Origin of the sequence: Kitasatospora sp. NPDC094019 (genome assembly GCF_044764505.1) — a bacterium.
GTDB lineage: Bacteria > Actinomycetota > Actinomycetes > Streptomycetales > Streptomycetaceae > Kitasatospora.
In genome coordinates this window covers 782,860-837,475 of sequence record NZ_JBIWIF010000001.1, presented here as the reverse complement: position 1 = coordinate 837,475, position 54,616 = coordinate 782,860, and the positions used below count along the sequence as shown (strand labels likewise).

The 54,616-nt window shown below is 71.4% G+C and carries 72 protein-coding genes (2 of these 72 running past the window's edge); 66 read left to right on the top strand and 6 right to left on the bottom strand.

Annotated features, from left to right (window positions below; translation table 11 throughout):
* From ACIQ9P_RS03870 to ACIQ9P_RS03810, 13 genes are all read left to right on the top strand, one after another.
* Positions 1-688: the 3' portion of a DUF6602 domain-containing protein gene (locus ACIQ9P_RS03870; protein WP_402349160.1), read on the top strand. Its footprint begins 251 nt before the window's first position; only the last 688 of its 939 coding nucleotides appear in the window; its start codon lies off the left edge, out of view; its stop codon occupies positions 686-688.
* Positions 689-737: 49 nt separating this feature from the next.
* On the top strand, positions 738-1,145 hold the full coding sequence (locus tag ACIQ9P_RS03865; RefSeq protein WP_402349157.1) for a hypothetical protein: 408 nt from the start codon (positions 738-740) through the stop codon (positions 1,143-1,145).
* The gene (locus ACIQ9P_RS03860) at positions 1,145-1,549 is read left to right on the top strand and encodes a hypothetical protein (RefSeq protein ID WP_402349155.1); all 405 of its coding nucleotides are present in this window, start codon (positions 1,145-1,147) and stop codon (positions 1,547-1,549) included. Before ACIQ9P_RS03865 ends, ACIQ9P_RS03860 begins: the two co-directional genes overlap by 1 nt.
* Positions 1,546-1,818, top strand: coding sequence for a hypothetical protein (locus ACIQ9P_RS03855; protein ID WP_402349152.1), 273 nt, complete (start codon positions 1,546-1,548; stop codon positions 1,816-1,818). The genes ACIQ9P_RS03860 and ACIQ9P_RS03855 overlap by 4 nt, the downstream gene beginning before the upstream one ends.
* Before the next feature lie 21 nt (positions 1,819-1,839).
* A complete protein-coding gene (locus tag ACIQ9P_RS03850) occupies positions 1,840-2,256 on the top strand; it encodes a hypothetical protein (protein ID WP_402349149.1) in 417 nt (138 codons plus the stop codon).
* Positions 2,257-2,437: 181 nt separating this feature from the next.
* Positions 2,438-2,935 carry a hypothetical protein gene (locus ACIQ9P_RS03845; RefSeq protein ID WP_402349146.1) on the top strand — a complete coding sequence of 166 codons (498 nt, stop codon included), beginning with the start codon at positions 2,438-2,440 and terminating at the stop codon, positions 2,933-2,935.
* Between the two features lie 11 nt (positions 2,936-2,946).
* Positions 2,947-3,558, top strand: a complete 612-nt coding sequence (locus tag ACIQ9P_RS03840; RefSeq protein ID WP_402349143.1) for a hypothetical protein — start codon at positions 2,947-2,949, stop codon at positions 3,556-3,558.
* Between the two features lie 26 nt (positions 3,559-3,584).
* The gene (locus tag ACIQ9P_RS03835; protein WP_402349140.1) at positions 3,585-3,887 is read left to right on the top strand and encodes a hypothetical protein; all 303 of its coding nucleotides are present in this window, start codon (positions 3,585-3,587) and stop codon (positions 3,885-3,887) included.
* A 10-nt stretch (positions 3,888-3,897) separates the two neighbouring features.
* Positions 3,898-8,070, top strand: coding sequence for a phage tail tape measure protein (locus tag ACIQ9P_RS03830; RefSeq protein WP_402349137.1), 4,173 nt, complete (start codon positions 3,898-3,900; stop codon positions 8,068-8,070).
* Positions 8,070-8,981 (top strand): hypothetical protein, encoded by a 912-nt coding sequence (locus ACIQ9P_RS03825; RefSeq protein WP_402349135.1) that lies wholly within the window; start codon positions 8,070-8,072, stop codon positions 8,979-8,981. Before ACIQ9P_RS03830 ends, ACIQ9P_RS03825 begins: the two co-directional genes overlap by 1 nt.
* Before the next feature lie 14 nt (positions 8,982-8,995).
* Positions 8,996-9,922: a hypothetical protein gene (locus ACIQ9P_RS03820; RefSeq protein WP_402349132.1), complete on the top strand. Its 927-nt coding sequence runs from the start codon at positions 8,996-8,998 to the stop codon at positions 9,920-9,922.
* The gene (locus ACIQ9P_RS03815) at positions 9,922-11,013 is read left to right on the top strand and encodes a hypothetical protein (RefSeq protein ID WP_402349129.1); all 1,092 of its coding nucleotides are present in this window, start codon (positions 9,922-9,924) and stop codon (positions 11,011-11,013) included. The genes ACIQ9P_RS03820 and ACIQ9P_RS03815 overlap by 1 nt, the downstream gene beginning before the upstream one ends.
* 3 nt (positions 11,014-11,016) lie before the next feature.
* The gene (locus ACIQ9P_RS03810) at positions 11,017-13,011 is read left to right on the top strand and encodes a hypothetical protein (protein WP_402349127.1); all 1,995 of its coding nucleotides are present in this window, start codon (positions 11,017-11,019) and stop codon (positions 13,009-13,011) included.
* A gap of 68 nt (positions 13,012-13,079) precedes the next feature.
* Here the strand turns inward: ACIQ9P_RS03810 and ACIQ9P_RS03805 are convergent, their stop codons facing one another.
* From ACIQ9P_RS03805 to ACIQ9P_RS03795, 3 genes are all read right to left on the bottom strand, one after another.
* Complete coding sequence (locus ACIQ9P_RS03805) at positions 13,080-13,382, bottom strand: hypothetical protein (protein WP_402349124.1); 303 nt, start codon at positions 13,380-13,382, stop codon at positions 13,080-13,082.
* Positions 13,383-13,452: 70 nt separating this feature from the next.
* Entirely contained in the window at positions 13,453-14,136 is a 684-nt protein-coding gene (locus ACIQ9P_RS03800; protein ID WP_402349121.1) for a hypothetical protein, read from the bottom strand.
* A gap of 128 nt (positions 14,137-14,264) precedes the next feature.
* Positions 14,265-15,251, bottom strand: coding sequence for a Shedu anti-phage system protein SduA domain-containing protein (locus ACIQ9P_RS03795; protein WP_402349118.1), 987 nt, complete (start codon positions 15,249-15,251; stop codon positions 14,265-14,267).
* A gap of 84 nt (positions 15,252-15,335) precedes the next feature.
* Between ACIQ9P_RS03795 and ACIQ9P_RS03790 the strand changes: the two genes are divergently transcribed.
* The 51 genes from ACIQ9P_RS03790 to ACIQ9P_RS03540 all read left to right on the top strand — a co-directional run bounded on the left by ACIQ9P_RS03790 (position 15,336) and on the right by ACIQ9P_RS03540 (position 49,419).
* Positions 15,336-15,695: a hypothetical protein gene (locus ACIQ9P_RS03790; protein ID WP_402349115.1), complete on the top strand. Its 360-nt coding sequence runs from the start codon at positions 15,336-15,338 to the stop codon at positions 15,693-15,695.
* A gap of 72 nt (positions 15,696-15,767) precedes the next feature.
* On the top strand, positions 15,768-16,628 hold the full coding sequence (locus ACIQ9P_RS03785; RefSeq protein WP_402349113.1) for a peptidoglycan-binding protein: 861 nt from the start codon (positions 15,768-15,770) through the stop codon (positions 16,626-16,628).
* Between the two features lie 29 nt (positions 16,629-16,657).
* Complete coding sequence (locus ACIQ9P_RS03780) at positions 16,658-16,906, top strand: hypothetical protein (RefSeq protein ID WP_402349111.1); 249 nt, start codon at positions 16,658-16,660, stop codon at positions 16,904-16,906.
* Between the two features lie 238 nt (positions 16,907-17,144).
* The gene (locus tag ACIQ9P_RS03775; protein ID WP_402349108.1) at positions 17,145-17,732 is read left to right on the top strand and encodes a hypothetical protein; all 588 of its coding nucleotides are present in this window, start codon (positions 17,145-17,147) and stop codon (positions 17,730-17,732) included.
* A 213-nt stretch (positions 17,733-17,945) separates the two neighbouring features.
* Positions 17,946-18,308 (top strand): hypothetical protein, encoded by a 363-nt coding sequence (locus ACIQ9P_RS03770; RefSeq protein WP_402349105.1) that lies wholly within the window; start codon positions 17,946-17,948, stop codon positions 18,306-18,308.
* A gap of 30 nt (positions 18,309-18,338) precedes the next feature.
* Entirely contained in the window at positions 18,339-19,442 is a 1,104-nt protein-coding gene (locus tag ACIQ9P_RS03765) for an AAA family ATPase (protein WP_402349102.1), read from the top strand.
* 256 nt (positions 19,443-19,698) lie between these two features.
* Positions 19,699-20,838: a PD-(D/E)XK nuclease family protein gene (locus ACIQ9P_RS03760; RefSeq protein WP_402349099.1), complete on the top strand. Its 1,140-nt coding sequence runs from the start codon at positions 19,699-19,701 to the stop codon at positions 20,836-20,838.
* Positions 20,839-20,886: 48 nt separating this feature from the next.
* Positions 20,887-21,807 carry a hypothetical protein gene (locus ACIQ9P_RS03755; RefSeq protein WP_402349096.1) on the top strand — a complete coding sequence of 307 codons (921 nt, stop codon included), beginning with the start codon at positions 20,887-20,889 and terminating at the stop codon, positions 21,805-21,807.
* A gap of 37 nt (positions 21,808-21,844) precedes the next feature.
* Positions 21,845-22,258, top strand: coding sequence for a hypothetical protein (locus tag ACIQ9P_RS03750; protein WP_402349093.1), 414 nt, complete (start codon positions 21,845-21,847; stop codon positions 22,256-22,258).
* Positions 22,259-22,347: 89 nt separating this feature from the next.
* Positions 22,348-22,752 (top strand): hypothetical protein, encoded by a 405-nt coding sequence (locus tag ACIQ9P_RS03745; RefSeq protein WP_402349090.1) that lies wholly within the window; start codon positions 22,348-22,350, stop codon positions 22,750-22,752.
* 43 nt (positions 22,753-22,795) lie between these two features.
* The gene (locus tag ACIQ9P_RS03740) at positions 22,796-23,632 is read left to right on the top strand and encodes a hypothetical protein (protein ID WP_402349087.1); all 837 of its coding nucleotides are present in this window, start codon (positions 22,796-22,798) and stop codon (positions 23,630-23,632) included.
* Positions 23,625-23,939, top strand: coding sequence for a hypothetical protein (locus ACIQ9P_RS03735; protein ID WP_402349084.1), 315 nt, complete (start codon positions 23,625-23,627; stop codon positions 23,937-23,939). Before ACIQ9P_RS03740 ends, ACIQ9P_RS03735 begins: the two co-directional genes overlap by 8 nt.
* Before the next feature lie 62 nt (positions 23,940-24,001).
* Positions 24,002-24,442 carry a hypothetical protein gene (locus ACIQ9P_RS03730; RefSeq protein WP_402349082.1) on the top strand — a complete coding sequence of 147 codons (441 nt, stop codon included), beginning with the start codon at positions 24,002-24,004 and terminating at the stop codon, positions 24,440-24,442.
* 56 nt (positions 24,443-24,498) lie between these two features.
* Positions 24,499-24,834 carry a hypothetical protein gene (locus ACIQ9P_RS03725; protein WP_402349079.1) on the top strand — a complete coding sequence of 112 codons (336 nt, stop codon included), beginning with the start codon at positions 24,499-24,501 and terminating at the stop codon, positions 24,832-24,834.
* Between the two features lie 108 nt (positions 24,835-24,942).
* Positions 24,943-25,425 (top strand): hypothetical protein, encoded by a 483-nt coding sequence (locus ACIQ9P_RS03720; protein ID WP_402349076.1) that lies wholly within the window; start codon positions 24,943-24,945, stop codon positions 25,423-25,425.
* Positions 25,426-25,661: 236 nt separating this feature from the next.
* Entirely contained in the window at positions 25,662-27,152 is a 1,491-nt protein-coding gene (locus ACIQ9P_RS03715) for a DNA cytosine methyltransferase (RefSeq protein WP_402349073.1), read from the top strand.
* Positions 27,149-27,364, top strand: a complete 216-nt coding sequence (locus ACIQ9P_RS03710; RefSeq protein ID WP_402349070.1) for a hypothetical protein — start codon at positions 27,149-27,151, stop codon at positions 27,362-27,364. The genes ACIQ9P_RS03715 and ACIQ9P_RS03710 overlap by 4 nt, the downstream gene beginning before the upstream one ends.
* Positions 27,365-27,440: 76 nt before the next feature.
* The gene (locus ACIQ9P_RS03705) at positions 27,441-27,941 is read left to right on the top strand and encodes a hypothetical protein (RefSeq protein ID WP_402349067.1); all 501 of its coding nucleotides are present in this window, start codon (positions 27,441-27,443) and stop codon (positions 27,939-27,941) included.
* 138 nt (positions 27,942-28,079) lie between these two features.
* Entirely contained in the window at positions 28,080-28,451 is a 372-nt protein-coding gene (locus tag ACIQ9P_RS03700; RefSeq protein ID WP_402349064.1) for a hypothetical protein, read from the top strand.
* Positions 28,452-28,594: 143 nt separating this feature from the next.
* The gene (locus tag ACIQ9P_RS03695) at positions 28,595-29,224 is read left to right on the top strand and encodes a hypothetical protein (protein ID WP_402349061.1); all 630 of its coding nucleotides are present in this window, start codon (positions 28,595-28,597) and stop codon (positions 29,222-29,224) included.
* Positions 29,225-29,293: 69 nt separating this feature from the next.
* On the top strand, positions 29,294-29,680 hold the full coding sequence (locus ACIQ9P_RS03690; RefSeq protein ID WP_402349058.1) for a hypothetical protein: 387 nt from the start codon (positions 29,294-29,296) through the stop codon (positions 29,678-29,680).
* A gap of 91 nt (positions 29,681-29,771) precedes the next feature.
* Positions 29,772-30,110: a hypothetical protein gene (locus ACIQ9P_RS03685; protein WP_402349055.1), complete on the top strand. Its 339-nt coding sequence runs from the start codon at positions 29,772-29,774 to the stop codon at positions 30,108-30,110.
* A 53-nt stretch (positions 30,111-30,163) separates the two neighbouring features.
* Positions 30,164-30,493 carry a hypothetical protein gene (locus ACIQ9P_RS03680; RefSeq protein ID WP_402349052.1) on the top strand — a complete coding sequence of 110 codons (330 nt, stop codon included), beginning with the start codon at positions 30,164-30,166 and terminating at the stop codon, positions 30,491-30,493.
* Between the two features lie 18 nt (positions 30,494-30,511).
* Positions 30,512-31,513, top strand: coding sequence for a hypothetical protein (locus tag ACIQ9P_RS03675; RefSeq protein WP_402349049.1), 1,002 nt, complete (start codon positions 30,512-30,514; stop codon positions 31,511-31,513).
* 81 nt (positions 31,514-31,594) lie between these two features.
* Positions 31,595-31,888, top strand: a complete 294-nt coding sequence (locus ACIQ9P_RS03670) for a hypothetical protein (RefSeq protein ID WP_402349045.1) — start codon at positions 31,595-31,597, stop codon at positions 31,886-31,888.
* Positions 31,889-32,065: 177 nt separating this feature from the next.
* Complete coding sequence (locus tag ACIQ9P_RS03665) at positions 32,066-32,359, top strand: hypothetical protein (protein WP_402349042.1); 294 nt, start codon at positions 32,066-32,068, stop codon at positions 32,357-32,359.
* Positions 32,360-32,441: 82 nt separating this feature from the next.
* On the top strand, positions 32,442-32,744 hold the full coding sequence (locus ACIQ9P_RS03660) for a hypothetical protein (RefSeq protein ID WP_402349040.1): 303 nt from the start codon (positions 32,442-32,444) through the stop codon (positions 32,742-32,744).
* A gap of 29 nt (positions 32,745-32,773) precedes the next feature.
* Complete coding sequence (locus ACIQ9P_RS03655) at positions 32,774-33,346, top strand: hypothetical protein (protein WP_402349037.1); 573 nt, start codon at positions 32,774-32,776, stop codon at positions 33,344-33,346.
* A complete protein-coding gene (locus tag ACIQ9P_RS03650; RefSeq protein ID WP_402349034.1) occupies positions 33,343-33,807 on the top strand; it encodes a hypothetical protein in 465 nt (154 codons plus the stop codon). Before ACIQ9P_RS03655 ends, ACIQ9P_RS03650 begins: the two co-directional genes overlap by 4 nt.
* Before the next feature lie 27 nt (positions 33,808-33,834).
* Positions 33,835-33,975, top strand: coding sequence for a hypothetical protein (locus ACIQ9P_RS03645; RefSeq protein ID WP_402349031.1), 141 nt, complete (start codon positions 33,835-33,837; stop codon positions 33,973-33,975).
* Positions 33,976-34,004: 29 nt separating this feature from the next.
* Positions 34,005-35,132, top strand: coding sequence for a PP2C family protein-serine/threonine phosphatase (locus tag ACIQ9P_RS03640; RefSeq protein WP_402349028.1), 1,128 nt, complete (start codon positions 34,005-34,007; stop codon positions 35,130-35,132).
* A gap of 126 nt (positions 35,133-35,258) precedes the next feature.
* Positions 35,259-35,537: a hypothetical protein gene (locus ACIQ9P_RS03635; protein ID WP_402349026.1), complete on the top strand. Its 279-nt coding sequence runs from the start codon at positions 35,259-35,261 to the stop codon at positions 35,535-35,537.
* A 51-nt stretch (positions 35,538-35,588) separates the two neighbouring features.
* The gene (locus tag ACIQ9P_RS03630; protein ID WP_402349023.1) at positions 35,589-35,945 is read left to right on the top strand and encodes a hypothetical protein; all 357 of its coding nucleotides are present in this window, start codon (positions 35,589-35,591) and stop codon (positions 35,943-35,945) included.
* A gap of 77 nt (positions 35,946-36,022) precedes the next feature.
* The gene (locus tag ACIQ9P_RS03625; protein WP_402349020.1) at positions 36,023-36,376 is read left to right on the top strand and encodes a hypothetical protein; all 354 of its coding nucleotides are present in this window, start codon (positions 36,023-36,025) and stop codon (positions 36,374-36,376) included.
* Positions 36,377-36,396: 20 nt separating this feature from the next.
* Entirely contained in the window at positions 36,397-37,056 is a 660-nt protein-coding gene (locus ACIQ9P_RS03620) for a hypothetical protein (RefSeq protein ID WP_402349017.1), read from the top strand.
* Positions 37,053-37,445 (top strand): hypothetical protein, encoded by a 393-nt coding sequence (locus tag ACIQ9P_RS03615; RefSeq protein ID WP_402349014.1) that lies wholly within the window; start codon positions 37,053-37,055, stop codon positions 37,443-37,445. Before ACIQ9P_RS03620 ends, ACIQ9P_RS03615 begins: the two co-directional genes overlap by 4 nt.
* On the top strand, positions 37,442-37,630 hold the full coding sequence (locus tag ACIQ9P_RS03610; protein WP_402349011.1) for a hypothetical protein: 189 nt from the start codon (positions 37,442-37,444) through the stop codon (positions 37,628-37,630). The genes ACIQ9P_RS03615 and ACIQ9P_RS03610 overlap by 4 nt, the downstream gene beginning before the upstream one ends.
* Before the next feature lie 94 nt (positions 37,631-37,724).
* Positions 37,725-38,837: an N-6 DNA methylase gene (locus ACIQ9P_RS03605; protein WP_402349008.1), complete on the top strand. Its 1,113-nt coding sequence runs from the start codon at positions 37,725-37,727 to the stop codon at positions 38,835-38,837.
* A gap of 153 nt (positions 38,838-38,990) precedes the next feature.
* Positions 38,991-39,704 (top strand): hypothetical protein, encoded by a 714-nt coding sequence (locus ACIQ9P_RS03600; protein WP_402349005.1) that lies wholly within the window; start codon positions 38,991-38,993, stop codon positions 39,702-39,704.
* Between the two features lie 319 nt (positions 39,705-40,023).
* On the top strand, positions 40,024-40,914 hold the full coding sequence (locus tag ACIQ9P_RS03595; protein WP_402349002.1) for a hypothetical protein: 891 nt from the start codon (positions 40,024-40,026) through the stop codon (positions 40,912-40,914).
* Positions 40,915-40,918: 4 nt separating this feature from the next.
* Positions 40,919-41,335, top strand: coding sequence for a hypothetical protein (locus ACIQ9P_RS03590; protein ID WP_402348999.1), 417 nt, complete (start codon positions 40,919-40,921; stop codon positions 41,333-41,335).
* Between the two features lie 66 nt (positions 41,336-41,401).
* Positions 41,402-41,959 carry a hypothetical protein gene (locus tag ACIQ9P_RS03585; protein WP_402348996.1) on the top strand — a complete coding sequence of 186 codons (558 nt, stop codon included), beginning with the start codon at positions 41,402-41,404 and terminating at the stop codon, positions 41,957-41,959.
* A complete protein-coding gene (locus ACIQ9P_RS03580) occupies positions 41,956-42,231 on the top strand; it encodes a hypothetical protein (RefSeq protein ID WP_402348993.1) in 276 nt (91 codons plus the stop codon). Before ACIQ9P_RS03585 ends, ACIQ9P_RS03580 begins: the two co-directional genes overlap by 4 nt.
* On the top strand, positions 42,228-42,674 hold the full coding sequence (locus ACIQ9P_RS03575; RefSeq protein ID WP_402348990.1) for a hypothetical protein: 447 nt from the start codon (positions 42,228-42,230) through the stop codon (positions 42,672-42,674). The genes ACIQ9P_RS03580 and ACIQ9P_RS03575 overlap by 4 nt, the downstream gene beginning before the upstream one ends.
* A 19-nt stretch (positions 42,675-42,693) precedes the next feature.
* Complete coding sequence (locus ACIQ9P_RS03570; protein ID WP_402348987.1) at positions 42,694-43,581, top strand: DUF6349 family protein; 888 nt, start codon at positions 42,694-42,696, stop codon at positions 43,579-43,581.
* A gap of 81 nt (positions 43,582-43,662) precedes the next feature.
* Positions 43,663-44,055 (top strand): hypothetical protein, encoded by a 393-nt coding sequence (locus ACIQ9P_RS03565; protein ID WP_402348984.1) that lies wholly within the window; start codon positions 43,663-43,665, stop codon positions 44,053-44,055.
* Positions 44,056-44,827: 772 nt separating this feature from the next.
* Positions 44,828-45,730 (top strand): ABC transporter ATP-binding protein, encoded by a 903-nt coding sequence (locus ACIQ9P_RS03560; RefSeq protein ID WP_402348982.1) that lies wholly within the window; start codon positions 44,828-44,830, stop codon positions 45,728-45,730.
* Complete coding sequence (locus ACIQ9P_RS03555; protein WP_402348979.1) at positions 45,727-46,560, top strand: ABC transporter permease; 834 nt, start codon at positions 45,727-45,729, stop codon at positions 46,558-46,560. The genes ACIQ9P_RS03560 and ACIQ9P_RS03555 overlap by 4 nt, the downstream gene beginning before the upstream one ends.
* Positions 46,557-47,840: a sensor histidine kinase gene (locus ACIQ9P_RS03550; protein WP_402349856.1), complete on the top strand. Its 1,284-nt coding sequence runs from the start codon at positions 46,557-46,559 to the stop codon at positions 47,838-47,840. The genes ACIQ9P_RS03555 and ACIQ9P_RS03550 overlap by 4 nt, the downstream gene beginning before the upstream one ends.
* Before the next feature lie 4 nt (positions 47,841-47,844).
* Entirely contained in the window at positions 47,845-48,507 is a 663-nt protein-coding gene (locus tag ACIQ9P_RS03545; protein WP_402348976.1) for a response regulator, read from the top strand.
* 9 nt (positions 48,508-48,516) lie between these two features.
* A complete protein-coding gene (locus tag ACIQ9P_RS03540; RefSeq protein ID WP_402348973.1) occupies positions 48,517-49,419 on the top strand; it encodes a 1-aminocyclopropane-1-carboxylate deaminase/D-cysteine desulfhydrase in 903 nt (300 codons plus the stop codon).
* An 81-nt stretch (positions 49,420-49,500) separates the two neighbouring features.
* Here the strand turns inward: ACIQ9P_RS03540 and ACIQ9P_RS03535 are convergent, their stop codons facing one another.
* Together ACIQ9P_RS03535 and ACIQ9P_RS03530 are read right to left on the bottom strand one after the other, a co-directional pair.
* The gene (locus ACIQ9P_RS03535; RefSeq protein ID WP_402348970.1) at positions 49,501-51,099 is read right to left on the bottom strand and encodes an LCP family protein; all 1,599 of its coding nucleotides are present in this window, start codon (positions 51,097-51,099) and stop codon (positions 49,501-49,503) included.
* Between the two features lie 149 nt (positions 51,100-51,248).
* Entirely contained in the window at positions 51,249-51,722 is a 474-nt protein-coding gene (locus tag ACIQ9P_RS03530; protein WP_402348967.1) for a MarR family winged helix-turn-helix transcriptional regulator, read from the bottom strand.
* Between the two features lie 81 nt (positions 51,723-51,803).
* Here ACIQ9P_RS03530 and ACIQ9P_RS03525 point away from each other — a divergent pair, with 81 nt between their 5' ends.
* Both ACIQ9P_RS03525 and ACIQ9P_RS03520 read left to right on the top strand, forming a co-directional pair.
* On the top strand, positions 51,804-52,847 hold the full coding sequence (locus ACIQ9P_RS03525) for an NADP-dependent oxidoreductase (protein ID WP_402348964.1): 1,044 nt from the start codon (positions 51,804-51,806) through the stop codon (positions 52,845-52,847).
* Between the two features lie 373 nt (positions 52,848-53,220).
* Positions 53,221-53,715, top strand: coding sequence for a DUF3145 domain-containing protein (locus ACIQ9P_RS03520; RefSeq protein WP_402348961.1), 495 nt, complete (start codon positions 53,221-53,223; stop codon positions 53,713-53,715).
* Positions 53,716-53,819: 104 nt separating this feature from the next.
* On the opposite strand, the gene fabF is transcribed toward ACIQ9P_RS03520, so the two are convergent.
* Positions 53,820-54,616, bottom strand: the 3' portion of a protein-coding gene (gene fabF, locus ACIQ9P_RS03515) for a beta-ketoacyl-ACP synthase II (RefSeq protein ID WP_402348958.1). The gene runs 472 nt beyond the window's last position; only the last 797 of its 1,269 coding nucleotides appear in the window; the start codon falls outside the window, past its right edge; the stop codon is at positions 53,820-53,822.

The following is a 54,616-nucleotide window of genomic DNA, read 5'->3' as shown; positions in this document are numbered from 1 at the left end:
TGCTGACCCCCGGGTCGACAGCCACCTAACCCTGCCGGACGGTCGGCGAGTATGGATCGACCCCCGAGGTGTGCACGCAGTGATCGAGGTCAAGAGCACGCTCACCACGACAGAGCTGACGAAGGCCCTCGACCACGTCGCTCGTGTCCAGCGCGCCGCACGCCGTGCTATCGGCGAGGTCCGCCTCAACTACCAGGCAGGTGACGGGACCACGCTCCCGTACATCCCGATCCGTGCAGGGATCTTCGCCTTTCGCAGCCGCCTATCCCTGGCGACGGTCTCCGAGCGGGTTACCCAGTGGGCCGTCGGACGGCCCCCCGGGGACTGGCCCCAGTTCGTGACGGTCCTGGACCGAGGTCACCTGAGCTGGTGGAACCTGGCTACCAGCGGACGGCTGCCCTGGCCTCATCCGGGCGACAAGCTATTTCGGCAGGAGCATCACCCCGGGAAGACCGACGAGACCGCGCCGCTCGCCGCCATGGCCTCACACCTGGACAGCCTCGTGGAGGTGTTCCACGTCCCGGGAACGAAGCCCGGACGGCGAAGCCGGCGAATTCCCTACGGGGTTGGCACCGGAATCCCCGTGCTTCCAGAAGGAGTTAGCGATCCGCAGCGGGAGTGCCCTCATCTCTGTGCGAATTGCGCAGAGCATGGTCGGATGTCGTTCGACGAGCAGCAGCGGTCCTGACCGCACGGGACTATGGGGCGGTGTCCGTCCCAGCTCCTAGGCTCGGGGCATGACCCCCACCATCTCTCCCGAGCTGCGGCATGTTCGCATCCAGGCCGTCGGCCCGACCGCGCGCCTGGAGATCGACGGTCGCGACATCGCCGACTACGTCGCCTCCTACCAGCTCCACCACACCGCCGGCGGGGCGCCGGAACTCCAGCTGCTGCTACGCCCGTCCGCTGACCCCGCATTCGAAGGCGCCGCCCGCGTCGTCGTCGGCGAGGCTCCTGATCCGGGCCCGGCCGCCGCCGCGTTCATCGCCGCTCTCGACCCGCAGGAGACCGAGCGAGCCGTCCTCGCCCGGCATGACCTTCTCGACGGCGAACCGCACGAGCTGACCCGGGCCCTGCTCACCCAGCTCACCGAGTGGGCTCTCGGGGTGCGGCAGCCTGGCGAGCGGCAGCCGGTGGCTGGCTGATGGCGCAGGTCACCAGCAACGCCGGGCTGCTCGCCGCGCGGCTGGAGTCGCGGGCCGCCGTTGCCGCTCCGGCAGCCGCTGCCGTGGTGCGCCACCACGCGATGCTCCTGGAGACCGCGATCAAGGCGGCCGCGTCCGGGCGCCCGGGCCCGGACGTGCAGACCGGCGACTACCGCAGGTCTTGGGGCACCGAAGTACGCGCCACGGCGACCGGGGCAGAGGCGATCGTCGGGTCCAACCGGCCGCAGGCCGCCCGGCTGGAGAACGGGTTCACAGGTGCGGACAGTCTCGGCCGGGTCTACCACCAGCCACCCCTCCCGCACGTCGGCCCTGCCGTTGAGCGAGTCGAGCCCCTGTTCGTCGCGGCGATGGCCCGCGTCGCTGAGGAGGTGGCGGCGGGATGAGCCGACTCACCGACGACATCCACCAGGCCGTGGCCGGGGTGCTGCGAGCGCACGGTGCCGGGCTGCTGTCCCGGGCCCTCCTCGTCCTGGAGGCCGTGGACGAGGAGACGGGAGAGCTGGGGCTTTACGTCGAGGCGTCGCCGGCGGACATGCCGATGTGGGACCGGGCGGGGCTGCTGCGCTACGCCGACCTCGACCTGGCCGGGCAGGTCACCGCGTGCCGGATCGGTGACGCCAACGCCGACGAAGACGAAGTGGAGGACGAGTAGATGCCCGTTCAGGGACGTGTCGTGTCGCTGGCCTTCCGGGACGCGCTGATCGCGGGTACGGGCCGCAGCTGCGGGTACGGGGCGGCTCCGGTCGCCGCGGACAAGCCGACCGGTGCGGCGATCCCGTACCAGGTGCTGTACCCGCTGGGTGGCACCGCGTCCGGTCCGCCGTTCGGTGACTCCAGTGGCGACGGCCGCATGGTGTATCAGGTCACGTCGGTCGCGAGCACGGCCGAGCAGGCCGAGTGGATGGCGGACAAGGTGCGCGTCGCGGTGCTCGGGAAGGCGACGAAGGGCGGCTACGCGACGCCCATCAACCCGGCGGGCCACACCGTGATGGAGCGGGAGGTGGAGAAGGAGGAAGGCGTGACCGTCGCGAACGGCGTATACAGTTGGATCGCGCGGATCATCCTGCACGTGACGACACCTGACAGCTGACCGCGCCGCCGACCCTTCGGGGCTGAGCAACCTCACCGTGGAGACCCAGCACGGACGCCCGGCCGCCGGCACGGGCTGACTCCCTGACCATCCCCTTCTCGTGGGTGGCCGTCAGGGGAGATCGGGTCTCCGGCGGTCACCATCCTCCGGGTTCCTGACTCCCCGGAAATGCGAGTCGAGCGTGGCATCCACGCAGCAGCGGTTCATGCGCCGCGGCATCACGAAGATCCTCTTCCTCAAGACGATCGCCGCTCCCAGCAACATCCCGACCCGTGCCGAGCTGACCGCCCCGGGCGCAACGGACCTGTCGAAGCAGGTCAGCGACATCGAGGGCTGGAGCCTTGAGAATTCGCCGATCGAGACCCCTGACCTCGGCAACAAGTTCGCCACGTCGATCCCGGGCGAGGACAAGGCCGCGTCGTCGTCGCTGACCTTCTACGAGGACCTGGGGTCCGAGGTTGTCGAGGCGCTGCTCGCCAAGGACACCGCGGGCTACGTCTGCATCCTCCGCAAGGGCGACGTCCCGCAGTCCAAGAGCCTCGACGTGTTCCCGGTGCGGGTCGGCTCCCGCGCACCCTCGTATTCGACCGGCACCGAGCCCGCGAAGTACAAGGTCTCGTTCTCCATCTCGGACCTGCCGACCCTGGACGCGCCGGTTCCGGCCGCCGCAGCGGGCTGAGGGGGCGGGCGATGACGACCAACATCATCGAGCCTCCCGTCGAGGCCGTCGCGCGGGATGCGCACTGGCGGGCCAAGATGGCCCGCCTCAAGGCCCGCTCGCTGCCGGAACGGACGGTGCGGATCTGCGACGACGACGCGGCGAAGGGCACCGTCACCGACGCGCAGCTGAAGCTGGCGCAGGCCCGCGCCGCCGCCCGAACGGCGGCTGCCGGCCACGGCGTCGAGGACGGCCGCCAGGTGGATGCTTTCGTGGCGGCTCACCCGCAGGTCGTCATCGCCCACTCGGTCCTCGCGACAGCGGAACAGGCCCTCGCTGACGCCACGATCGAGCTGACGTTCCGCGCGCTGCCCCGGCCGGTGTGGGAGGCGCTGCTCGCCGAGCACGCCCCGACGGAGGAACAGGCCGACAAGGGCCAGGACTACAACGTCGAGACGTTCCCGGCGGCCTTGCTCGCCGCCAGCCACGTCGAGCGGGACGCGGCCGGCACGGAGGTGGACGGCATGACCGTCGCCGACGCGCAGTGCCTGCTGGACGAGTGGTCGGACGGCGACGCCAAGGTCTTGTTCACCGGCGCGCTGATGGTCAACCAGAAGCTCAGGGCCGACCTGGGAAAAGGCTGACGGCCGACCCTGAGTTCGCCGCGCAGATGGACCTGTGCGCGGCGTACCGCATCCCGCACTCGCAGCTGATGGGGGCTGCGGGCGGCCGGTGGACGGCGCTGGACCGGGAGAAGGCCCTCGCGTTCGCGGCGTACCGGCGGGATGTGTGTGAGGGCTGCGGGACGAGGCCGCAGGAGTGGGACCCCGATCAGGGCGGTGACCGGCACGCGTACGTCTCGCAGACGCACCGCTGTCCGGGCTGCGAACTGATCGACATGGAGAACGAGCAGGTCCCGGACGGGGCCGAGGGGCGTGGGGTGAAGATCGGGCTGCTCGCGCAGCCCAGATAAGGAGTGCCCGGTGGCGGGCGCCTACACCCTGTACGTCCAGCTCCAGGCGGGGCTGGCCGGTCTGACGACCGGGCTCCGCGGCGGCGGGCAGCAACTCAGGCAGTTCGACGGGCAGCTGTCGAGCACCCGCGCCGAGCTGGAACGGGTCGAGGCAGCGGCCGCCCGGCTCGGCCGTGCGCAGGTCGCCGCCGCCCAGGAAGCCGCCTTCGCCCAGCAGGAGGTGCGGGCGGCGGTGGAGCGGTCGGCGGCCGCCCAGCAGGCCGCTGCCGCTGCCGCCGAACGGTCGGGTCGCGCGGAGGCGGTCGCCGCGCAGGCCGCTGCCCGCGCGGAGGCCGAGCGGGCAGCCGCGATCGAGGCCACCACCCGCGCGCTCCGGGCGCAGGAGCTCGCGCAGATGATGGCCGCCCGCGCGCAGGCCACGACCGGCGCTGGCGCGGAGGCGGCGCAGCGCACCGCCCAGGCTGCCGCCGAGTCGGTGACCCGCGCCGGGGAGGCGCAGGTCGTCCAGGCGGGGCGCGCCGCCGCAGCGCAGGAGACTGCGGCACGCGCGTCGGCGCTCGCCGAACGCACCAGTGCCGGGGCCGCGCAGGCCGCTGTGGCGGCGAGTTCCGCGCGCAGTGCCCTCGCCGAGACAGAGGAGCAGGCCGCACGCCGGGCGGCGAGTGCTGCGACCGAGGTCGGCCGGGCGCAGACCGAGGCCGCCGCCGCGGCCCAGGCCGCGACGGCCGCCCGGGTCTCCGGGTTCGTCACGGGCGGTCTCGTGCTCGGCGCGATCCTCGCCGCCGGCGTGGCGGGCGCCATCTCCCTGGAGAAGGAGATGGCGAATGTTTTGACCATCTCCGAGCAGATCACGAGCGACAACGTCAAGTCGTTCACGGACGAGATCGTCCGGCTCAGTACCGAACTTCCTCAGACCGCAGGTCAGTTGGCCGAGGGTCTGTACCAGATCGTCAGTACTGGCTTCGACGGCGCGGAGGCGATGGAGATCCTGGAGGTCTCCGCGAAGGGGGCCAGTGCCGGTCTGACGACGACGGAGACCGCGGCGACCGCGCTGCTGGGCGTGCTGAAGGCGTACGGCATGCCGGCGTCGAAGGCGGCGGACGTCATGGACATCATGTTCATGACGGTCAACAAGGGTGTCATCTCGTTCGAGGAGTTGGCTGCCCAGTTGGGCGACGTCGTGCCGATGGCCGCCGCAGCGGGCATCTCCTTCGACGAGGTGAGCGCCGCCCTCGCCGCGATCACCCTCGCGGGCATCCCCGCCTCCGAGTCCGCGACCAGCCTCAACATGCTGATGACGAGGCTGATGAAGCCGACGAAGGACCTGGCGGGGTTGATCCACGAGCTCGGGTACGAGTCCGCCGCGTCCGCCGTCGAGCAGGACGGCCTGTACGTCGTCCTCGGCAAGATCAACGCCGCCACCGGCGGTGCCGCCGAAGCAACGGTCAACTACTTCAAGGACATCAGGGCCGTCCGCGCCATGCTGGCTTTGGCCGCCGCCGACGGCAAAAACTATGCGGACACCTACTCGGCCATCACCTCGGCCGTGGAGCGGGCCGACGCGACGCAGCGCGCGTACGCCATCCAGATGGACACGGTCAGCGGCCAGTTCGCGCTGTTCAAGAACGAGGCCGCCGCCGCGGGCATCGACGTGGCGCGGATCCTGCTGCCCGTGCTGCAGGAACTCGCCCAGTACGCGTCGATCGTCGCCGGCGCGTTCAACGACCTCCCCGCGCCGATGAAATCCGCGATCGGTGTGCTCATGGCGCTCGGCGCAGTCGCCCTGATCGCCCGCGCCGGTATCGCCCAACTGTCCTCCCAGCTCGTCGCGTTCCGCGCGGCCGCCGCCGAGGCGCAGGCCGGGGCGTCGATCCTGCCCGCCCTGCTGCGCGGCACGACCCTCGCCGTGTCCGGCCTGACCGGCATCCTCGCCATTGGCGTCCTCGGCTACGCCGCCTACTCGGCCAGCAAGCAGAAGGCGAAGGCCGTCACCGACGACCTCACCGCCGCGCTGCGCTCGGAGCGCGAGCAGCACGACGTCGGCGCCGGCATGCGGGCGCTGGCCGAGTCCCTCGCGAACTCGGCCGACATGGCCAAGCTGAAGGCGGCCGGGCTGGAGATGACCGAGGTCATCGACGGCCTGATGTCGGGCGGCGAGAAGCTCGCCAAGCTCAACGAGAAGCTGGACCTGGGGAAGGCCGCGTCCTGGGACGCGGCCGTCGGCGGCTTCGACGCGTCGTTCGACAAGGCCAAGTCGATCCTGGCGGAGCGCCGCAAGACGTGGGACGACGCCATCAAGGCGGACGCCGAGCAGGCCGCCGCTATGGACGTCGTCAACGCCAAGATCAAGCAGGCCGTGCAGACCAACCTGGACGTGTGGTCGCCGTCCCTGCAGTTGCCGACCGACAAGAACGGCAACGTCAAGTGGTCGGACGAGATGAAGGCCGTCGGGAAGGCGATGGAGTCCATCGTCGCCCCGGCCGACGCGTGGAAGGCCGCGCAGGAGAGGGTCGCGGAGAGCAGCCGCGCCGGGAGCCTGCAGATCGACCTCGCCAAGACGTCCGTCACCGGGTACATCACCAAGCTGTCCGAGCAGGCCCAGGCCCACCGGAGCTTCCAGGCCGACCTGGACGAACTCACCACCCGCGGTTACGGGCCGCTCGCGGCGCACTTCGCGAAGCTGGGCGACGCGTCGGCCGGCATGGCGCACGACCTCGTGGAGAACCTGAAGCAGGGGAAAAAGGGCGCGGCCGACCAGCTCGCCGACCTCACCGCCGTCACCAAGGCGGGCCTCGACGACTACATGGCGGAGATGCGCCGCCAGCTCCAGACCCAGAGGGATTTCCAGAAGAACCTGTCCGAGCTGGCCGTGTCCGGGCACACCGGTCTCGTCGACCACTTCGCGCAGCTCGGCGTGTCCAGCGCCGGGATGCTCGACGAGCTCGTCACCAAGCTCAAGAACGGGCAGGGGCAGGTCGCCGACGAGCTGGAGAAGATCGTCGAAGAGGGCACCGCCCGCTCTACTTTCGCCTACCGGGCCGGTCTGGAGCAGGTCCCGCTGATCGCCGAGAAGTACGGCAAGGACACTGCCAGCGCGTGGGCGAAGGCCGCCGAGACCGACGACGTCGCCGTGTTCGGCAAGTTGATGCAGCAGATGGCGATCACCGACATGTCGGCGGCCGTGGGTGCGGCGACGACGACGGCGCAGGCCGACCTCGGCTCGGGCCTGGACCTGATCAACCAGATGGCGAAGGCCCGGGGCCTGGAAGCCGCGAACGCCCTCTCGCAGGCGCTGCTCGCGGGCGATGTCGACAAGGCGATGGCGCAGCTGAAGGCGCTGTGGGGCACGTCGCCGCCGATGTCGCCGCCGGACCTGAACAACATCATCGCCGCGTTCAAGGGCGCCGGGGCGACGTCCAAGGAGGAGTGGTCAGCGATGCTGAGCCTGATCGCGCAGGTGTCGCAGGCCAAGGGCTCGGAGGCGGCGAGCAACCTGACCAAGGCCCTCATGTCGGGCGACATGAAGGCCGTCCAGGCGCAGCTGGACGCGATCGGCGGCTCGGTGAAGAGCATCCCCGGGCAGAAGACGATCAACGTCAACGTCAACAGCCCCAGCCGGATCGACATCCCGGTGGTGCTGACCCCGCAGGGCGCCGCCGGCTACAACGGCGGCGCCTGGGACAGCCCGTTCGCGGCCCGCAAGGCCAACGGCGGCATCGTCGAGTTCTACGCCAACGGCGGGATCCGTGCACCACGCGGCCCGGAGAACCACATCGCGGAGATCGTCCCCGCCGGCACCTGGAGGGTGTTCGGGGAGCCGGAGACCCTGGGGGAGTCCTACATCCCCCTCGCCCCGGCCAAGCGCGCCCGCTCCAAGGCGATCCTGGAGGAGACCGCCCGCCGGTTCGGCGGCACCGTCCTCTACGGCGCCACCAGCGGAAAGGTCCACCTTGCCGACGGCGGGATCGTCACCTCCTGCCCGGCCGTCGTTCCCGCGCGCTCCGCGGTGAAGCTCGTCGCCGCCCAGGCCCGGGCCACGACCGTGGTCGTGCGCGACAGCGCCCCCGCGCCGCTCGTCGGCGAGATGCCGATCACCGTGTCCGGGGCGGCCGTCACCGGCGAGCAGGTCGCCGACGCCGTCATGCGACGACTTCGCCACCTCCAGAGGGGAGGCCGCGCCTGATGGCTATCTACCCGGACCTCAAGGACTGGCAGATCGACCTGGCCGGCGTCGTCATCGGCCACGGCACCCCCGTCCTCATCGAGGACATCGACGGCCCCGGCACCCCCGACAAGCGCAGCACCGCCCAGCCGATCCCCGGCGAGGACGGCTCCTACCCGGGCCGCGATCTCCTCGGCGTGCGGACCCTGCGCATCCAGGTAGGAATCCGCACCCCCGGCGACCCGGCCGCCGCCCTCGACCTGTTCGCCCGACTGGAGGCCACCGCCGACAGCCCGGTGCGCCTGGAACCGGGCGCGACGGACGTGCTGCGGATCCGCCGCCCAGGACGGCCCGCCAGCCGCCTGTTCGGTCGGGTCGCCAGCGTCCGAGCGGTCAGCATGGCGCGCGCCGTGCACGGCTGGATTCCCGTCCAGATCACCTTCGAAGGACTCGACCCCGCCTGGTACGCCGACGAGGTGTCCGGCGTCAACATGCCGCTCGACACGTCCAACCGCGACAAGGAGGGCTTCACCGCCCCGCTGCGCGCACCGCTCACCGCCGGCACCGCCGACCCCGAGTCCCGGCCGGGCCGCGCCGTCAACGGCGGCAACCGCCGCAGCTGGCCGACGATCCGCATCACCGGGCCCGTCGTCAACCCGAAGGTCTGGATCGTCGGCCACCCCGACGCGGTCCTCGAATTCGACCCGCTCGCCCTCGGTGACGGCGAGTGGATCGACATCGAGACCCGGCCCGGCACCCGCTGGGTGACCCGCAACGGCGGGGGGTCCGCCGCCGGGCTCCTCACCCGCAGCTCCCGTCTCGACGCGTTCGCGATCCCCCCGGGCCGCTCCGACATCCGCTGGTCCGCGCAGGACGCCACCAATACCGCCCGCCTCGCCGTCACCTGGCGATCCGCCTCCACCTCCCTGTAAGGAAGCACCACCGCATGCTGATTCAGCCCCCGCTCATGGTTACCGGCGGCATCCACCCGGCCCGCGCGCTGCGCATGATGGTGCGGGACCTGTCCCGCGGCTCGCAGGGCATCACCGAAGGCGGCGACCTCAAGGTCCGGGCCACCGCGACGCCCGGGCCCGGCGTGCGCGTCGGCAACGGCTCCGCGATCGTCCGCGGCGCCGTCTTCGGGCAGGGCAGCTACACCCAGTACAACTCGGGCGACCACCCGGTGCCGATCGCCCCGACCGGCGGCACCGGCCGCACCGACCTGATCTGCCTGCGCGTCGATGACCCCGAGTACGAGGGCAACCGCGACCCGATCAAGGATGATGTCGGCTACTTCCACGTCATCCCCAACGTCTCGGCGACCACCAGCACGGTGCCGCCGGGCATGACCGCGGTCCCGCTCGCCCGCATCACCCAGCCGGCGAACTGCCAGACGATCACCGACAGCATGATCACCGACCTGCGGCAGCTCGCCAACCCCCGCCGGGAGCGCCGGGTGCGCACCATCGGCGCGTTCGGCTGGTCCCCGATCGGCGACCAGGTCGGCGTGTGGCAGGAGAACTGGCCGACCGGCGCGAAGGTCGCCTTCGACGTGCCGAGCTGGGCGACCGAGGCGTCCGTCGTCACCACCCTCCACGGCCTGCGCGTCACGGGCAGCGTCTTCGTCGGCTTCCGGCAGGTCATCGCCGACACCATCGGCAACGAGGCGCAGATGGACACCGACTCGGTCAGCTTCATGTCCCGCAACGACATCACCATGGTCGACCGGTTCTGGTGGACGCCCGAGCAGCGCGGCACCACCCAGACCCTGACCGTGCAGGCCGGCCGCTACGACGAGTCGGCGGGCAGCATCGACGTCAACGGCAACACCACGCTCGTCTCCGACATCGACTTCGTCGAAGGCGTCTACTGATGCCCCCGGCGTACCGGTACTTCACCACCGACGCCCTCAGCGGCCAGGTCCTCGCCCGGGACCTGCCGCTGTCCGGCGTCGCCTTCGGGCCCGAACTGAACGGGCCCGGCTCGATGCGCGCCACCCTCGCCCCCAGGTTCGCGCACCTCGCGCTCCGCGACGCGCAGGCCGGAACGGCCAAGCTGTGGGCAGAGCGCGACCACCGACTGATGTGGGGCGGCCTGCTGTGGACCACCGCCCCCGAGGACGGCGTCCTGCCCCTCGACGCCACCGGATTCAGCTCCTACCTGACCCGGCGCCGTGACCTCCACGGCAACCTCGGCGGACGCGGCCCCTACAGCGGCACCGACCCGTGCCGCGTGATCGCCGACGTGTGGGCGTACTGCCAGGAACAGCCCGACGGAGACCTCGGCGTCCGCGTCGACCTGCCGCCCGGCGGCAGCCCGCTGCTCCTCGGCGACGCCGAACACCCCTACACCACGCGGGAGTGGGAGGCCCCTGCCCTGTCGTCGGTCCTGCGGGACGCGACCGGCCTGGACCAGGGCCCTGAGTGGACGGAGAACGTCTCCTGGAACGGCGACCAGCCGGAGCAGCGTGTCACCGTCGCCTGGCCCCGGCTGGGCACCCGCCGCGACGACATCTACTTCGCCAGCGGCGTCAACGTCGTCAGGACCACCCCCATCCGGGAGGATGCCGACGACTTCGCGCAGGTCGTCGTAGGTCTCGGCGCCGGCGACGGGTCGGCGAAGGTCCGCGTCGTCGACGCTGTCCGCGACGGCCGACTGCGCATGGAACACGTCCTCGACCGTCCGTCCGTCACCGACCCGACGACGCTCGCCCAACTCGTCCGTGCCGAACGCGACCGCCGCCAGCAGAGCGCCGCCGTCGAGGAGATCACCGTCGTCGACCACCCCGCCGCCCCGATCGGCTCCTGGTCCATCGGCGACGACGTGCGCGTGTCGGTTCGCGACCAGTGGGCCAGCTTCGCCGGCTGGTGCCGCATCACCGCCTGGACGCTACGCCCCGCCGAGGGCGACAGCCCCGAAACGGTCACCATTCGCCTCGCCCCCGCCTTCACCCTCGGAGCCTGACCCGTGCCCACCGCCCTGGACGACCTCGCCCGGCGCATCGCCCTGCTCGAAGCAGCCCTGCCCGAACTCTCCCGCTCCTCCCACCTCGCCTATTCCAGCGTCGACGACGGTGCCCTCAAGGTCACGTCGAACGGCCAGCTGCGCGCGATCATCGGCCAGCAGCCCGACGGCACCACCGCCCTCAACATCGTCAACGGCCCCGTCCCGCCCATACCTTCCGCGCCGACCGCGACACCGACCCTCGGGGGTGTCCGTGTCGGCTGGAACGGCAAGTTCGCCGACAACATGCCGAGTCCCCTCGACTTCTCCCGCGTCGAGGTCCACGCCGCGACCGCCGTCTCGTTCACCCCGTCGCCCGCCACCCTCGTCACCACCATCGAGACCCCGCAGGGCGGCACCGCCACCGTGCCGACCAGCACCCCCGTCTGGGTCGTCCTGGTGGCCCGCTCGACCTCCGGGAAGGCATCCAGGCCGTCACCGACCGCGTTCGCCAGACCCGCACCGGTCGTCGCCCAGGAAGTCCTGGCCGGCATCGTCGGGGAACTCCAGCTCGCCGACGACGCCGTGACCGCCGCCAAGGTCGCGGTCGGCGCGATCGACGCCGCATCCATCGCCGACGCAGCGGTGACCGCCGGCAAGCTCGGCCAGGCCGCCGTCACCGCCGGGAAGATCGCCCAGGACGCTGTCACCCCGGGCACCGTCGCCGCCGACGCCATCACCGCACGCGAGCTCACCACCGGAGCGATCACGACCGCCGAACTCGCCGCCGGCGCCGTCAACACGGCGAACCTCGCCGCCGGCGCCGTCACCACCGGGCAGCTCGCCGCCAACGCGGTCACCGCCGCCAAGATCGCCTCGAACGCGATCACCGCCGGGAAGATCGCGGCCGACGCGGTGGCCGCCGGAACCATCGCCGCCGGCGCGATCACCGGCCGCGAGATCAAGGCCCTGGCCATCACGGCCGACAAGCTCGCCGTGAACAGCATCACCGCCGACAAGATCGCGGCCGGGGCGATCACCACCACCCAGCTTGCCGCCGACGCCATCGACGGCAAGACCATCAAGGGCGTCACCATCACCGGCGGCATCCTCCAGACCGGGCAGACGGGTCGCCGCGTCATGCTTGCCCCGACCGACCCGGTCGACAACAGCCCTGCCCCGTCCGCTCTCCTGTACTCCGGCGCCGACGTGGAGAAGCAGCCCGCCCGGCTCACCGCAGAGGTCCGCACCACCCCGGACGGCTCCGTCCCTATGACCCGCCTCACCGGCCCCCAACTGACGGCGGACGGCACCCAGACCCCCCGGGTGTGGCTCAGCTCCGGCAGCCCCGGCACCGCCTATCCGGCCCGCGGCAGCTACTCCCTGAGCGTGGCCGGCGAGTCCGGGATGGCCGGGGAGGCCGTCATCATCGGAAAGGCGGGCGACAAGGCCAACGCCGCGTCGATCGAGCTGAGCGTCCGGCGGAGCACCGGCGGGTACAAGACGGCGCTCACCCGCCTCGACCCGGACGGCTGGTTCGTCCAGCTCGCCGACCAGCTCGCCGCGATGTACCTCAGCAAGGACAGCTTGATCATCAAGGCGCTCCAGGGCGAGGTGCTGATCCAGACCGGCACCGGGCTGCGGGTCCAGGGCGGCAATGTCGACGTGGGCTACGGCCTCGTGAAGAACAGCAGCAGCTGGACGCCGATCACGTTCAAGCGCGGCTGCTCACCGCTGGCCGGCTGGCAGTCCGTCACGGTGAAGAAGCGGCCCGACGGGATGGTTGCCCTGCGCGGCATCATGTCCGTTCCGGCGGACGTGACCGACAACGTCATCGGCACCATCGACGACCCCAACCTCCGCCCGAAGATCGGCGAGATCTTCCCCGTCGCAACTCCGGAAAACATCGGGGCCAACCTCTACGTCCAGCCCAATGGCGATCTTGAAATCTGGAACGCGACTGGGTCGTTCGGCGGCTGGCTCAGCTTCGGCAACGTGGAGTGGAGCAGCGTCGACTGACCGGCTCGTGCGCAGGGCACACGGAAGAGCCCCGGCACCCGCACCGGTGCCGGGGCCCTTCCGGTTCACTACGCCCGGCGCCCGCCGGGGCGCCGCCGGTTCACGATGCGCCGGCGACGGGACCGACGCGACCGCTCCACCACCCGGACATCCAGCGCGGTGCGGGCCGGAAGCCGACGCGCGGCGCGGTACCGGGCCACCACCCGGTGGAGGTGGGCCACCTGGCGGGTCGGGTGACGGCGATCAGGAGCAGGCAGCTCGTGGGCCGCCCGGTGGCGGTGCAGGAGCAGCTGGCCGATGGCATCGCCACCGACGTGGCCGGTCAGGCTGATGAAGATGTCGCAGAGCAGCGCGACGATGAAGTCCAACACGGGATCGGGCTCTCCAAATGTGGTGACTGATGGGTTACTTGGAGACCCGTGCGAAGGGGGGTGGGCGGCTCTATGCGGCGAGCCGGTATCCGGTACCCCCGTGCGCACGGGGGCCCAGATGGGGTGTCCGGGGGACGATCGGGATCGTCCTCCGCCGGATCCCGCACGCCATCGTCAGGGGGAGGATGTCCGGGCCGCAATGAGGCTCAGGAGGCGGGTCCTCTGACGCTGCGGTAGTGGGGGGCGTGAGGAACTGAGTGCGAGTACGAGCGAGGGCGAGGCCCGAGAGCAGCCGGTCGAGTCGCCGGTCGAAGTCGCTCTGCCACGGAGTGGGCTCGACCTCCGGCAGGTCGGTGGCGATCGCGGCGAGGAGCATGTGCCGCATGTGCGCGTCGAGTTCCGCCAGGGCGGTGGCCAGCGGTTCGTCGGACGCCAGCGCGCCGGCGATCATGTCGATCAGCCGCGGGTGCAGACGGCCGGCCCACTTAGCGAGCCGTACGACGGACCTGACGGTCTCCAGCCGCCGGACCTCGGCCAGGCTCGTCGCACGTTCGTAGCCGACGACCGTCTCGACCTGGAAACTGGTGGTACGGCCGGAGGTGGCCGTTCGCACAGTGATCCCGGTGTCAGCGTTCACGAGTAAGAAGAGGTGCCGCGCGCGAGGAAGTGCAAGCGGTTGGATGCCGAGTCCAGCCAAACGGTAGCCCCGGGCAGTGATGCCCGGTAGCGCCACAGGGAGACTGGAGATCGTCACGGCGTCGATGGTAGGGCGTCGCTGGCGCGCGGGCGCCCAGTGGGGCCGAGATTCACTCGAACGGGCGGCACCATGAGACTGCCCCCGGCTCGACAGGTTGGAGGGCCCGAGCCTCCGGCTCAACACCTCTAAATCGCACTGCCCTTTGATCGGACGCGCTCGAGCACGTCGTCGTACGTGATGAGGTGTAGCCGCGGGAAGTCCGACTCTGCGTCGCGCAGTTCGATCGGGTCCAGATCGGTGCGCCTTCCGATGAGGACGAACAGGCTGGGGTGGTAGAACCGGGTGTTGTACCGCTCCCTGATCGACTCCCGCCTCTTGGGGTCGTCGAAGTACCGCTGGTAGGTCCGCATTTGGGCGACAGCTTCCGTCACCTTGGCAGTCAGCCTTCTGCGAGCCGGGATCCCAGCCATCAGTTTCACTTGTGGAAGCTTCAGGTCCAGCAGGTCCCCGAGAGCGTTCGGGTTGTGGGGGCGGAGGCCGAAGTCCGGCTTCAGCGACTGCTGCCCCTCAAGCGGAAGGAACAGTTGCGGAATCGCCCGTTCGTAGGCGTCACCGATGAGGAACTCGGGGTTGGCTTCGAAGAACCGTTGGAGTGCGAGCTCATCGGTCTTGGGGTCGTTGATCAGGTCCTCAAGCTCGTGGACTCGTTCCTGCCAGCCGCCGGCCCCGTACGTTCGGAGTCGGATGAGTTCGAGGAGATCGGCGCCTTCCAGAGTTCCTGTGCCCTCGGAACTGGCGGACACGACATGGATGCGGCCCTCGGACTCGATCAGCCCGATCTGGTCAGGTGACTGCTCAACGGTGATGCCCTGGTCGTGGGCCCATCCATCCCCGAGATCGAAGGCTACGATCGTCGCCAGGTCTCCGTCGACTTCGTAGGCGAGACGGACCTTGTCGTCCGCGTTCAGCATCCTGAGGATCTGGTGGTCGTCCACCCGCATCCGGATGGGGTGCGTTCCTTCCCCGTCATGCCGATCTGTGGCAAGGAGGTTCACCAGCTCTGAAACCTGCCGAAGCTCAGTTCGGCCTGCGGCCTCGATCTGCTGGACAGCTGCCTCGGTGATGTTCACCTTCATGGTGACGTTGACCTCCGGAGATTCCACACCGCTCACTGCCGGACAGCATCCCACCCGGGACCGTCACTCTGTGGCCTTAGGATGATTGTCGGTGCGGGGGCGCCGCTCTGGAGCGTCCCGTTGACTGTCCCGCCGACCGCCGAGCCCACCTTGTGGGAGCTTCAGCGTGCTCTCCTCCAACTTCGCGAGGACCAGCGCGACGGTATCGCCGGGCTCCGGGAGGACCTGCGCGGTGATCTTCAGGTCTTGGCCGGGCGGATCGAGCAGGCGGTGACCAAAGATGTGTACCAGTCGGACCAACGGCTGGTAGACCAACGGCTCGCCGTCGTAGAACGAGATCTCACAACCGAGGTCCGTGCCCGACAGGCCGCCGAGAACGCCGCGACCGCCACCCGGCGGTGGATGATCGGCGCGTTCATCGCTCCGCTCGTCGTCGCCGCGCTCCAGCTGTGGCTGCTCTCGAAGGGCGGCCACACCTAGTCCGGCCAGGCAGGACCGGCCGGACAAGCAGTACCTGACCATGGTGCGCGGGGGAGAAACGCGAACCATCCTGTGGCTACACCACTGAGCGCCGACGGATTCCTCAACGCCCTCCGGGGCGAAGGACTTGCCGTCAACGAAGTAGGGAACTGGCGCACCCACAACCGCAACCACAAGGGGCAGTGGGGGCCGGTGCACGGCATCGTGATCCACCACACCGCCACGTCCGGAACCGACTCCTCCGTGTCGATTTGCCGGGACGGCTACGCCGGGCTGCCGGGCCCGCTGTGCCACGGCGTGATCGACCGCGACGGCGGCGTGCACCTCGTCGGCTACGGCCGCACCAATCACGCTGGCGCCGGAGACCCGGACGTCCTCCAGGCGGTCATCGCCGAAGGCCCGCTGCCCGCCGACAACGAGGCGACCGTCGACGGCAACGCCAGGTTCTACGGCTTCGAGTGCATCAACAGCGGAACCGGCCAGTCGTGGCCGGACGAGCAGGTCGATGCGATGGTGCGTGCCGCTGCCGCGGTGTGCCGGGCGCACGGCTGGAGCGAGCGGTCGATTCTCGGCCACAAGGAGTGGCAGCCGGGCAAGATCGACCCGAACGGCATCGACATGGCGGACTTCCGGGCCCGGGTCGGCCAGGTGCTGCGTGGCGGCGCCCGGCCGCAGCCCGACCCGCAGCCGTCGGCGCCGGCGTACCCGGGTCGGGACGCGTTCGGACCCGGGCGGGTGAACGACTCGATCCTCCAGCTCGGCCAGCAGCTCGTTCGCAAGGGCTTCGGCGGCGCCTACCGGGTTGGTCCGTCCCGCTCGTGGGGGGAGTCGGACCGGCTCAACACTGCGGCCTTCCAGCGCGCTCAGGGCTGGGGCGGCGCCGACGCTGACGGGCTGCCGGGCCCGTCGACGTGGCAGCGCCTGTGGTCCTGACCGGCATCCCGCTCTCCCGAAGGAGTTCCGTGAACGTCTACATCTCCCTGCTGCGTACCGGTGTTCCCGCGCTGGTCGGCTTGCTGGTGGCGACCGCCGCCCGCTATGGCCTCGACCTCGACCCGGCCGCGCTCGCCGGGGTCCTGGCTCCGGTGATCGGCTTCGCCTACTACGCGGTGTTCCGCGTCGCGGAGCACGTGGTGTCGCCGCGCTGGGGCTGGCTGCTCGGCTACGCGAAGCCGCCGGCGTACCCGGCGGCGAAGGCGCCGCTGCCGTAGAGAGTTGGTGCTTCCGGGGGTTCCGCGCCCACGAGTAACCCGTCCCGATGTGTCGGGGTGAGTCGAAAGGGGTTGCAAGATCCGGGCTCCGGAAACCAAGTTGGGCCCCCGTTCCGTGTGGAATGGGGGCCCGACCTCTTGGATTTCATACTCTATCACCCGCCATCGCCGCCTGGTTTTCCACAGGTCAGTGCATAGACTTGATACTCACGATCAATGGCGGCAGGGAGAAGTGGAAGTGAGTGGCGAGAGGTTGAAGCCGGTCCTCGTCGGCGGGCAGGAGCTCGCGGCGGTCTATGGTGCGCCGGCTCGGAACGTGGCGCAGTGGCTCCAGCGCGGCGCTCTGGACTACAGCGAGGCGGTGATCGTCAGCGGCAAGCCCTACTGGACGCTGCAGTTCGCCGTGGTGCTGGGGGAGAAGTTCGCGCGGCCGAAGGATCCGGACATGGCGGTGGTGGAGGAGCTGCGGCAGGCGCAGGCACCTCGCCGCAGCCTGGTATCGGCCCTCGCGGTGCACCGGGCCGACCTGCCGCCGATCGTCGGTAAGCAGGAGATCACGGCCGTGATCGGCGAGATCAACGACAGCGGCCTGTCCCGCGTGGACAAGGCGGTCAGGGCGGGCACGTTCCCGGAGTCCGACTGGTACCTGTCCGGGGCTCCGCTGTGGCTGCTGGACTCGGCACTGGCGGGCGTGGAGGGCATGAGGGAGGTGGCGAGGACCAAGCCGCCGGTCGTCGACGTGGAGGTGGTGGAGAGCCTGCGGGCCGGCGTGTATGACGGGCCGGGGTCGGCGGTGCTGTCGAAGGGTCCTCGGAAGAAGAGTTGACCACCCCTCCGGGATGAGTATAAAATATAACCAGAGGGGTTGAGGGAAGGGCTCGCCCCGCAAGGTTAGGAAGTGTCCGATGGGAGCGCGTTCCCCGCCGCAGCGCGACGCTGCGGGCGCCCCCTGGTCGCCCCGCATCTGCGGGGTCGACCAGAGATTGGACTTGCATGGGTTCACTTCGTAGGATCCGGGTCATGTCGAGGGGAGAGAGTCATGTGCACCGCCATTCAGGACCGTCTGCCCGGCTTGGAGGCCGCCCACTGCATCGTCCTGCCCGATGAGCACGGGATCCGGCCCAGCACGATCCAGCAGCGGTTCGAACAGTTCCATGACCTGAATCCGTGGGTCCTCGCCGAGCTGGAGCGGCTGACCGCCGAGTGCATCGAGGCGAGGTTCTCGAAGATCAGCATCGGCATGCTCTTCGAGCTCGTCCGCTACAGCTACGGCCGCGCCACCCTGGCCGCCGACGACTTCAGGCTGAACAACGACTTCCGCAGCCGCTACGCCCGCCTGCTCATCGAAGCCCACCCCGAGTGGGCGCCACACATCGAAGTCCGTGCCCTGCGCACGGACTGACACACCCTGACCTCTTGGAGAAGCGTCACCGTGCCACCGAAGATCAAGTCCCGGAAGCCCACCGGAATCATCCCGTTCCCGTTCATCCTGCTGGAGGGCGAGGAAGGTGCCGGGAAGTCCTACTCGGCCATCGAGTTCACCAAGTCCGAGCAGGTCGGCCAGTCGTATGTCGTCGACCTGTCCGAGGGCAGCGCCGACGAGTACGGGGCGATACCGGGCGCGCGGTTCGAGATCATCGACCACGACGGCAACTACCTGGACATCGCCGACCAGATCGAGGCCGTCAGGGAGGAGGCCCGGCGCGTAGCCGCCGCCGGCGAGCCCCCCGTCGTGCTCATCGTCGACTCCGGAACCGCCATGTGGCGGATGCTGTCTGGCTGGGCGCACGAGCGGGCCCGCCGCTCCAACAGCAACAGGCGGAAGCTGCGCGAGGACCCCGACGCCAAGATCGACGTCACCCGCAACCTGTGGAACGACTCCACCGACCGCTGGTACCGGATCATCCACGCGATGCAGAGCTTCCCCGGGATCGCGATCATGCTGGCCCGAGGCAAGGAGGTCTCGGCAACCGGCGAGGACGGTCAGCCGCTGCTGGACGACCGACGGCGAGTCGTGCGCGAGTGGAGGGTCGGCGCTCAGAAGGACGTCGGATTCGACGTCACCGCGTGGGTGCGGATGCGCCGCGACAAGGACCCCGAACTGATCAAGGCCCGAACCCTGCTCTTCCGGGTGGAGTCCGGCAGCCCGAAGCCGCTTCCCGACTTCTCCATCGAACGGCTGGTCTTCGGAATGCTCGGCTGCTCCACCGCCAGCCAGCCCCGCCAGATGCCCGTCCTTGTCGGTGACCGCACCGGCCCGTGGATGAAGAAGGTCGACGCCGCAACCAGCCGCGAAGGCTGCCTGGCGGTGTGGCACGAGCTGGACGCCAGGGCCGACACCGGCCTGTCGGAAATCGAGTGGAACACCGTCCGCGGCGCGGTCAAGGCGCGGGCCGCCGAACTCGCCGCGCCCAAGGACGGCATCGACGACGTCCCCGATAGTGACGCCGCCCGCCTGCGGGCCGCCGCCGAGGACCAGCAGGCCGAAGCCGACGCCGAGGCCATGGGCACCGAGCCGATGCCCGCCGCCGCGTAGCGGCCACCAGCCCAATGACCGGAAACCCCGGCCCCGCACCCTCGTGCGCGGGCGCGACCTGCCATGCCCGCTGCGACTGCTGCACCGAATGCGGCTGGCCTCCCGAGGACTGGTGCCCCGACTGCGCGGGCTGCGCCTGCGTCGGAGGCTGCGCCTGCCCGCCGCCCGGCCCCGGCCGGTAGCGAACCCGGGTGCGGCCCCGCTGTGCGCGGGTGCCGCACCCGACCTTCCCGACCTCTTGGAAAGCAGTACACCCATGTCCATATCCGTCTTGGAACGGCCCGAGTCGCCGTCCATCTGGGTCGCGGCCGATGCTGTCGACCAAGCCCGGCCGCGCTCCCGGCAGAGCCAGCTCGGAGCATCCGACCTCGTTTGTGAGCGCAGGGGCGCGTACATCTACCACGGGTGGGCGCGCACCGACCGCGTCCTGAGTCCGGCCGCGATGCTCGGCACGTACATCCACGAGGGCCTGACCGAGGCCGCCCGCCGGGAATTCGGGTGGCTGGTGGAGAAGCGGGTCGCCGACGCGGTGATCCGCGGCAGCATCGACGTCGTCCAACTCGACCAGGCGACGGCCCGGCAGTTGCCGAGCCGTCTGCGGCCCACGGTGGCGGCCGACGTGACCACCGTCGAGGACATCAAGACCCGCAGCAGTCATCGCTGGGACGAGGTGCTCAGGTTCGGGGCGACCGCCGCCGAGTTGCGGCAGGTGATGACGTACGCCCGGCTGTTGAACACCGTCGGGTTCGCCGACGTGCACGGGCAGCGGGTCCTGGCCCGGATCGGCCCGATCCGCGTCGAGCGGATCCGGATGCGGTTCATCAACCGCGACTCGGGCGAGGAGTTCGTCCAGGAGTTCCCCTACGACCCGGAGATCGCCGAAGAGGCGGTGTGGTGGCTGGAGCGGATCGCCGAGACCACGCACCCCGAGCAGGCGCCTCGGACTTTCTACGGCCCGCAGATCGACGCGGTGTGCGACTACTGCCCCTTTGCCACGGCCTGCTGGGGCGCGCCGGCGGGAGGGCGGCCGGTGCAGGCCAACATCGTCCACGACGACGCGGACGTGGCTGCCCACCTGGCGGACTACGTCGACGCGCACACGCAGTGGTCGGAAGCCGACCGTGTCAAGAAGTTCGTGCGCAAGGCCGTGGACGCCACCCCCGAGGGCCGGTACGGGCGCAATCGCCTGGGGTGGCAGGGCACGGACAAGGAGGAGGTGCAGCCGGACATGCGCGCCATGATCGAAATCTTCGACAGCGTCGGCGCGCGGATCCCCACCGTGCCCGACTCCGACCGGATGGTGAAGGCCCTCGTTGTGGCCGGCATCGCGGTTCCGACGCGGAAGGTCACCAAGAAGCCCACGCGCCGGATCGACGTGAGGGCGGTGCGGGAGTGATCGCGGAATCTCGCCGCGCCACACCGTGCCACCGAGGAGAGTCCCAGTATGTCGATCCACCTGCTGCTCATAGCGGGGTACCTGCCGCGAAGTGTCGTCACGCCGTCCCAGAAGCTGGCGCTGATGAAGATCTGTGACAGTGCCGACGAAGAGACGCGCCTCTCCCGGCCGGGCCTGCACCGGCTGGTGGCGTGGACGGGGGTGGGGGAGAAGCGGACGATCACCCTGGTGACGGAGCTCGTCGAGAAGGGCTTGGTGGAGCGGGTGAAGGTCGGGATGCCCGGCCAGACGGCTGTCTACCGGGCGTTCCCCCTCGGTGTGCCGGACCTGCCGGTGGCCGCCGAGCTGCACGAGCGCCGCCAGGAGGCGGCGACGGCACCGCGCAATCCGAACCTGGCGCGGACAGGGGTCTCCCGGGCGAAGCCCGCCGCCCCGGCGCGCACCTACCTCGACGTCATGGAGCGCGAGCGCCAGGCCGCCGAACGCCGCGGGTTCCCCCAGGGCAACCCGCCGGAAGAACCCGGGCAGGTTCCCCCGGGGGAACCTGCGGAGTTCCCCCGGGGGAACCCAGGAGGTTCCGAGAGGGGAACCCCTTTCATACCTAGTACTACCTCTGTCACACCTACCCCCCTACCCCCCACGGCTGACGCCGCGGGGGACGGTGCCCCGGCCCGGCCGTGCGCCCGGCACAAGCGGATTGCGAAGAACTGCCGGGCCTGCGGGACCAGCAGCAGCGCGCAGCGCGCCGCCGGGGAGCGGCAGCAGGCGGAACGGGCCCGTCAGGCCGAGCGGGCGTGGATGGACGGATTCCGGCAGGACGTCGAGGCGCAGCGCCAGAGCGTCGAGTCCAACCCGGCGGGAGTGGCCAGCGCACGGAAGGCGGCGTACGACGCGGTCCGGGCGGCCCGCCGACCCGCAGGTGACGACAGGGCAACGGGGGTGGGGGAGCTTGCACCCCCAACGGAATGAGTATAAGATGAAACCAAGAGATGGGGGAGAGGCCCCCATGATGAAGGAAGAGGCCGGGATGCTGCCCACGCTCACCACCGCCAAGGACTCCCAGGGTCGCTGGACCTACGCCCTCGACCACTCCAGCATCCTCGACCCGCTCGTCCGCGCCATCGCCACCGAGCGCGCTGGCAGCGAAGAGATCGACCGCGAGCTCGACGAGATCGCCGACCTCATCCAGACGGTCGACGCCGCACCTGACGCGGACGCCGCGGACAACCCCGGGGCGGAACTCTCCTGGCGCGTCGACCAGCTTGTCGACTCCCTCGGCCTCGGCCGGTACACCTTCCCCGCAGAGCCCAACAGCTGGGACATCGGCCACGCCCGCCTCACCGCCCGGAACCTGCACGCGATGGCCGACGCGCTCACCGCCTGGGCCGAACGCAACGACCCCCGCCGGGCCGCCGCCTGACCCCCTCGTGGCCGGGGGGAGCGCATCCCCCCGGCCACGACTTGCATGGGTCATTAAATAAGTCCGCCTTGCACCTCTCGGAGAGTCCCGTGATACCGCTCGACGCCCGAAGCCTCGCCCCCGCCTACCACCCGATCGCCGACCTCGCCCGCCACCGCAGCGTCAGCTTCCACCTCGCCATCCACGGCCGCACCCCCGGCCTCCACCTCCACCTGCCCGACCGCTCCACCATCTCCATCACCGACGACGGCATCGGCGGAGCAGCGGCCCGAAAGCCCAGCGGCTCCACCGGCTGGACCGTCACCCGCACCCTCGCCACCGGCCAGCACGCCACCGTCTACGACTCCACGATCTTCGGCCCCCACCACCACCTCGGAACCGACATAGACCCCGTCCTGGGCGTCCTGCACCGCTACCTGCCGCCCGCACCGTCCCCCAGGCCCGCCAGCGCCCGCCGAAGCAGCCTCCTGAGCCGCCTTCTGCGCCTCACCTGACCTGTCAGCACCTTCCGCCGCACAACGACCTCTTGGAGCCCCCGTGAGCCTCGCCCCGCCGCCCGACCACAACCGCACCGCCGACCCCGGCTGGAAGGCCCTGTTCGACGTCTACGAGCCGCTGATCACCCCCCTGCGCCGCCGCGGCCTCGTCGTCGACATCGACGACCGCAGCGGAATCACCATCTACGCCAAGCTGCCCGACAGCACCCACCTGACCATCGGCACCGGCACCGACGACGGCCACCTGCCCGCCGCCTTCGACTCCGTCACCTCCTGGGTCGTCATCCGCGAGAGCAACGACAACCCGACCCTCCAGCACGAGATCTACAACTCCACCCCCGACCCGGACAGCCACTGCGGCCGGGCCGGCTCACTCCTCGCCCCGCTCCTCCTCGCCATCGACGCCGCCCTCGCAACGTGGGGAATGCCGGGCCGCCCGGAGAACCACCATGCCGTCGTCACCGTGACGACCGTGCACGAGGCCGACCCGGCCGGATTCGCCACCTCCCCGGTCTTCCCCACCGGCGTGATCGCCGCCAGCTACCACACCGACATCGTGGCGAGCCTGGCCAGCGACGGCCTGACCGTTGCCCACGAGACCGGCGCCGCACCATGGAGGGCGCACGTCCTCGTCCGCGGCGACCACGTCCAGATCGTGCAGACCACGCTCGCCGAACTCGTCCCCGGCCACCGCACGGCCCCGGTGCCCTGCTTCTGCCGGTTCGCCCACCCGCAGACCCCGCAGGAGGACCAGCAGATGCACGCCGAAGTCCAGGAGGCACTGAGCCTGCGCGACGCGCACGGAGTGTACGTCGGCATGTTCCGGCTGCTGACCGCCCCCAACTGCCCGGCCCGCAAGGCGGCCGACCGTGCCTGAGTCGACCACCGGCGGCCCGAACCCCGACCACCTGAACCTCCTGTGGGCCTCGCCGCCCATGCCCCCGGAGTTCTCGCCCGCCGGTGCACGCCGCCGGACGCAGGCCGAACTCGGCCACGCCACCATCGCGGCGACGACCGCCGCCTACACCACCACCACCACCACCCCGAAGGAGACCCGACCCGTGAACGCCGTACAGGTCATCGCCGTCGCCCTGTCCACCATCGCGTTCCTGCTGTCCGGCTGGGCGATCGGAGAGGCCCTGCGCGCCCGCCGAACCGCAGCCCGGGTCCGCACCAAGCCCTGACCCGCCCCGTTCGCCCCACCCGGGGCACCCACAGAAGCCCGCCACGACAAGGAGTCATCGCCATGGGCCGCGCCTTCCACCTCGACGCCGTCACGCCGACCGTCACCTACTTCCTCGACCACTTCACGCACGACCGCATCCTGCGCGCCATGACGAACCTCGGCATGATCCAGGACCTGGAGATCCTCGACCTCGCCCGCATGGCCCTCCACCGTGCGTTCCCCGGCGAGCAGCCTCCTGCCGCAGGCCCCAACGCCACCGCCGCCGCCATCGAAGCCCTCCGCGCGGTCGGCGTGGCCGAGCCCGCCGGCATCCCGCGCCACAAGCTCGCCACCGCCGAGGGCTGGCTGATCACCCCCGCCGAGATCACCGCCGCCCTCGATGCCTACCAGCGCGCGCCGTTCGACGACTGCGCCGCCACCGGCGACCGCATCGACGACTGGCAGCCGTGGATCGACTTCCTCCACCTCGCCGGCGACCACAACGGCCTGCGCTGCACCTGATCCACCCGCCGCCGGGCCGCCGTCCGCAGCGCGGCCTACCAGCAGGAGCCACCGCCATGACCCTTCACCTGGTCATCGAGATCACCGACAGCGTCGGCACAACCGACGACGACAGCCGGAGCGTGAGCGCCCTCGGCCTGCTCTCGCTACGCACCCAGATGCGACGTCTGGGCATGCTCGCCGACTACCAGCCGCTGCTGTGGCCCGACCTCGACGGCGAGCGGCCCCTCCCTCTCCCCGGAGGCGACGGCATCCCCGACAGCAAGCTGACCAGCACCAGCGGCCAGCTGATCACGCCGGCCGAGATCGCCGCGGCGCTCGCCGCCTACGACCGGACGCCGGACACGGTTCGCGCCGATCTCGAAGCGGACTGGTCGGCCTGGGCGCAGTAGATCGCCTTCCTGCGACGCGCCGCCGACCACGCAGGCGTGCGCTCCACCTGACCCGCCCGCCGCCGGACCACCCGGCAGCGGCCCGATTCCCATCACCGGAGGAACCCCATGGGCTTCCAGCTCAACATCGAGACCGCCGACAACGACGACGACGACACCTGCTGGCACCTGTCCAGCAACCTCGGCATGGCCTCCCTGTGCGGCATCATGCGCACGTTCGGGATGCTCGCCGACCCGCCGGTGCCGCACTGGCCCAGCATCACCGAGTTCGGCCTGACCCGCGCAGACTTCACCGCCCCCGGGGAAGTCGTGCCCGGCAAGGAGGACCGACTCGCCGCCGTTCGGGCCGCGGTCGACGCCGCCCGCGCCGATGCCGACCCGCACCCGCTCGGCATCCCGCGCCACAAGCTGGCCAGCCAGCTCGAACAATGGCTGATCGTCCCCGGCGAGGTCACCGCCGCCCTCACCGCCTACGACGCCCGGGCCGCCGCCGAGCGCGCCGACGCGGAGCGCACCTACCCCGGATGGTCGTCGTGGCTGCGGTTCCTGCGCAGCGCAGCCGCCGGCGACCACAGCATCCGCGTCTACTGACCCCTCAACTTGCATGGGGACGCATGATGCGTCCGACCTGACCTCTTGGACTCCTGATGACCGACCGCACTCCCGGCGACAGTCCTACCCGCCCGCCGATCATCCGATACGCCGCCAACCACCAGCACCTGGCACTCGCCCCGAACCCCGCAGGGCCGCCAGGTCGACCCACCGAACCTGCCCGCCCGCCGGTCCGGCCCCTGACCGCCGACGACGAGAACTGAGAGGAGCCCCCGATGTCCCCGACCGTGATCGACTTCCTGTGCGGAGCCGGCGGCTCCAGCACAGGTCTCGGTGAAGCCGGACTCGAACTCAAGCTCGGCGTCAACCACTGGCAGCTGGCGCTCGCCACGCACGCCGCGAACCACCCCCTTGCCGACCACCTGTGCATCGACGTCTCCGCGATGCCGATGCGCTACCTCCCGAAGGCCGACGTGCTGTGGGCGAGCGTGATCTGCACCGAGATCAGCCCCGCCGGCGGGCGCCGCCGCGAGAGCGCGCAGTGCGACCTCCTCGACGGCGACGACTCCTTCAAGTCCCTGCCCACCGACGCGTTCGAACGCACCCGCGTCACCGCCTGGTGCGTGGTGCGGGCTGCAGAAGTCCACCGCTACAAGGCGATCGTCGTGGAGAACGTCGTCGAGTTCGCGAGCGACTGGATCCTGTTCCCGCAGTGGATAGCCGCGATGAAGGCTCTCGGCTACAACTACCAGGTCACTTCCGTCAGTTCGGCCCACGTCGGCGACGACGGCAACTTGCGGGCCCCGCAGTGGCGCGACCGGATCTACATCACGTTCACACGCCGGGGCATGCGCAAGCCGAACCTCACCCCGTCGCCGACAGCCTGGTGCTTCACCTGCTCCGAGCAGGTCAACGCCGTGCAGACATGGCGCGACCCGAAGACCACCATCGGGAAGTACGCGAGGCAGTACGACTACCGCTGCCCCAACACCCGCTGCAACCGGGCCATCGTCGAGCCCTACGTGCGGCCCGCGTCGGCCGCGATCGACTGGTCCGACCTCGGGCAGCGCATCGGCTCCCGCACCAAGCCGCTCGCCAAGACGACGATGGACCGCATCCGCGCCGGGCTGGCGAAGTACCCGCACGAGCCGTACTCCGTCACCCTCACCCACGGCAAGGACGGCGGCGACCGGGCATACGCGCTGACGGACCGGCCCATGCCGACCCGCTCCACCAAGCAGGGCGAGGCGCTGATCGTGCCCACCGGAGGCACCTGGAACACCGATCCCTACCCGGCCGCCGGGCCGCTGCGCACCCGCACCACCCGCGAGTCCGAAGCCCTCCTCACGCCAGCCCCCTACATCGTGGAGTTCCGCAACAACGCGACCACCTCCCCGGTGCACGGCCCGATCTCCACCGTCAGCGCGCAGGGCAACCACCACGGGCTCGTCCTGCCGGGCGGCCGGGTCGACCCGCGTGACCGCAACGCCCTGGTCATCCCCTACCGCAAGGGCACCGCCAAGCACACCGGAATGCCGCTGCACACCCTGTCCACCCGGGACTCCGCCGCCGTCGTCGTCACCGCCGAGTCCGTCGCCGACTCCTGGTTCAGGATGCTGAAGCCCCGCGAGCAGCTGGCCGGGCAGAGGTTCCCCGACAGCTACATCGTGCTGGGCACCGGCGCGGAGCAGACCATGCAGGCCGGCAACGCGGTGTCGGTGAACGTCGCGAAGTGGATCGGCCAGCGTCTCCTGGAGGTCCTGTGACCGGCCCCCGGGCCAGGTGGCGGTTCCGCCTGGACCCGCCGCCACGCCGGTCCCTGGTCCTCGCGCAGGCCCCCGACCCGGCGTGCCGGTTCTGCGAGGGCGCCGGCGGCTGGGACAGCGGCCCACCCCTCGACCGGCACGTCACCTGCGTCTGCTGGGACCCCCACCGCCGATTCACCCTGCTGCGCCTCCACCGGCGCGCCACCCCCTGACCCCACCGCCGCCGCCCGCCCGCCCGGTCCAGCCGGGCGCGGCTGGCTGCCCCATCGCCGAGAAAGACCCCAACTCGTGTTCACCGCCCTTCCCGACACCGACCTGTTCATGCCCGGCTGCTTCAGCGACCCGCGGTACAGCCCCGCCGAAGGCTGGAAGACCAAGGAGAACCTGGTCGAAACCTGCCAGCCGGTCCTGCCGAGCTGCACCCCGTGTCCGCACCGCGCCCAGTGCATACGCCAGGTGCGGCCGCATCCGACCAAGTTCGACGGCGTGTGCGGCGGCCGACTGTGGCTCGACGGCGAGGTCATCGCCACCGCCGACGGCGTCCACGACGAAGACCTGCCACTGCCCGGCAAGCCCCGTCCGAAGTGCGGCACCGCCGACGGCCTCGACCTGCACCACACCGCGGGCGAACAGCCCTGCGAGGCATGCCGGGACGCCGCGGACTTCGCCGCCGCAGTGGAGCAGCTGGCCGCCGTCGACGCCGAGGCGGAACAGATCGTGCAGCTGGCCAACGCGGTTCCCGCCGTCTCCAACGCGTGCACCGGCCAACACCTCCTGGCGGTCCCGTGACCGGCCCCAGGCCCTCGGCCCTCGTGCTTGCCGCGCCCGGGCGGGCGTGCCCGCCCCCGTCCGGGGTGCGCTCCCGCTCCCCACCATCCCCCGCCGACACCGACCCACACCACCCAGCAGATCCCCACAGGAGCCCCCATGCACGAACCGACCCTGGCCGACCTGGCCGCCGCAGCCCTCGCCGAGAAGCGAACGGAAGATTGCCACGACAACCGGGTGGAGGCCGCCGCAGCGGAACGCTACGCCCACCGCCACACGGAGAACACGTTCGGCGCCAACCCGGCCGAACGCCTCGGCTGGGAGCACACGTTCACCGCCGCCCGCGAGCACCTTGCGGCCCGCGCCCACCTGTACGGCACCCCGAACTGGTACCTGCGCTGGGCAGGCGACCAGGACGGCACCACCACCACGTTCGAGCTGCACCGGCCGTGCCCCGAAGGCGGGCACCGTGACCCGATCCACGGGCTCTCCGAACTCGGCGAATTCCTGGAACTGCTCAACAACCGGTAGCTGGCCGGCGCAGGCACGCACCGTGCTGGCACCCGGCGCACGCCGGGGACGGTGCGCCCGCCTGCGCCCCGCCACTGCCACAACACGACACCGCGGCCCGGGATGGGGACCGGCCGCGGCCCCGCACGAGAAGGAACCCCACGATGAGCACCACCACCGCCGAGGTCGCCGGCGACGCCGTCCCCCTGGTCATCGGCCTCGACCTGTCCCTCACCTCCACCGGCATCGCCGGAGTCGACTGGGCCGACGCGCTGCGCCCGAAGACCGGTCTGCGCGGCCACGGCCGCCTGGACTGGCACCTGCGGGAGATCACCGAACGCGTTCGGCGCGCGGACCTGGTCGTCGTCGAAGGCGCCGCGTACGGCCACGGCGCGCAGGCCGGGCACCACGAACTCGCCGGACTGTGGTGGATGGTCACCCAGGAGCTGTGGCGGCGCCGAATCCCGTACGCGCAGGTCCCGCCCGCCGCCCTGAAGATCTATGCCTGCGGAGTCGCCAACCCGGCGAAGGAGCACCCGAAGGAGGTCCGGGCGCGGGTGTCGAAGGGGATGGTGCGCGACGCCGTCGCGGCCAGGTTCGGCCTGGAGTGCGAGGGGGCCGGGCGGTACGACAAGGCCGACGCCTGCACCCTGGCTCACATGGGCCGCGACTGGCTCGGTCGGCCGGCTGTCGCCCTGCCGGAGCAGCACCGGAGGGCACTCGCAGGCGCCGCCTGGCCGGACCGCCCCGGCGACTCCCTTGCCCACAAGTCGGTATCTCTCGAAGGAAATTGAGCCCCGGCGAACTGGACGCCCTCCAATAATGAGTATAAAATAAAACTATAAGGCCGAGGAGAGGAACCCATGATGAGCCTGCACCGCGAGAACGTCAGCTGGCAGAACGAGCGAGGTACCTGGTCTATCGGCTTCTACAGCTTCACCGGGCACTGGGAGCCCGACGGCGACCCGAACGACTACGACCAGGACTGGGACGTCGACTACGACCGCGACACGTTCTGGTGGCTGTCGACCGGCCACTTCACCGCCGACGCCGCATACGACGCATTCGTGCAGCACGAAGCCAACCCCGGCGACGGCCTGGTCCTGCGCTGGACACCCGAGCACCACGACGAGATCGCCCGCCTGGAAGCCATTGCCGCCGCACACCCCGCCCGCCTCGCAGCCGCAGCCGCAGCACAGGAAGCCGAATGGGCCGCGATCTTCGCCCAGTGGGAGAGCCGAACCGCCTGACCACCCGCGCCGGCCGGGAATCCGCACCCGGCCGGCGCGACCCGCCCTCCACGACAACCACCCACCCCGCCAAACGAACCCAGGACACGCCATGACCGCCACCGCCACCGCCCGCCCCACCGACCTCCACGCCAGGATCCTCGCCGGCACGCTCGACTCCTGGATCGGCCAGGAGTACGACCTCGCCGCCGATGAAGCCTCCATCGCCGCGGACATCGCCACCAGCGCCGTCCGCGACGCCTGGACCCAGATCTGCCGCGACCAGGGCTTCACCGACTGGCTCGCCGACGTCAGCCCTGCCCTGCTGCTCCTGCTCGCCGACGGCGCCGCCCGGTCCGTCCGCAGTCCGATCGAGGGGCGCACCCACCTGCGCGTCGCCCGCCTCACCCTCGGCCTGCTCGCCACCGACCCCCGCCTCGACCGGAACTGACCGACCCGTGGCCCCCGCCGACCCCGGGGGCCACCCCACCCGAAGGGAGCCCTATGCCCCACGTCCTGACCGACCCCGATGTGCCCGACCTGCTCACTTCCGCCGACCTAGGCCCGCTGGCCTCCGGCATCGCCCACCGCCACGGCCTCGACACCCTCGCCGCCGCCTACGCCGCCGCCATCGCCGAGAGCGCGACTCACGGCGCCTGGGAGCAGCTCGGCAACGCCTCCTATCGCGAATGGCTGTCCGGCATCCCGGAACCGGTCCTCACGGCCACCTTCGCCCTCGCGGCCACCGCCGCCCACGACAACGCTGCCGCACTGCACCACATCGATACCGCCATCGCCGTCCTCGGCGCCGTCGCCGACCAGCTCGGCCACTGACCACCGGGGCCGCCCCCCATGAACAGCGTGTTCGCCGTTCGCGTCGCCGTCGACGGCGCCGTCCGCCTGGTCCGCGACCCCCGATTCGCCGCCCCAGGTCCCACCCTGACGACGCCCCTCGGGCACCTGCTCGTCCACACTCCGGCACCTGGCTACACCCCGGCCGTCAACCACGTCGCCAGGCACATCTGGGCCACCCTGGCCGGCTCCGGCGCCCCGCCGATGCTCCGTGGCCCGGTCCTGTTCACTGGCCGCCACCCTGACACCCAGCCCCGCCCGCTGGACCGGGACCTCATCCACGCGATCCAGGGCGCCGCGCACCGCGCGCCCCTGGCGCCGCGCCGCCGGTGCGACCTGAGCGCGGCCAGCACCCCGAGCCACGTGCACGCGGGCTCGGACGCCCACAGCGTCTTCCGCGACCCGAGAACGGGGCGGTGGGCCCTTGCCCTGTGCGACGCCCGCGACGGCCGGACCGGCGGGGCGGGCGTCGCCGCACACCACGCCGCACGGCTGGCCTCCGAAACAGCCAGGGGCGGCGATCCCCTGGGCGCGGTCTGGCGTCGGCTGCGCGCTGCCGGAGCGGAGGCGCGGGAGGGGCGCGGCATGCCGCTCAGCGCCATCGTCGCGACCTGGGGCGACCCGGAGAGCGACGTCGTGCGCCTGGCCTGGTTCGGATCCAACCAGGCATTCCGTCTACCCGTGGGCACGGGCGCCCGCGCCCTCGGGCTCACTGCCGACGAGGACGTCCATGCCGGGCCACTCGGACCGGTCGCCTACCGCGAGGTTCCGGAGCGGACAACGGCGTGGCTGGCGCTGGCCACCGACGGCGCGATGCTGCACGCCTTGGACGCGCACCACGTCGGGGAGATCCTGTGGCGCTCCGACAGCCCTAAGGAGGCCGCCGGGATACTCGCCCGCGATGGTGCGCACCCGGGCGCGGGGGATGAGGGGACCGTCGTGGTGGTCGACATCCACCACCGGCCTTACCTTCCGCGCAAGGAAGGGGAGGAGGAGAAATGAAGAGTGGACTCCGGCGCTCAATGAGTATAAGATAGAACCAAGAGAAGGGGGGAGCGCCCCCCTTATGAGAAAGGCTTCGACATGTTCGACACCATCGCCCGTGAGACCGCTGCGCTGATCCACAACCCGGGCATCCAGGCCCGCGCCATCCTCAACTCCGTGTACGTGGACGTCACTCCGGACGACGAGCGGACCGTGAAGATCGCGTTCGGACCGGCGGTCCAGGGTCTGGTGCAGGTCGACTTCACCCTCCTCGACGCCAAGAAGGCGCACCTGGACACGGTCTCCGGGGCAGTCCGCGCCGCCGATGCCTCCGAGGCGGCCTTCAAGGTCGTGTTCGACCTGATCGAGGTCTGGTTCCCGCCGGTCGCCTGAGACCCCGCCCAATCCGGGGGCCGCCCGCCGGCGGCCCCCGGGCCTCGGGGCTGGGGTGTGGATTCGCCTCAGAGCTGCGGGAGTTGAGATTCCGGAGGAGTGGACTCCGGCACTCAATGAGTATAAGATAGAACCAAGAGAAGGGGGGAGCGCCCCCCTCATGAGAAAGGCTTCGACATGTTCGACACCATCGCCCGTGAGACCGCTGCGCTGATCCACAACCCGGGCATCCAGGCCCGCGCCATCCTCAACTCCGTGTACGTGGACGTCACTCCGGACGACGAGCGGACCGTGAAGATCGCGTTCGGACCGGCGGTCCAGGGTCTGGTGCAGGTCGACTTCACCCTCCTCGACGCCAAGAAGGCGCACGTGGACACGGTCTCCGGGGCGGTCCGCGCCGCCGATGCCTCCGAGGCGGCCTTCAAGGTCGTGTTCGACCTGATCGAGGTCTGGTTCCCGCCGGTCGCCTGAGACCCCGCCCAATCCGGGGGTCGCCCGCCGGCGGCCCCCGGGCTCACGGCCCTCCAATCAAGCCGACGTCCGGAGAATCCCTGTGCTCCTGCGCCTGATCGCCGCCACCGTCCTGATCGCCCCGATCCCGATCGTCGACCAGCCCACTGGATGGCGCGTAGCCATCCACGTCGAAGCCTCCGCGATGACCATCGCCCGGGTCACGCCCGAACCCCTCTGCGCGGACGCCAGCAACGCCCTGACCGAGCGCCTTCTCGCCCAGGGCTTCGAGTCCTACGGAGTCATCGCGCCCACACGTGCAGCCGCGGCAGCCCGAGTCCAGCACCTCTACGACACCGACGCCGAGCCCGCCCCGGGCGAATACCCGCCCGCCGAAACCTGCTGAACACCTGCCCTCACCCAGGAGCCGTCACCATGTCCTTCGCCGCACCAAGTCACGAACGTCGGGTCCTCATCACCGCAGGCACCCTGGCAGGAAGCTTCGGAACCATCGTGCTTGCCCGCAGGTCGCCGAGCGGCCAGCACTATGTTCTCCTCGACGCCGGAGTGAACCGCGGACCGTATCTCTATGGCGGCCACGAGATCACACGGGCCACGCCCAACGCCCTCCTGATCACGGACATGGGCACCACCCGGGTGGTGAACCTGCCCGCCGACGAACCTGGTCGGCGGGCCGAGGCTGAGCATCACCTCGGCGGAACCGTCTCCATCGGCCCCGACAGCGTCACCTGCGTACACGGAACCCCGGTGATCGGCATCGCCGTGAGAGCCGACAGCTCCACCCTGCCCGTGAACGGATACGCCGACGCCGTCATCGACGTCCTGCAGCACCGAGGACTGGCCCGCTCCCTGCGCGGGCCCGTACTCCTCATGGGACCCGCCGACGGGGACGGCCGGACCACCGACCTGCGCCCGCAGCAGTACGAGGCCATCGAGCAGTTCGTCAAGACCATGCGGGCCGAGATCCGCGAACCCCGCGAGTGGTGAAGATCCGCATCGACCTGCACGTCACGTTCGACGCCGAACGCTGGGGCGGTGAGGCGGGCTCCGATCCGGGCGACGCAGCCCGGGACGCCTCCTGGTATCTGAGTGACGCCCGGGACTGCATTCCGCACATCGGCGAGGACGGGTGTCCGGCGTTCCTGTACGCCCTGCCCGGCTGGACCACGGACCAGGACATCCTCGGCACGGTGGAGATCCGCACCCTGTGGAGGGTGAACTGCCCGTCCGCCGAGTGGATCGCCTGGCGCGAGAACCCCGGCCCGCATCTCACCGGGCGCAGCATCAGCCCCGGTCTCGCCCGCGAGGACCTGGCCCGGACCGCCATCGAAGGGATCGCCGGCATGGCACTCCTCGCGGACTCGCACGCCGTCATGACCCTCCTGCGCCCGTGGCACCAGGTCTACGACCAGCAATGGCGGACACGCCCGGGCTCACGAGCCTGCTAGCCCGCCCCGCATCAAGGACCAAACCCCGTGCTCATCGCCCTGCGCTCCCTGCGCTGCGCCCGCTGCGCGATCACCGTCGAACGGGGCGACCCGGTCGACCTGATCGGCGAGGACCTGTGCTGCGAGGACTGCGTCTACGCCCACCAGTGGGCCGTCAGCGGGCACTGAACAGCCCGCCCGAAACAGAGAGTTCCATCATGAATCAGACCTTCGCGTTCGCCGTCGATCCGGACGGCGTTCAGGACGAGATCAGTACCACGTTCCTCGCGCCCGGCGTTGAGGAGCAGCGGGCGCTACTGCACCGCAATCTCGGTCCCGGCTACTCCTCGCTGCCTCTGGGTCGGTACGTCGTCCACAGCGGCAACCGGCCGTTCGAGGAGGAGGTGAACCGGTACGGGCAGCAGCTGTGGACCGGCCTCGCCAGCGGGGGCCGCGCCCCGTTCTTCCGGGGGACCGTGCTCGTCACCGGCCGCCGCGGCCCGGACGACCTCTACTCGATGCTGAACCGCGAGGAGCTCCGCCGACTGGCCGGTGAGGCCGAATCCACGCTGTGGGTGCCGTCGGATGGGCCGGTCGTGGCCGGCGCGCAGCTTCAGGGCCTGCGGAAGATGCAGTGCGATGCGCTCGCCGTCCACCGTGACCGGGCGCGCGGGGTATGGGCGTTCGTTGTGTGCGACGGGGTGGGCGACACGGCCGACGTGGCCTCGTTCGTTCGGGATGCCGCACCCGAGCTGGCCCGCCTCGCTGCTGCCACCGGTTCTGCGGGCGATGCGATCCGGATGGTCAGGGCGCAGATGCCGCACTGGCCCGCGCGGTCCGGGGCGGACTCCGATCCCACGGCGACGGCAGTCGTCGCAACCTGGCACCCGGACTGGCAGGAGGTGGACGTGGCCTGGGTGGGGGACTCCCGCGCCTACCTTCTGAGCCCTTCCGGCCGGGGCGAGTTGCTGACCGCCGACCACAACATGGCGCAGATGAAGCGGACGCGAGGGGTCCCCGTCGACCGGTGGGACCACAATCTGCTGCTGTCCGAACTCGGGTACGGGGAGATCGGGGAGCGCACCGTGCGCCGGAATGGCGCCGACGTGCTGCTGTTGTGCACCGACGGCTCGTATGCGCAGGTGGCGGACGGGGATCCGAATGCGCTGCCCGGCGGGGTCGACCGTTATCCGGTCACGATCCTGGACCTGTACCCGGCCAAGAGCGCGGCCGAGGTCCTGGTGCGGGACGCGGTGGAGGCGTCGCGGGCGAACAGCCTCGCCGTGGATGGGGAGGAGCGCGCCGACAACGCCACCGCCCTCGTTGTCGCCCTTCCGTCACTCTGACCTGCGCAAACGCGAGAGTTTCACCTACTGAGAAGTTTCCGGAGGAGTGGACCCCCACCCTTAATGAGTATAAAATAAATACATGAGGGAGGGGGAAGGGCCCCCGACCGAGCAGGGAGGAACCACGTGAACGCGCTGATCACCGCCGCAGTCGAGGCCCGCTACTACGCCAGCCTCGCCCGCTCCCGCGCCGCCCGCGCCGACCAGGAGATCCACCGCCTCACCCTCTCCGCCGCCGCCCTCACCCTCGACTCCGTCGCCCGCCTCCTCGGCCGGCCCGACCGCGAGGCCGCCGTCCTCGACGCCCTCGACATCGCCGAGGCATACGCCACCAGCCGCGACGCCGGACCCCTGGCCCTGCCTACCGGATTCAGCCTCGCGGTCCTGGACTACCTCACCGCCTGACTCACCCGCGGCCCGGCCAACCGGCCGGGCCCCACCACGAAGGACACCACCATGAGCATCGACATCGAGCACAGCCCCAGCGGCAGCATCGGCATCATCGAGGTCCGCGGGCCCGAGCACCACCAGCTCGCCGTCCTCGACATCATCACCACCACCCCCCTACTCGGAGCCGAAGTCGCCTCCAACGCCTTCGGCCTGGTCGAGCACGCCATCTCCGTGGCCTGGGGAAGCCGCACCGACGACTACCGGGCCCTGACCTTCCTCCAGTTCCACGACCTCGTCCGCGACCGCTACTACGCCGACCTGTACCGGCGCGCCATCGACCTCCGCGGAAACTTCGGACGCATCGGCGACCTGGCCGGGGACGTCGCCCTTGCACTGGTCACGGACCCGCAGCTGAACCCCTGAGCACGCCGCCACCGGCCCGGCCGCCCGCCGGCGGCCGGGCCCCGTCCCACCAGAAACCCCGAAAGGTCCCGCACACCATGACCGTCGTCATCATCACCAGCCCCGCCAGCGCACTCGCCGAAGAACTCGCCTTCGTCCCCGAACACCACCTTCCCGCCGTCGTCGTCCTGATCGTCGGCCACGACGCATCCCCCGAACTCGTCCTCGACGCCGCGAACCTCCTCGAACACGCCATCACCGTCTCCTGGGCGCACCGACTGCCCGACATGCGCCGCTTCACCCTCGACCACTACCTCGACCTCGCACAGCACTTCCACTACGACGACCTGTTCCACGAAGCCCTGCGCCTGCGCGGCGACCTGCGCCACGTCGACTTCCTCGCCACCACCGTCGAGCGGCACCTCCTCACCACCCTCCAGCAGCACCGCTGAAACCCCCGGAAACGGACCCGATGAGCACCCCAGAACCCACCGTCACCCGCGCCACCGCCGACACCCTCGCGGAGACCGCCACCCTCGCCGCCATCACGGCGGCCATCGACGGCCACCCGGGCCGGATCGACCTCGTCATCGACCGCAACTCCATCGCGGGGGCCACCTACCTGCACGGCTACCTCGACGGCCGCCTCGTCACCCGGACCCCGATCCCGTTCAACGCCGCCGAGCCGCGCCTGCACATCCACGCCCTCGACTCCGGCCCGGTCAGCGCGGCGCGTCCCCACTCGTGGGCCGAAGCGACCAGCAACGCCGCCGCCGACGCCCCGCCAGAGGTCGCCGCCTACCTCCTCGCCCGGATCGACGACTACCACCGCCCGCCCAGCGGCTGCGCCGACTGCGCAGAGCACCGGCCGCTCACCGACGCTCCGCGCTGGACCGTCGTCCTCAGCAGCGACCTGGAGATCGAGCAGATCCGCCAGGGCGACCCTGGTCCGCACGTCGCGTGCGAGATCGCCGCCACCGGTGGCCTTGCCTTCGTCCTGAACGCCCACTCCATCCCGTCGGCCTACGAGCGGGCCATCGCCGTCCTGGACGCCTTCAACGACGACGACCGCGACATCCCCGGCCACCCGAACGTCCTGAGCGTGCTCACCAGCCCGAAGGGCCGCCGATGACCCCCGCACTCGACGCCGCGCTGCACGCCGAGACCGTCCGACTGCGCCTCACCCAACAGGTAGAGACGGCGGCACGCGCCGCAACGGACGCCGTCGTCGCCAGCGGCTACGACCACCGGCCCGACGCGCTGCGCGGGCTGACCGCTGAGCAGTACCGGGACCGTCTCGCGGACGCCGCCGTCGTAGAGGTCTTCACGTACAGCGCGCTGCACCTCAGCGGGCAATACGGCCGCGCAGCCGCCCACCTGCTGCACACCCTGGACCGGGCGCACTCCCAGGGCCCCCGGAGCAGGCCGAAGCCGGCCACGGCCGCCGATACGGGCGCGGCAGCGTGTTCGACGACTGGCCCGGCCTCACCGGCGCCATGCCCGGACCCGAACGCGAAGTGACCGCCGCCACCCACCTGAACGGCCCCGGCTGCGAGCGCGCCGACGCCGCGGTCCACTCCCTCGCGGCACGGCTCCGCGCGGACGGCCAGGCCACCCGCGCCTTCGCGACCGCACCAGCCCGCCACCTGGTCGAGACCGAGGCGCAGTGCCTCGGAGACACCGCACCGGCGCCCGGCGCGGACTGACCTCCGCCCTCCCCGAAGTCCCACCCGCGGCCCGGCTGGTCGCAGTCACGCGACCGGCCGGGCCTTCTCATGCCCACGAAGAGGACAAACCGTCATGAAGTCCACCGGTCAGCTGGACCTGTTCGCACCCGCCGCCACCGCAGACGACGAGGACGACGACGGCTACTTCCTGCCAAAGGCCGAGCCCCGCCCGCACGTCCCCCTGCCCCCGGCCGTGCCACCGGCGCCGCCCGCGCAGAAGCCGGCGGCGAAGCCGAAGCTGCGCCGCTTCCCGGTGCCCCAGGGAACCAACCCGCACGAGGCGGCCCGCCGCGTTGCCGAATCCGTGACCGGCGCCTGGCACAACCGGCACGGCGGCAGCCGGATGGAGATACCCGTCGGCGTGGTCGCCGCACTCTCCCTGTGGCCGGTCAAAGGCCCCGACGCGCCCCTGCAGGCCGACTGGATGCTCGGCCTCGACGCCAAGGACCTCGTCCAGATGATGCGCGAGTGCTGGGCCTACTGGTGGACCAAGCGCCCGGACCTGGTCCACCGGGCAGCCCCGGTCGCCAGCTGGCTGGACGAGCACCTTGACACGCACATGCTCGGCTGCGTCCGGGCCGTCGCCGACGCCGCGATCACCAACGGCCTGCTCACCATCACCGGCTCCAGCGACCCCTACGACCTCGCCGAGTGCGACCTGATGTCCTGGACGATCACCGGCCTGCGCAGCCACGGCGCCCGCGAAGGACTTGGCGAGTATCACACCCCGCCGGAGGTGTGCGAGCTGATGGCCCGGATGCAGCTCGGTGACTGCTCCGACGTCGGGCCCGGGTTCTCCCTGTGCGACCCCGCCGCCGGCACCGGCGGGCTGGTGCGCGCCGTCGCCCAGCTGATGCGCGAGCACGACATCGACCCGCGGGTGTGCCGCTGGCACCTGTGCGACCTCGACCCGATCGCCGCGGCGGGCGCGGCCGTGAACATGCTGCTGTGGGACCTCGGGCCGCACACCACGGTCTGGCGCGGGGACACCCTCGCTCAAGGCGACACGGAGCGCCGGGCGCTGGAGGAGAAGGCATCCATCTTCGAGCACCGCGACCGCCTGGTGGGTGCCGCGGCCCTGGCTCACGCGGTGGGGCAGACGCAGCGCCTTCTCGGCGAGGTGCTCGCCGAGGGGGTCCCGGGGGAGTTGACCCATGCCATGAATGAGTATAAAATAAATACATAAGGGCAAGGGCGTGCGCTCGGGGATCCGGGAAGTAACGAAAATCCATCGGGGAAACCGGGTCGGAGTGCGTCCTTGAGTCCACCAAGAATGAGTATAAAAAGAACTTAATTGGGTGGGGGTCGCCCAGCGAACCCACCCGCCAAGGAGCCGACCATGTTCCTCACCGCATCCACCCTGGCCACCGCCTTCGAACACCTCGCCGACCGCCTCGACCGATACACCCCCGCCCAGCACCCCGACGGCCACCACAACACCCAGTTCCTCGCCACCCCCGAAGGCCGCACCATCGGCGCCCGGGTCACCGCCGACGGCGCGACCCTCCAGCTGTGGATCACCGCCCCCGGCACCCGCTCCGGCTCGCCCGGCTACGGCAAGCCCGGCCCCCTCCGCCCCGGCCACAGCTACCACGCCGTGCTGAAGCTCGGCGGACTCGACGGCGACCCCGCCGAGATCATCCACGACACCCTCGCGCGAGACCTCCTACCCGTCTTCGACAACAAGCCGCACTACCTCGGTCACCGGCCGTGGGAGACCACCGACAGCACCACCGAGGGGGCGGACGACCAGCGCCAGTCGACGGGTGCCGACCTCGCCGCCGAGCCGAACCCGGCCACCGCCAACACCGGACCGGCAGCAGCGCCCGCAAGGCCCGAGCAGCCCGCCAGCCCGAAGGGCGCCGCCGAGCCCGGCCCCGAGGCCAAGCCCGCCCGCACCAGCCGCAAGCGCACCGCCCCGAAGGCCGACGCCGCCCCCGCACCCGCCTCGGCGAAGAAGGCGACCGCTCGGACCGCCAAGGCCACCCCGGCAAAGACCGCCGCCAAGCCCCGAGCCCGCAAGACGGCCACCCAGGCAACCACCAAGAGCTGACCGCCGACCCACCACCCCTCCGAGGGACGGAACACGGCCCAACTACTGGCCGCCGCCAACCCAACCAGCGCCGCAACTACCGGTTCTCCCGGCACGGCTGCACCTGCTACCCCACGCCGGCACCACCGGCCCCACCACGAAGACACTCCGCCATCGCGCCCAGCGCCACCACGAGAAACGGCAACTCGCCCGCCACGCACAGGGCTGAACAGCCCGAACGAGACCGTGACCCGCTCCACCCGCTGACAGCACCCACCTCACCCCACGGTGGCGGGGCCACCCGCGAGCCCCGCCACCCGACCTACCAGGAAGACCACCCATGAACGACAACAGCTTCGGCCAACTCCTCGACGACGCGCTCAAACAGCGAAACATCACCGCGACCACCGACTGCCATGCCTCCGCAGGGTCCTCCTGGTTCGTCATCGCACTGCCCGACAAGACCGCCCTCTGGACCTCCGACTACGACTCGAATCTCGACATAGCTGCCGCCGACATCACCGGCCTCACAGCGATCCACCACCTGGGCAGCCCGTACGACCCCAACCCCGCACAGCAGATCACCCTCTTCGACCGCAAGCTCGACCGCCGCAGCAACCGCACCGCCGCCGTCGCCACCCTTGCAGAGACCATCGCCACCTACGTCACCAACTGGCCCAGCTCCCCGACAGCCCGCCACCCCGCGCACCGTGTCGGCGACCACGGCGTCATGAACCTTCCCGCCCGACACCTCCGCCCAGGCGACGTCATCACCCACACCGCCACCGGCCACGAATCCGTGGTCACCCACACCGCCCGTCGAGGGCGAGGCGACTACCAGCGCACCGTGCGCACCCTCACCCCCGCCACGCGCGGCAGCATGCTCGCCCTCCCCGAGACCTGGTGGCAGTTCCCCAAGACCCTGCGATGCAGCGGCAGCACTCTCGTCACCGTCGTAGCACACCGCCACATCGCCCCGAACACGCTCCCACCCGCCCCCTACCCGCCTGTGCCCGAGCAGTTCACCGACGGCGACCACGTCGTCCACGACGGAGTGATTTGGGAACGGACCAACGGCCACTGGTTCAACCAGGACCGCACCCGCCTCACCCCGCCCACCCGAGACGACCAGATCCGACGCCTGTTCACGGAAGACGCCTCCCTCCGCAACGGCATCCCCACCCACCAGCCGAACACCGCACCCACCACCAACCAGCCGAACCAGGACTGATCACATGCCACTCGACCTCACCACGCGCCGCAACGCAGAATCCGCCGCCAAGGCCGTCGACCGGCTGAACGAACTCGAACTCATACCGCGCAGCCCCTACCCCGGCTCCGACGTGCACTGGGAACTCGCCTGCGGCCGGGACGGCTGCGACTGGACCGGACGCCTCTTCTACAGCCACCTGCGGCCCAGCCGAGGACACGGCCGCCGACACCCCGGCTGCATCGGCACCCCCAACACCCACCGACCCCTGCTGACCGACACCGAACTCACCACCCGGCTCAACCACCTGTTCCCAGAAAGCGCGTTCACCGTCCACCAAGACGCCAACGGCCGAACCATCACCTGGACAGGCTCCCCGGACGCCCTCCACGTCGCCGCCCACATCGGCACCAGCCAAGGCACCCTCGACCGCACCCCGTAGCAACCACCCTCACCGGCGGCCGGGCGCCACCAGCCCGGCCGCCCCACACCCGGCAAGGACACCACCGTGGAGATCGACCTCACCGACCTACCGCTCGACCTCGTCCCCGTGATCATCGCCCGAACCCGCCGCGAACTCGAACAAGCCGCACCCGCCATCCCCGGCGCCCACGCCCGCGACGCCACCCGCGTCCACACCCGAACCACAGGCACCGGCTGGGCGTACGTCCGCTGGGCGAACCTCCACCACGAAGAGCACCCCATCCACAACGCCCGGCACATCCTCACCAGCAACCCCACCCACCCCTGGTGGTCCCTGCCCATCCACCCCCGCAGCCCCTACTTCCGCATCGACCCCGACACAGGCCACCCCGTCAACGGCTCCGCCCGCCCCTACCCCCACCCCCTCACCACCGACAACACCGACCCCCTCGGCCTGTGCCGCCACTGCGGATCACGCGGACAACTCGCCGTCCGCTGCACCACCGACGACCCCAACCGGCAACACGAGTTCCACCGCGACCCTCTCCCACGGCCCTGGAAGTACACGCCATGTCCGGCCAACTGCCAGCCCATCACCGACCAGCACCGCCTGTTCACCACACCCCCGGAGCCCCAACCATGACCAGCCCCGCCCAGCACACCTTCACCGGACCCACCGACTACCGCACCGCCAACGGCTGGTACCCCGGCCCCCACGTCACCGGAGCGCCGATCCTCGCCGTCACCCCCATCACCTTCGAGACCGCCACCCGGCCCGCAGTCCGGCTCCTCCTCGCCAACACCAGCAGCCGAGGCCCCCAACACGTCGTCACCACCCAGTGGGGAACCCCCGCCGACTGGCAGCCACACCCCCAGCACAACACCGACGCGACCACCAACCAAGGACCCCCATGATCACCACCCGCACCCAGCACCGCGGAACCGTCAGAATCACCCGCCATCCCTGCGTCACCCACTACAAACTCAACGGGCACTTCGACACAACAACCTGCGCCGACTGCTCCACCAGCACACGCAGCGTCTTCCGCCCCTGGGAACGCACCGACCGCCTCTGCCCGCCCTGCACAGGCCGCTACCTCCACCACACCTCCAACCCACCCACCCCGACCCAGCCCGGCCGACTCCTCCAACGCGGCGAACAACTCCAAAACCCCACCGGCATCTGGACCATCACCGCAGCCCGCCGCATCGAACTGCCGATCCACGGGCCCGGCAGCCAGTACGCCGCCTACGTGCTCACCCACCACGACGGCCACCGCCAGATCTGGCGCGGCTCCCTCCTCACCGCCGCCGACTTCCACCTCATCCCACCACCCGAACAGCTCACCATCACCTGAGCCGACAAGGACCCCACCCGTGCTCACCCCCGACCAACTCCGCGAACTCATCACCGCCCGCACCGACAACCCCGATCAACCCGTCGCTGGCCACCACCTCTGGGACAGCCTCATCACCGCCAGCATCACCCCCACCATCAACCTCAACAGCGCCGGACGCGCAATCTGCATCGACCTGCCCGACGGCACCACCATCTGGATCACCGAACAAGCCGACATCTCCCACCCACCCGAAGACCACGAATCCTGGTGCGCCATCCACTTCCACGACCCCGACGACCAAGGCCCCTACCACCTGATCTACCAAGGACCCGGCAACCTCGGCATCACCGAAGACACCGCCGCCTGCATCGAAGCCATCACCGCCTGGACCACCGCACACACCGCCTCCGGCGCCATCGCCCGCCAAAACACCTACCTCGCCCTGCCCAAGACCATCCCGCGCGACGCCCGCCGCGCAGCCTGGAAGATCGGCTACGCGAAGCCCGGCTTCAACGGCATCCAGCCAGCCCGACCGACCGACCGCCACACCCCCACCCACCTCGGCCGACACCTCGACACCGGCACCCAACGCCGCGGCGCCTGCCTCGCCTGCACCTGGGAAGGCCCGATCCGCCCACACCAGAACCCGGCCATCGAAGACGCCCTCGACCACACCCACCCCGGCTGGCGAGACCTGCCCACCCTGCCCCGATCCACCAGCGGTAAGAACAGCACCCGCCTCCGAGCCCACCGAGACGCCACCCACCCGCCGCACTGGTTCGAGACCGGCGGCCCGCTCAAGGTGTGGACCTCCACTGCCAACGAGTGGCACGAAGCCGGCCAGGCACCCGGCGGCGGCTACCTTGTCAAGGTTCACCGCCCCGAGCCGACCAAGCCCAGCCACGAGCAGGAACTACTCATCTGACCCCGGCATGCCGACGGCCCAACCCCCGGCATGCCGACGGCCCAACCCCCGGCATCAACCCGCCCACCCTGCGGAGTCCCCGTGTACTTCAAGTTCCCCGGCGAAGACGCCACCGCCAACGAGATCGCCAACCAGCTCGAACAGCTCGTACGGACAACCCCACCCCGAACCGTCCACCTGACCAACCTCGTCGAGGCCACCGCCCACTGGGTCCTCCACGACCCCCGGCTGACCGACGCCCACCGGGCCTTCGCCACCACCAGGGCCGCCTACTGGCCGTACAACGACACCACCGAGACCTGGACAGACCTCCATGAAGCCGCGCAGCTCTTGGCCGCCCAGCTGCGCCGGCACGGCGACTACCACTTGGTCCCGTGCGAGGAGGACGCTGGCGGCGGCGCCTGCCCAGGCGTTCTGGACGCTTCCGGAATCTGCTGCTACGACGGGCGCCATGAGCAGCCGGACTGGGTGTGACCCTTCCTGGAACCAGCTCGGCGCCGTACGATGATCACCGTAGAGCTTGCGATGTGCGCAGAGAACGGCTCCACCCTGCCGAGTGGCTGGGGTGGAGCCGTTTTCGTCGGAAAGGGACTCCCTTGGAGAGCACTTCGAGCAGGTACGAAGAGCCAGCTCAACGTCCGTGCGGCCCTCAAGGGGCGGCCTGGACGGGTGCCGATGGGAACGTCATGGGAACGGACCGGCGGTGCGGGTTAGTGCTGACGGGTGCAGCATGAATCCGCTATCACCCCGCTGACCTGCGGTGGAGTGCCGGAGCGTGCGGCCGAGTGCGGGTTGGTGCGAGTGACCCGGAGTCTCATAATCCCTTGGTCGTGGGTTCGAGTCCCACCCGCCCCACCTCTCCCGCCCGCGCGGGCGGTCCCCGCCTGGGAAGACCCTAGGGGATCCGGCCCGGCGCCACGCCACGACGCGCCGCAATTCACCCGCTCGTGGGCATCACCCGGACCTCCCGCCGCCCCGGTCGGCGGTCCGACCCCTCCCCGTCGGGCCCCGGGCCCGAGCCAGCCCCTTCTCCGACCCCTGTCCGGCCCGGTCCGTCCCCGTCGCCGCCCCGCCGCCCCGCGTCGGCGCCCCTCCCCGGTCCACCGATCGGTTGATCCCCCCTCCACCGCGCCCGCCGGCCACCGGGACCGTTCGGTCGATCCGCCGCCGGGGTCCCGCGCGAGAGGCTCGGAGCAGGCCGGGAACCCGGCCGCGGCGGGCGGAACGAGGGGGAGGGAGCGGCGTCATGGCCGTGATCGAGGTGGCGGGGCTGCGCAAGGCGTACGGGCGGCGGCAGGTACTGGAGGACGTCTCCTTCCAGGTGGAGCGGGGCGAGGTGTTCGGCCTGCTCGGGCCCAACGGGGCGGGCAAGACCACCGCCGTGGAGTGCTGCGAGGGCCTGCGCCGGGCCGACGCCGGGACGGTCCGGGTGCTCGGCCTGGACCCGGTCCGGGACGCCCACCGGCTGCGGCCCCGGATCGGCGTCCAGCTCCAGCAGGCCCAGCTGCAGGGATCGCTGCGGGTCGGTGAGGCGCTGGAGCTGTACGCCGGGCTCTACCCCGACCCGCGGGACTGGCGGGAGCTGCTGGACGAGTGGGGCCTCGCGGACCAGCGCCGCACCCCCTTCGACAAGCTCTCCGGCGGGCAGCGCCAGCGGCTGTTCGTGGCCCTCGCACTGATCGGCAACCCCGAGGTGGCGTTCCTGGACGAGCTGACCACCGCGCTGGACCCGCAGGGCCGCCGCGACACCTGGGAGCTGGTCCGCCGGATCCGCGACAACGGGGTGACGGTGGTGCTGGTCTCGCACTTCATGGACGAGGTCGAGGCCCTCTGCGACCGCGCGGCGGTGCTCGACGGCGGCCGGATCGTCGCCACCGGCACCCCCGCCGAACTCGTCGCCCGCGCCGGGGCCGGCGGCACCCTCGGCTTCCGTCCCACCGCGCCGCTGGACCCGGCCCGGCTGGCGGCCCTGCCCGGGGTCACCGCGGTGGAGGAGCGGGGCGGCCGGATCGAGGTCACCGGCACCGGGGACTTCGCCGACCGGGTCACCGGACTGCTGGCCCGCGAGGGGATCGTCGTCACCGGCCTGCGGATCCGCGAGCACGGCCTGGACGAGGCGTACCTCGCGCTCACCCGGCACGAGTCGTGACCGTACGGCTCCCGGCCCGAACGGCGTCCGCGCCGTACCGCTCCCGCGCCGCCACCACCGCACCCGAGGGGACCACCACCGTGAACCGCACCGCCCACGCCGTCCGCCGCCTGGCCGTCGCCGAGACCAGGTTGTTCCTGCGCGACCCGCTGACCGCCTTCTTCAGCCTGCTCTTCCCGGTCGTCCTGTTCGGCGTCCTGGGTTCCGTACCGGCCCTGCGCGAACCCTCGCCGGACGCGCACGGCCTGAGCACGGTCGAGCTGTATGCGCCGATCCTCGCCGTCCTCGCCCTGATGATGCTCGGCCTCAACGGGCTGCCCTCGCTGCTGGCCACCTACCGCGAACGCGGCGTGCTGCGCCGGATGTCCGCGAGCCCGGTCCGCCCGGTGCTGCTGTTCGGGGCGCTGCTGCCGCTCTACCTCGGCATCGCCACCGTCTCGATGCTGCTGGTGACGGCGCTCGCGCCGGTGCTCGGGGTGGGGCTGCCGCGACAGCCGCTGGGCTTCGCACTGGCCTATCTGCTGGCCGCCGCCGCGATGCTCTCGGTCGGCCTGCTGCTGGCCTCGGTCGTCCCGTCCGCGAAGGCCGGCAACGCGGCCGGCGCGCTGGCGCTGTTCCCGATGATGTTCTTCGCCGGGGTCTGGCTGCCCCGCGCGTTCGCACCCGAGGTGGTGAACCGGATCGGCGACCTCACCCCCGGCGGGGCCGCGGTGCAGGCCCTGCAGGACTCCTGGGACGGCCGGTTCCCGCACCTGGTGTCGCTGCTCACACTCGCGGCGTACGCCCTGCTCGCCGGTGCGGCGGCTGCCAGGCTGTTCCGGTGGGAATGATCAAGGCCGATCCGGCGGACGAGGGTTCGCTCGGAGCCTGGCAGCGGCGGCTGGACCGCGCTGCCGGGCTGCTCGGCCACGTGGGGCTGCTGATCGCCACCGTCCTGGTCCTGCTGGTCCCGGTGCCCGACGCGCGGTCGGTCGGGGTCACCCTGCCGGCCGCGCTGCTCGCCCTGCTCTGGCTGCTGCTGCGCTCGGCGCTGGACCGCCGGCCCCGGCCCGACGGCGGGGCGCGGTTCGCCGTCGCCCACTTCCTCGGGCTGCTGGCGGTGACCACCGTCCTGGTGCTGGACAACCCGCTCTACGGCTTCTTCGCCTTCAGCTGCTACCTGCACGCCGGCCAGTACCTGCGGGGTCCGGCCCGGGTGGCGGGCACGGTGGTGGCGGCCGTCCCCACGGCGCTCGCCCAGACCGGCGGGGTGCTGCCGACGACTCCGGGACGGGTCGGCGGGTTCCTGGCGGTGCTCGCCTTCAACCTGGTGGTGGTCGGGGTGCTGCTCGCGCTGAGCGAGGTCGCCGACCGGCTGAGCCGCCAGCGCAAGCGGGCCAACGCCGAACTCGCCGAGGCCAACCGGCGGCTGTCCGGGACGCTCGCCGAGAACGCCGGTCTGCACGCCCAGCTGCTGGTCCAGGCCCGCGAGGCCGGGGCCGCCGACGAACGCCGCCGCTTCGCCCAGGAGATGCACGACACCGTCGCCCAGGGCCTGGCCGGCATCGTCACCCAGCTCCAGGCCGCGGAGCAGGTCCGGGAGCGGAGCGCGGCGGAGGCCGACCGGCACCTGGCCAACGCCGTCGGCCTCGCCCGCGAGAGCCTCACCCAGGCCCGCCGGGCCGTGCACGCGCTGCGCCCGCTGGAGCTCGAACGGGCCGCGCTGCCGGAGGCGATCGCCGAACTGGTCGAGCAGTGGCGCGAGCGCAACAGCGCCGCCGCCGCGCTGACCGTCACCGGCGAGGCCCGTCCGCTGCACCCCGAGGTCGAGGTGACGCTGCTGCGGATCGCCCAGGAGTCGCTGGCCAACGCCGGCCGCCACGCCCGGGCCTCGCGGGTCGGACTGACCCTCTCGTACATGCCGGGGCTGGTCACCCTGGACGTCCGGGACGACGGCGTCGGCTTCGACCCGAGGGCCGAGCCGGCCTCCCGGGCCACCGGCGGCGGCTACGGGCTGGACGTGATGCGCCGCCGGGTCGGACGCCTGGCCGGGCGGCTGGACCTGGAGACCGAGCCGGGCGGCGGGACGACGGTGTCGGCGACCCTGCCGGCGATCAGCGCGGAGGAGTAGGACCGTGGACGACGCGACGACGATCAGGCTGCTGCTGGTGGACGACCACCCGGTGGTCCGGGACGGGCTGCGGGGCATGTTCGCCGCCGCCCCCGGCTTCGAGGTGGTCGGCGAGGCCGGGGACGGCGCCGAGGCGCTGGTGCTGGTCGCCGCGCTGCGCCCGGACGTGGTGCTGATGGACCTGCGGATGCCGCGGATGGACGGCGTCACCGCGATCCGCGAGCTGGCGGCGCGCGGTCTGCCCGGGCGGGTCCTGGTGCTCACCACCTACGACACGGACGCCGACGTGCTCCCCGCCGTCCGGGCCGGCGCCACCGGCTACCTGTTGAAGGACGCCGCCAGGGAGGACCTCTTCCACGCCGTCCGGGAGGCCGCCCGGGGCGCCTCGGTGATCGCGCCGACCGTCGCGGCCAAGCTGCTCGGCCAGGTCCGGGAGCCGGTCCGGGAGCCGGCCCAGGAGCCGCTGAGCCCGCGCGAGCTGGAGGTGCTGGAGCTGGTCGCCGCCGGGTGCGCCAACCGGGAGGCGGCGGCCCGGCTGTTCATCAGCGAGGCCACCGTGAAGACCCACCTGATCCACGTCTACGCCAAGCTCGGGGTCAAGGACCGGGCCTCGGCCGTCGCCGCCGGCTACAACCTGGGCCTGCTGACCCCGACCGGCCGCCCGTAAGCTGGCCGGATGCTCGAATCCGCGCTGCTGCCGACCCCGCTGGCGGACTGCACCGACGAGGCGCTCGCCCGGGCCGGGGTGGAGCTGAGGCTCAAGCGGGACGACCTGGTGCACCCGCTGGTACCGGGAAACAAGTGGCGCAAGCTCGCGCCGAACCTCGCGGCCGCCGTCGAGGCCGGCCACACCCGGCTGCTGACCTTCGGCGGGGCGTACTCCACCCATCTGCGGGCGGTCGCGCTGGCGGCCGCGGCGCTCGGGCTGGAGAGCGTCGGGCTGGTCCGCGGCGAGGAGCTGGCCGGGCGCCCGCGCAACTGGTCGCTGCGGGCCGCGGAGGCGGCCGGGATGGAGCTGGTGTTCCTGACCCGGGCCGAGTACCGGGAGGCCGCCGGCCGGGCCGGGGAGGGGGCGGGGTGGCGCTGGGGCCCCGGCCTGGTGCTGCCGGAGGGCGGTTCCAACGGCCTCGCGGTCACCGGCGCGGCGGCGATCGTGGCGGAGCTGGACGACCTGGGCGAGCGCGACGTGGTCTGCTGCCCGGTCGGCACCGGCGGCACGCTGGCCGGGATCGTCGCCGGGCTGCCGCCGGGAGCGCGGGCGCTGGGCGTGGCGGTGCTGCGCGGCGGCGAGGGGTACCTGGAGGGCGAGGTGACCCGGCTGCACCGGGAGGCGTACGGGCGGGAGTTCGGCGGCTGGCGGATCGACCACGGGCACCACGGCGGTGGGTACGGCCGGGTGCCGGCCGCGCTGGAGGAGTTCGCGGCCGGCTTCGAGCGGCGGCACGGGATCGCGCTGGAGCGCCGCTACGTGGCCAAGCTGCTGGCCGCCGTGCACGACCTGGCCGGGGCCGGCGCCTTCCCGCCCGGCACCCGGCTGACGGCCGTGGTCACCGGCCTGCCCGACCCGGTCGGGCCGTGAGGCCCGGCCGGCCCGGCCAGGTCGACCGGGGCGCGAAGGGCCGGGCACGGAAGGGCCGGGCAGGAAGGGGCAGGCCGGGCCTCAGCCGAAGGTGAGGTTGGCGCAGGGGTCGGTGTCGGCGCTGCGGCTGTTCTCGGCGATGGCGCTGGGGACGCCGCTGGGCAGCGGTCCGGTGGCGGCCGGCGGCCCGGTCGGGGCCGCGGAGGGGGCTCCGGGGGCGGTACCGGCGGCGGCCTCCACAGCGGCGGCCTTGCCGCCGGGCACGGGCCGGGCGACCGGTCCGGTGGAGGCGGGCACCGGCCGGTAGTCGCGGCCGAGGGTGACCGTGACGCCCTCGGAGCCCGGCTCCTCGGTCGTCCGGGCACCCGGGAAGAGCGTGGCGAGCTGGTCGGCGACGGCCTTGAACGGCGGGTCGTAGGCGATCTCGGTGCGCAGCCGGCCGCCGGTGGTGGCGCCCAGCGAGACGTTGGTGAAGCCCTGTGCGCGGATCGCCGCGGAGCCCTGGCCGGCGAGTCCGTCGGTGCCGACGCCGTTCACCACGGTGACGGCGGTGGCGAGCTGCTCCGGGCTCAGCGGGGTGGCGGCCGGCGCGGGGGTCGCGGTGGCGTCGGTGGCGGCGGGGGAGGGGCCGCCGCTCTCGCCGTCCGTGAGCAGGCCGGTGCTCTGGCCGTCCAGGGTGCGGTCCTCGCGGATCAGCCGCCACAGGGTGTCGACGTCGGGGTGGACCAGGTCGACCCGGCCCTTCTGGACGACCGAGAACCGCCAGGGGGCGGTGACGAAGGTGATGTCGGCCAGCTTGATCTGCTGCAGCGACTGGGCGAAGTCGACCAGCTTCATCGCGGTGCCGAGGCCCTCGTCGACGGTCAGCGAGCGGGTGGCGGCGTCGGCGAGCGGGAGCAGGGTCGGCAGCGAGAAGCCCTGGGACTGGATCTTGCGGATCATCGAGGAGAGGAACGCCTGCTGGCGCTTCATCCGGCCGATGTCGGAGTTGTCGCCGAAGCCGTAGCGGGCGCGGAGGTAGTCGACGGCCGGCTGGCCGGCGATCTTCTGCAGGCCCTTGCGGAGCTTGATGTTGTGCGAGTTGACGTCGTTGGGGACGCAGACGTCCACGCCGTTGATGGCGTCGGTCATCGCGGCGACGCCCTTGAAGTCGACCACGATGGTGTGGTCGATCCGCAGTCCGGTGAGCGCCTCGACGGTGTTCTGGGTGCAGGCCGGGTTCCCCTTGGGGGACTCGCCGACGGTGAACGCCTCGTTGAACATCTGGTTGGTGCGGGGCTTCGTCCAGTCGCCGCTGGGCAGCCGGCAGGACGGGACGGTGACCAGGGTGTCGCGGGGTATGGAGACGCCGACGGCGTGCTTCCGGTCGGCGTAGACGTGCAGCAGGATCGCGGTGTCCGAGTGGCCCACCCCCTCGTCGCCGCCGCCGAGGTCGGCGTTGCCGTCGTTGCGGGTGTCCGAGCCGAGCAGCAGGACGTTGACCGGGACCGAGGCCCCGGGTGCGGTGGGTACCGGTGCGGGCGGGCGCTCGGTGGCGACGCCGCCGGCGTCGAAGGTGCTGATGTTGGTGTCCAGCCGGTGGTAGAACCAGGCTCCGGCTCCGGCCACGGACAGCACCAGGACGGCCGCGAGTCCTATGACGGTCCGTATGACACGCCGACGGCGCGAGCTGACGCTCATCCTTCCCGTCCCCCCGTTTTCCGTTCTGGGATCCCACCCGGCCGCCGGTCGGCGGGCGGGTGCCTCGTCTTCGAACGTTAGACGTTTCGGGGGAGTGTTCGGTTACCTCCGGTCGGCGGACAAATCCGGGGCCGGAGCTGTGATGCTCCTCACGCGCCGGGGCCGGTGGCGCCGGTGAGCATCCGGCGGAGCAGGTCGCGCAACTGGCTCCGCTCCTCGGAGTCGAGCGCGGCGAGCGGCTCGCGGGCGAAGTTCAGCGACTCGCGGAGCTCCTCGGAGGCGCCCGCCCCGGTCTCGGTGGCGGCGACCAGCTTGACCCGGCGGTCCTGGAGGTCGGGCTGGCGGGTGACGAAGCCGCGGGTCTCCAGCCGGTCGACGATGCCGGTGATGTTGGAGGGCTCGCAGCTGAGCGTCTGGGCGATCTGGCGCATGGGCATCGGGCCGCGCCGCAGCAGCGCGAGGACCTTGGCCTGCGCTCCGGTGAGCGAGCGGGCGGCGGCGGCCTCCTCGTACTCGCGGTGGAAGAGCGCGACCAGGTTGGCCATGAGATCGACGACCTCGCGGGTGATCTCGTCGGTCTGCGGTGCGGTGGCCCGGGTCGGCTGGGTGTCCATGGTTCCCATGCTACCTGAACAGTTGACAACATGAACCTTTCATGCCCATTGTTACTTCACCGACTCAACCTTTTATGTGGGGAGATCATTATGGCCGCCGAGCCGACCGCCGCTCCGGAAGCGCCCGCCACCGCCCGTGAGTGGCACCTCGCCGCCCGCCCCGAGGGCTGGCCCGTCCCGACCGACTTCGCCCTGGTCGAGGCGCCGGTCCGGACCCCGGGCCCGGGCGAGATCCTGGTCCGCAACACGGACCTGTCGGTCGATCCCTACATGCGCGGCCGGATGAACGATGCCAAGTCCTACATCCCGCCGTTCAAGCTCGGCGCGGCGATGGACGGCGGAGCGGTCGGCTACGTCGTGGCCTCGGCCGCCGAGGGCTTCGCCCCGGGCGACGCGGTGCTGCACGGGCTCGGCTGGCGCGAGTACGCCACCCTGCCCGCCCAGCACGCGGTCAAGGTGCCGGTGATCGACGGCGTCCCGCTCTCCGCCTACCTCGGCGTGCTCGGCATGCCCGGTCTGACCGCCTACGCGGGCCTGCTCGCGGTCGGTGCCCTCAAGGAGGGCGACCGGGTCTTCGTCTCCGGCGCGGCCGGCGCGGTCGGGTCGCTCGTCGGCCAGATCGCCAAGCTCAAGGGCGCCTCGCTGGTGGTCGGCTCGGCCGGCTCGGCGGCGAAGGTCGACCGGCTGACCGGGGAGTTCGGCTTCGACGCCGCCTTCAACTACAAGGACGGCCCGGTCGGCGAGCAGCTCGCCAAGGTCGCCCCGGAGGGCATCGACCTCTACTTCGACAACGTCGGCGGGGAGCACCTGGAGGCCGCGATCAGCGCCCTGGGCGTGCACGGCCGGGCCGTGCTGTGCGGTGCGATCGCCCACTACAACGACACCGACGCCGCCCCCGGGCCGCGCAACCTGATGCAGGTCATCGGCAAGCGGCTGCGGCTGGAGGGCGTCCTGGTCGGCGACCACGACGGGCTCCGCCCGCAGTTCGTCGCCGAGGTGGGCGGCTGGCTCCGGGAGGGGAAGCTGCGCTCCGAGGAGACCGTGGTGGACGGCTTCGAGAACACCGCCGAGGCGTTCCTGGACATGCTGCGCGGTGCCAACACCGGCAAGATGGTGGTCCGGCTGAAGGGCTGACGCCCCGTCGGGTCAGCCCGATCCCGCTCCCGCTCCCGCCTCGCACCGGCCACCGCCGGTGCGAGGCGGTTTGCGTACCCGGCGGAGGGGATCCGGCCGCACTACCGCATTCCGGCCGGATCCGAAAGTGCGTCAGCACCGCTGCGGGGAGGCGCGGTACGGTGGTCCCGCCTGGCGATGGGGCCGTTCGGGGGAGAGATCCCACCGGGGGGTGGACCTCGTTGCGGATTCGACTAGCATTGAGCGAAAGCCTGTCCGTTTTGCTCAATTTAGTGGCTTAATGTCGGCTAACGTGGGTAACTGTGGATCAACTACGGGCACGAACGCGAGGCAGCTGGGGAAGGCGACCCTCGTCCACAGCCTGGAGGTCCCGGTGACGACACGTGGAGTCCTGTACGTCCACTCCGCGCCCCGCGCGCTGTGCCCGCACGTCGAGTGGGCCGTCGCGGGGGTGCTCGGAGTGCGGGTGAGCCTGGACTGGATCCGCCAGCCGGCCGCGCCCGGACACTGGCGCGCCGAGCTCTCCTGGCAGGGCGAGCCCGGCACGGCCTCGAAGCTCGCCTCCGCCCTGCGCGGCTGGCAGCTGATGCGGTACGAGGTCACCAGCGAGCCCTGTGCCACGGCCGAGGGCGAGCGCTACAGCAGCACGCCCTCGCTCGGCATCTTCCACGCCGTCACCGGCATCCACGGTGACATCCTCATCCCCGAGGACCGCCTGCGCGCCGTCCTGCTGCGCGCCCGCAGCGACGGGGCGGACCTGGAGGCCGAGATCGCCATGCTGCTCGGCAAGCCCTGGGACGACGAGCTGGAGCCCTTCCGCTACGCGGGCGAGGGCGCCCCGGTGCGCTGGCTGCACCAGGTGGTCTGACCCCGCGGCACGACGAGGAGGGGCCGGCACTCACCGCGGTGAGTGCCGGCCCCTCCTCGTCGGACACGGTCCGGACGCGGGTCCGGAGTCGCGGAACCGCCGGGTCAGTGGGTGCGGAAGGCCAGCACCACGTTGTGACCGCCGAAGCCGAACGAGTTGTTCAGCGCCGCGATCCGGCCGCCCTCGGGCAGCGGACGGGCCTCGCCGCGGACGATGTCCGCGTCCACGTCGTCGTCCAGCTCGTCGACGTTGATGGTCGGCGGGGCGACGCGGTGGTACAGCGCCAGCACGGTGGCGACGGTCTCGATGCCGCCGGCGCCGCCCAGCAGGTGGCCGGTCATCGACTTGGTCGCCGAGATGGCGATGTGGTCGAGCTCCTCGCCCAGCTCCTTGCGGAGCGCCTTCAGCTCGGCGGTGTCACCCTGCGGGGTCGAGGTGGCGTGCGCGTTGACGTGCACGATCTCGGCCTTGTCGAGCTGGTTGCGGTCGAACAGGTCGGCCAGCGCGCGGGCCACGCCGGCACCGGTCGGCTCGGGCTGGGCGATGTGGTGGGCGTCCGAGGACAGGCCCTGGCCCACCGCCTCGCAGTAGATGCGGGCGCCGCGGGCCTCGGCGTGCTCCACGGACTCCAGCACGACCACGCCGGCGCCCTCGCCGAGCACGAAGCCGTCCCGGCCCTTGTCGTACGGGCGGGAGGCGCGCTGGGGGTCGTCGTTGTTCTTGGACATCGCCATCATGTTGGCGAACGCGGCGATCGGCAGCGGGTGGATCGCGGCCTCGGTACCGCCGGCCACCACGACGTCGGCGCGGCCGGTGCGGATCATCTCGATCGCGTAGCCGATCGCCTCGGCACCGGAGGCACAGGCGGAGACGGGGGTGTGCACACCCGCGCGGGCGCCGA

Coding starts and splice junctions, on each gene's coding strand:
- ACIQ9P_RS03865 (WP_402349157.1), top strand. CDS start 738: ATGACCCCCACCATCTCTCCCGAGCTGCGGCATGTTCGCATCCAGGCC.
- ACIQ9P_RS03860 (WP_402349155.1), top strand. CDS start 1,145: ATGGCGCAGGTCACCAGCAACGCCGGGCTGCTCGCCGCGCGGCTGGAG.
- ACIQ9P_RS03855 (WP_402349152.1), top strand. CDS start 1,546: ATGAGCCGACTCACCGACGACATCCACCAGGCCGTGGCCGGGGTGCTG.
- ACIQ9P_RS03840 (WP_402349143.1), top strand. CDS start 2,947: ATGACGACCAACATCATCGAGCCTCCCGTCGAGGCCGTCGCGCGGGAT.
- ACIQ9P_RS03835 (WP_402349140.1), top strand. CDS start 3,585: ATGGACCTGTGCGCGGCGTACCGCATCCCGCACTCGCAGCTGATGGGG.
- ACIQ9P_RS03825 (WP_402349135.1), top strand. CDS start 8,070: ATGGCTATCTACCCGGACCTCAAGGACTGGCAGATCGACCTGGCCGGC.
- ACIQ9P_RS03820 (WP_402349132.1), top strand. CDS start 8,996: ATGCTGATTCAGCCCCCGCTCATGGTTACCGGCGGCATCCACCCGGCC.
- ACIQ9P_RS03815 (WP_402349129.1), top strand. CDS start 9,922: ATGCCCCCGGCGTACCGGTACTTCACCACCGACGCCCTCAGCGGCCAG.
- ACIQ9P_RS03770 (WP_402349105.1), top strand. CDS start 17,946: ATGTGCACCGCCATTCAGGACCGTCTGCCCGGCTTGGAGGCCGCCCAC.
- ACIQ9P_RS03760 (WP_402349099.1), top strand. CDS start 19,699: ATGTCCATATCCGTCTTGGAACGGCCCGAGTCGCCGTCCATCTGGGTC.
- ACIQ9P_RS03755 (WP_402349096.1), top strand. CDS start 20,887: ATGTCGATCCACCTGCTGCTCATAGCGGGGTACCTGCCGCGAAGTGTC.
- ACIQ9P_RS03750 (WP_402349093.1), top strand. CDS start 21,845: ATGATGAAGGAAGAGGCCGGGATGCTGCCCACGCTCACCACCGCCAAG.
- ACIQ9P_RS03730 (WP_402349082.1), top strand. CDS start 24,002: ATGGGCCGCGCCTTCCACCTCGACGCCGTCACGCCGACCGTCACCTAC.
- ACIQ9P_RS03725 (WP_402349079.1), top strand. CDS start 24,499: ATGACCCTTCACCTGGTCATCGAGATCACCGACAGCGTCGGCACAACC.
- ACIQ9P_RS03720 (WP_402349076.1), top strand. CDS start 24,943: ATGGGCTTCCAGCTCAACATCGAGACCGCCGACAACGACGACGACGAC.
- ACIQ9P_RS03715 (WP_402349073.1), top strand. CDS start 25,662: ATGTCCCCGACCGTGATCGACTTCCTGTGCGGAGCCGGCGGCTCCAGC.
- ACIQ9P_RS03700 (WP_402349064.1), top strand. CDS start 28,080: ATGCACGAACCGACCCTGGCCGACCTGGCCGCCGCAGCCCTCGCCGAG.
- ACIQ9P_RS03695 (WP_402349061.1), top strand. CDS start 28,595: ATGAGCACCACCACCGCCGAGGTCGCCGGCGACGCCGTCCCCCTGGTC.
- ACIQ9P_RS03690 (WP_402349058.1), top strand. CDS start 29,294: ATGATGAGCCTGCACCGCGAGAACGTCAGCTGGCAGAACGAGCGAGGT.
- ACIQ9P_RS03685 (WP_402349055.1), top strand. CDS start 29,772: ATGACCGCCACCGCCACCGCCCGCCCCACCGACCTCCACGCCAGGATC.
- ACIQ9P_RS03680 (WP_402349052.1), top strand. CDS start 30,164: ATGCCCCACGTCCTGACCGACCCCGATGTGCCCGACCTGCTCACTTCC.
- ACIQ9P_RS03675 (WP_402349049.1), top strand. CDS start 30,512: ATGAACAGCGTGTTCGCCGTTCGCGTCGCCGTCGACGGCGCCGTCCGC.
- ACIQ9P_RS03670 (WP_402349045.1), top strand. CDS start 31,595: ATGTTCGACACCATCGCCCGTGAGACCGCTGCGCTGATCCACAACCCG.
- ACIQ9P_RS03665 (WP_402349042.1), top strand. CDS start 32,066: ATGTTCGACACCATCGCCCGTGAGACCGCTGCGCTGATCCACAACCCG.
- ACIQ9P_RS03655 (WP_402349037.1), top strand. CDS start 32,774: ATGTCCTTCGCCGCACCAAGTCACGAACGTCGGGTCCTCATCACCGCA.
- ACIQ9P_RS03640 (WP_402349028.1), top strand. CDS start 34,005: ATGAATCAGACCTTCGCGTTCGCCGTCGATCCGGACGGCGTTCAGGAC.
- ACIQ9P_RS03630 (WP_402349023.1), top strand. CDS start 35,589: ATGAGCATCGACATCGAGCACAGCCCCAGCGGCAGCATCGGCATCATC.
- ACIQ9P_RS03625 (WP_402349020.1), top strand. CDS start 36,023: ATGACCGTCGTCATCATCACCAGCCCCGCCAGCGCACTCGCCGAAGAA.
- ACIQ9P_RS03620 (WP_402349017.1), top strand. CDS start 36,397: ATGAGCACCCCAGAACCCACCGTCACCCGCGCCACCGCCGACACCCTC.
- ACIQ9P_RS03615 (WP_402349014.1), top strand. CDS start 37,053: ATGACCCCCGCACTCGACGCCGCGCTGCACGCCGAGACCGTCCGACTG.
- ACIQ9P_RS03605 (WP_402349008.1), top strand. CDS start 37,725: ATGAAGTCCACCGGTCAGCTGGACCTGTTCGCACCCGCCGCCACCGCA.
- ACIQ9P_RS03600 (WP_402349005.1), top strand. CDS start 38,991: ATGTTCCTCACCGCATCCACCCTGGCCACCGCCTTCGAACACCTCGCC.
- ACIQ9P_RS03595 (WP_402349002.1), top strand. CDS start 40,024: ATGAACGACAACAGCTTCGGCCAACTCCTCGACGACGCGCTCAAACAG.
- ACIQ9P_RS03590 (WP_402348999.1), top strand. CDS start 40,919: ATGCCACTCGACCTCACCACGCGCCGCAACGCAGAATCCGCCGCCAAG.
- ACIQ9P_RS03580 (WP_402348993.1), top strand. CDS start 41,956: ATGACCAGCCCCGCCCAGCACACCTTCACCGGACCCACCGACTACCGC.
- ACIQ9P_RS03575 (WP_402348990.1), top strand. CDS start 42,228: ATGATCACCACCCGCACCCAGCACCGCGGAACCGTCAGAATCACCCGC.
- ACIQ9P_RS03560 (WP_402348982.1), top strand. CDS start 44,828: ATGGCCGTGATCGAGGTGGCGGGGCTGCGCAAGGCGTACGGGCGGCGG.
- ACIQ9P_RS03550 (WP_402349856.1), top strand. CDS start 46,557: ATGATCAAGGCCGATCCGGCGGACGAGGGTTCGCTCGGAGCCTGGCAG.
- ACIQ9P_RS03540 (WP_402348973.1), top strand. CDS start 48,517: ATGCTCGAATCCGCGCTGCTGCCGACCCCGCTGGCGGACTGCACCGAC.
- ACIQ9P_RS03535 (WP_402348970.1), bottom strand. CDS start 51,099: ATGAGCGTCAGCTCGCGCCGTCGGCGTGTCATACGGACCGTCATAGGA.
- ACIQ9P_RS03530 (WP_402348967.1), bottom strand. CDS start 51,722: ATGGGAACCATGGACACCCAGCCGACCCGGGCCACCGCACCGCAGACC.
- ACIQ9P_RS03525 (WP_402348964.1), top strand. CDS start 51,804: ATGGCCGCCGAGCCGACCGCCGCTCCGGAAGCGCCCGCCACCGCCCGT.